Genomic DNA, 57,671 nt, shown 5'->3' with positions numbered 1-57,671 from the left:
GTTGACGGACAGGATGCATGGTCATTGCCGCCTGAACCATTGATTCAGTTTACTGCGTGTTCGTTTCTGCTGCCGTTTGATATCCAGCAGCAACAGCGCTAAAACCCCGCAGACCAAACCATAAGCCGGCCAGATATACATGGCATACTTCCCCATTGCCAACCAGTTCATTGTCTTTCCTCCACCAACTCTCTCACCCATTGCTGGCGCCGTTCACGCAGCAACAGTTCATTGCGGGCTTTATGCAGAATAATCCATAACGCATACAGGGTGAAACCAAGCAAGGAAAGCAGCAAGGGATATAGCATCGGCGCTGCAATTTTAGGCTTGGCAAACACCGACAGGGTCGATCCCTGGTGCAGGGTGTTCCACCAGTAAACCGAATAGTGAATAATGGGCAGATCCACGAGTCCCACCAGTGTCAGAATGGCAATCACCCGATCGCCGCGCTCGGAATCACTGAAAGCCGACCGAATGGCCAGAATAGCGATATAAAGCAGCAGGAGAATAAGTTCGGAAGTCAACCGTGCATCCCATACCCACCACGCGCCCCACATGGGTTTTCCCCAGATACTGCCAGTGGCTAAGGCTAAAAAGGCCATTACCGCACCGAGCTGCGCCACCACCGAGAGCATTAACCCGGCAAGCTTAATCCGCCAGACAAGAAGCAGCACGGCGAGAAAAGCCATCCAGGCGTACAGGGACATGGATAAAAAAGCCGCTGGAACATGAATATAAATGATGCGGAATGCATCCCCCTGCTGGTAATCAGGCGGTGCGAAAAAAAGCCCCCAGACAAGGCCCGGCAGCAAGGTCAGCAACACACTCCCTCCCAATACAGGAAGCCAGCGTTGCGTCAGCTGGTAAAAATTTCTGGGCGACGCCAGTTGGTAGAGAAATTTCCACATAAGGGATTTAAGCAGGACTCAAAAAAGGCAGATTTTATCATGCAATGGCAAGGAGGGACAACCAATGCCTTCGTTTAGCTAAAACGAGGACCCAGGGAATTGTCCGTTTTGGTTTTTTCTGGCTCCTCCGGCATGGGGGTCAAGATTGCCTTGATCTCCTCAACTACACGATCCGCTTGCGCATACAGGCGGCTGGTCACCATGTTCAGGGGAAGATGACCTAGCTGGGCAAGCTTTATTTTTGCTTCCATCCAGTTATGGGCATCCAGAGACGGCATCAGTGGCTGGGCAATGACCGCCAGAGACTGCCCCTGGTAGGCATTGTTAATCATGGTGTCTGAATAAGGCAGGAGCTTCTCAGCAATAATCAAATGAAGCAGCGCCTTGTCATACTGTTCCAGCTTAAGTTCAGTCACGGCTAAAAGCAGGTAGCCCGGGGTCCAGTAATAATTAGCGGCCAAGGCGGCATAATTCAGTGCTTTATGATGTAGATCCGGTTGCGTCAGGCAGTGATTGGTTAACACGCTTAATGCAGGAAAATAACCGGCCTCTGCGGCTTCATACAAATGAAGCATGGCGGCATCACTGTTGGTTCTGTATTGGCTGTAGAGAAAAATGCCCTGCAGCAGCTGGAAAGTTGGGATGGTGGGTTGCGGCAGGTATTCATGCACCGGTTGATTATTTTTTATCGCCATTTCATGCGGATTACGGCCGCTTAGCCGCCATCGCTCGTTCCAGTGAGGTTCCAAAACAGGGTGTCTGCACAAGGCATTGACGTGGTTGTCTTCCATCGCCAGCTTAATTAACAGAGACAGACTGATTGCTTTAATCAGCGTGAGCAACCGGCCTTGCTGTGACTCATTCAATGTGTAAATCAGCTTGCCTTCACAGGTATGGCTTTCCAGTTCGCTGATGAATACTTGCAATTCCGCAATGGCTGTTCTGTCTGCGTATGGCAGCGTTGTAAAATCCAAAAACTTCTCCTGAAGGCGTTTAGCCGCCTAATTTACCTAATCCATTCGCTGATTGGAATAAATTCGACCGATTTTCCTAATTAACTGAATACCCGCTGGCTTTGATCCAGAATATCAATGAGCGTTTCTATTTCTTTCTCGCCATCCGGAGCCCGCGGCAAATCAATGACTGGCAATTGAATATCTGACTCATCCATCAGGGCATTCAATTGGGAAATCGACTCATCGAATTGATCCACCGGCGGTATGGGCGGAGTAAATAAGCCGTGGCGATTACCAGACAGCTTGATCTTGCCTGTGGTTGGCTTTGGAAGCCCGGCCTCAGGGGCAAAAGGAAAGTAAACGCGACGAATATGGACGAGCAATTCAGGGGGAAGAATGGTTTGCAATTGCGCCATGCTTTGGATACCGGGCGCGTCTTTATTGTGGTTTGGCATGACTGCGCAACGCAATTTAATGATCTCTTCGGCACCCTTGCGGCGAATAACAGGATTGTCGCTGGCGATTAATGCTTCCAGATCTTCAATGGTGGCCTGGTTAATATCAGGACACAGCAATCGCCTTGAATCATACCCTGGCGTCATGGGAAACAACCCGAGTTTTCCAAGGTGCCTGCACATCTGGGGGATAACCCAGGAGACACGAAAGATTCCGCCCAAGGCCATGGACTCGTAAGGGAAACTGTTGGCATGATCCTGTATCTGTTTGACAAAGCGTTCTCTTTCTCCACTCGCCAAACCAATACCCAGCGTTCCCGCAGCCCCCCAGACAAAAATACGATGATCCTGCGAATAGGTTCCGAGTGGAATGGGAGGCGTGTCTAAATGGGTTTTATAAATGCATTGCTTGAACTGGCTTAAACCGTCAGTAATTCCAGGATTGACCTGGCCGATAGCCACGACCAGCTTATCACAGATAATTTCCTCGTCCTCTTTTAACCCCTCGTAAGGACCGGATTCTCTGGCCTTAAATGAAACAGCCAGACGCCCGTCATCCAATTCCCGCACATTGGCCAATTCGCCCACCGCGAGTTCAAGGCGGTTTTCGCAGGCTTCGCTGATGAAACGGCTTAAAGTGCTGATGTCATCCAGGCCTTTACGGTTCCGTGAAACGAGCTTTTTGATTTTTACGTTGTCTTTTTCTTCTGAACGCTCAAGGAGTTCAGTAGCCCAGGCCGCGTTAATGGCTGAGCCGCCGTATAAAAGCACCTCGCCTTCCAGATTCACATCGCCATCCTGAGCATAAATCAGGGTTTGTGTCTTAACGAGTTTTTCTGCGAGGGCCGGGGCAATTTGAGAGTCGGTCAGTTTACGGGAAGAGCCTAATCCAGCACAAATGTCAACGTAATGCGTGTATAAGCACACTTCCTCGGTTTTCTCTTCGAATTTACAAAGAACCCTCAAACGGTATTCATAATCGCCGCATACCCAACGGTCAGTATGCTCTTCCCGTTTTTCAATGGCCTTTGCCTCTGCCTGCAAAATCGGCATTTCGAGATCAACCTGAGTGGCCACCAGCGCACGATGAAAATCGTTCGCCAACACATAATTATAAGGATTTGTCGGGTCTTCCCCGTTCTTTAAATCAAAATCAGTCGAGTGGTAAGAAAAACCGGTCGGCGTTTGCACCCTGGCTGGCTGCCCCATAACCCTTGAGCCTTCTTTTGGCCAGGTATTTAGATTATTGGGATCATTAAGAACCAGAATATTGGGTAAATCCGGTCGAGCGGCATTTTGGGAACGAAAAGCAGGCGAAAACTCTTGAAAAAGCAGTGTTCCTGCAACACCCGCACCAATGATTAAACGCTCAAACGCAGGGGGGCTGGGATTTAATACCTGAGCCATTATCTGCAGGGAAGCGTATTCCTGCTCAAGGGCTGATTCCCTTTTAATAAAAATCAGTTGCTGTTGGCGATACGCCTCGAACGCCGTTAACGAGACAGGGCTCACGCCCGCAAGTAAATGAGCACGGTGGGCGTCAAGTATTTTTTTCTCTTCCTTAAGGACCTGCCTGATTTTTTCCAATTCACTGATTCGTTCTAAAACACGCTGCAATAACATATCTAGTCCAACTCAATTAGATCAAAGTGTTGATTTTTTAGTCAATGAACTATATCAAAATAAACTTAAGGCTGTATTAAGGCGTGGATTTCAACGCCGGGGCGCTAATCGCTTAGCGTAATGCGAAGAATGGCGCTGATGGCAAAGGGCAGAAAAAGAATGGCCAGAAGCGAGAAGGCCAGTAGTAAAGCCAGGTAACCGCTGACGTTCATGCCATGAATGGCCGCCTGCAGGGACGCGCTGCCAAAAATCATGACTGGAAGAGCGAATGGTAACAGAATAAGGGCAATCAATACCCCCCTCTGCTCAAGTCCCGTGCTGAATGCTGCAGCCAGCGCACAGAGAAAAATAATCGCGGGCGTGCCGGCAATCAGGCTTAAGGCAAGCACGGCTGCTTCTGAGGGGTTAAGCGAAAACAACATCGCCAGTAACGGACATAACATCAGCATGGGAATTAACTGAAGAAGCCAATGGACACTTACTTTGGCGGTGACAATAACAGGCAAATCCTGAGAAGAAATTAACCATTGCTCGATGACTCCGTCCTCATAATCCTGCTGAAAGAATTTCTCTGAAGCAAGCAGGAAGGACAGTAACATGGCCGTCCAAATCAACCCCGGTGCCAATTGCTGTAGAAGCTGGGGTTCAGGCGTCACCGTCAGCGGAAAAAAAACGGTAATCATCAGAAAAAAAAGGGTGGCATGCAACAAGGTACGCGGCTGGCGCAGATGCACCAGCAATTCCCGGTGAAATTGCCTCTTAAAAAGCCGCATGCCAGTCGTCACAGACAGTACTCCTGAGTCTTTTTCAGGAAAGACGGCAACTCCTGATGAGAAGTCAGAACAATCATTCCCTCTTGTTGCAGATGGGTGTTCATTAAATTAACCAGCAACGCAATGGCGTCCTCGTCCAGCGCGACCAGAGGTTCATCAAGCAGCCACACCGGTGCGTCGGTCATGGCCAGACGTAACAGACTGACACGGCGCCGCTGGCCAGCGGACAAATGCGCACAGGGCTGATCCGCTAAATGCTGCAAACCGTGTGTTGCAAGTAACGCATCAAGGGGCACACGGGAGCGCGGCCAATGGGAGTCAAACCGGCAATTTTCGCTCACGGTTAGCGCGGCGCTCAAACCCGGTTTGTGGCCCACATAACAGAGGGCCTGCTGGTAGGCGGTTTTAGTTTCTTCGACAGGATGCCCTTTAAAACGGATTTCTCCGCTTATCGGCTGGGTAAGGCCTGCTAACAGACGCAAGAGTGTCGTTTTACCTGCGCCATTGCCGCCGCGAAGATGCAATAATTCCCCTTGAGCGAGCGTCCATTGCACGCCGCTTAAGACGGGGTGGTCATCGTAATCATAGGCTAGATTAATCACTTCAAGCATAACGAAGCCTTAATACCTAAAACGGCAGACTAGCGGGAATTGCGTCTTGCCGCAAGTATTCCTATAACAAACTTGCACCGAAGCATTTCCCCAGTGATAATTCTGTTTTTTCATCCTATTAAAAGGCTAAGCGATGGAATTTTTATCTGACTACGGTTTATTTCTTCTCAAAAGCATCACCCTGGTGATTGCCATTTTACTGGTGACGGCTGGACTAATGGCCCTTGGACGCAGTAAACGGCCTAAGCTTGAGATTGTCTCCCTGAACAAAGAATTTAATGCGCTAAAGCGGCACATGAACCACGAAATCAAGGATATCAAGGAAAAAAAATCCCGCCAAAAGAAGAAAGACAAACTCAGCAGCAAAGACAAGCCCACCCTGTTTGTTCTGGATTTTCATGGTGACATCAAGGCATCCCAAACCGAGTCATTGCGGGAAGCCGTCAATGCCGTATTAAGTGTTGCCGGTGAAGACGATGAAGTACTCCTTCGTCTGGAAAGCCCTGGCGGGGTGGTTAATGGCTATGGGCTTGCTGCGTCGCAATTGCAGCGGATCCGCGATAAAAACATCACACTGACCGTAGCCATCGATAAAATGGCAGCCAGCGGCGGGTATTTAATGGCCTGCGTCGCCAACCGAATCATTGCCGCCCCCTTTGCAATCATTGGTTCAATTGGGGTTGTCGGTCAATTACCCAATTTTAACCGCTGGTTGAAAAAACATAACATCGATTTTGAAATGATCACCGCAGGCGAATACAAACGCACATTAACCATGTTTGGTGAAAACACGGAAAAAGGCCGGCAGAAATTCCAGGAGGATTTGGAAGAAATTCATCACGCCTTTCGTGATTACGTACTGCAAAACCGCCAGCAACTGGACATCGACAAAGTAGCCACAGGAGAGCATTGGCTGGCAAAAGACGCCTTTGATCTGCGTCTGGTGGACAGCCTTAAAACCAGTGACGAGTACCTGATGAGTAAAATGGAAGATTACAAGGTCTTTAAAATTGCCTCGCACCACAAGCCGTCATTGGTCGAGCGAATTTTACGCCCTGCCGCTCAACTGTTGCACCCCTTTGCCTGAGAAACAAACCTGTCTTTTCAAATGGGTATATAATTAACTAATAACAATGGCATGCACGGAGCAGATTATGAGCGATTTCAAATCAAAATTACCTGATTTTAAAGAAATGACGTCAATTGCTTCAAAATTATTCAAAGACGTGAAACAAAGCGTCAGCGAAATCATTGACGACTACAAAAAAAAGCGTGAAGAAGGGGAAGCCGCCGAAGAACAGCAATCCAAACCGGCTGCTGACAATGAGGTGGTGGTGGGTAAGGCAAAAACGACTGAACCCGTAACACCTGCGCCTAAAAAAACAAAACCCCCAGTACAGGGTGCTGACCCTGTAGAACCGCCGAAAGGAGAATAGCCTGATTTATGCCCTGGATTTCCTGTACGTCAGGCAATCAGGAGGAGGAAGCCCGTTCTGGTCGGATTAACCCGTATTTACGCATTTTTTCAACCAGTGTGGTGCGACGCATGTTCAGGTAACTGGCGGCGTGTGCCACAACCCAATCCGACTCATCCAGGGCCTGGCTGATAATGGCCAGTTCTGTTTTCACCAGATGTTCTTTTAAATCAATGCCGTCATTGCCTGATTGGTCCTGTGAAACCATGCCGAGCAGGGTTTCACGCTCCGTTCCAAGAATGCCGTGTTCGGTCGGCTCATCCATCCTGAAGCGGCGCGGCAAGTCGTCACGATCAACGATGCCGTTGGGGTAAAGGATGGTCAGGCGTTCAACCAGGTTGGCAAGCTCACGTACATTACCTGGCCATTGATAATGGCTTAAGGTATCGAGTGCGGCGGGTAAAAGCCTTACTCCAGGCCGATTTTCACCTTCAACTCGGGAAATTAACTCATTCAGCAACAGCGGGATGTCTTCTTTTCGAGCACGCAAGGGCGGCATATCAATGGGGAAGACGTTCAGGCGATAATAAAGATCTTCGCGAAATTTTCCTTCCTGGATCGCGGCATCCAGGTTGCGGTGGGTCGCAGCAATGATTCTGACATTAACATCGATGCTGCGGTTACTGCCGACCCGCTCAAAGCATCGCTCCTGCAAAACCCTTAATAGTTTCACCTGCATGGCGAGGGGCATATCCCCAATTTCATCGAGAAACAGGGTCCCGCCATTGGCCAACTCAAAACGGCCTTGTCGGGAGGTGATGGCACCAGTGAAAGCACCTTTTTCGTGACCAAACAATTCGCTTTCCAACAATTCACTGGGAATTGCGCCGCAATTGATGGGGATGAAGGGTTTTCCTGCTCGGGACGATAAGGCATGAATGTTGCGGGCGACCACTTCCTTTCCCGTCCCAGACTCACCCAGAACCAGCACACTGGCTTCGGTACCAGCAACCTGTTCAATGAGTTTGCGAACCTGGCGGATTGACTCGCTGTTGCCGACAAGGCTGCGAAATAAAGGCGAATGCGCCTGTTTAGTCGAGGAATCCTCTGCAGCGCGATCACGAACAATCTGACACTTGTGCAAGGCTTCAAGCATCTGCGCATACGTAAAGGGGAAATTAAGCATCGCGGTAATGTTTCTTGGCAGGGATTCACCGGGCTCCTGCGGGTAATCGATTAAGATCAAAGGGAGATGAGGAGAAGACTTAATCAGAGAATGAACAATGGCCAGGCAGGCGTCAGAGCGAGGGTCTGCGGCAATAATGACTGCCAGCACATGGTCCAATGCCAATGTTTTGGCATCCTGATACCCTGCCACCGTGACGTTTTTACCAATAAACTCAACAATAACACTCAGTTTATTGCGGCGCTCCGGGTGATCATCAATGACCAGGACAGTCTCATTTTCACTCATACACTTATCCTTAAGTCGAAACCGTTATTAGTTGAGTATCGGTTAGTATGCCTCAGGCTGTCAAATAAATGACGTATATTTTTCATTGTGTCATAAATTAAACAAGCCCTCCTGCCTTAACGGGAACAGGTAATTTCACTGAAGCCATTGCATTGAGGGCCAAAGCATAATTTTTGATTTCCCAGGGCCTTGGTGGCCGGCACGCAGCGCTCAATGGTAAATTTTTTAGTCTGTAAAAATCCCATACGGCGGCAAAACGATTGGGCTACCCGGCGTCCACAGCCTTTTTCGCCGTCATAACACCAATCAATGCGGAAATTATCATAACGGGGATAAACAAAACGCCTCATGCTGTAATGATAAAATTTGGGCTTCTTTTGCGAGACGCCAACACAGCGTATGGTCTTAAAGCCGTTGCACAGCCACCCCTGACAACGCCCGCGGCTGTCGATGTATTTGGTGACTCCGAGGTTATTGGCTTTTATTGCCTGATTCGCACGAAGATACCCCATGGTTTTGCAATAACGGTTCGCCACCGCCATGCCGCATTGGCTGCCATCCATGGTGCAATAATCGAGGCGGGCGCCGCGGTAATCCGGATGCCAGAAATTACGATAATACAGTTGATCCTTTTCCTTGGCCGCCAGCGCGCCGGCAAACGATAGCAAAAGTGCAAGAAGAATCATTTTTCGGCAAAAATTAATCATAATCCCAATCCCTTAACAAGATAGGATCATGTTAGCCTATGCCTCCCCGCAAAAAAAGAAAAATTTCCACTCACCATCAAGGACCGCACTTTATGGTACACTGACCGTGAGAAGACAAGGTAAACGGCATGACCCACCAGCAACCCATTGAACTTGACACCCTGCTCGCCAGTGCAGCAGATACTCTTCGTGCATCGCAAGCCATCATTAACGACTTGCTGCTCGACGAGGACGCGGTGTTACTGTCGCAGGAACCCCTCGAACACCGTGGCCGACTACTTGAATTGACTTTGCAATACCGCCTCGATCTGCAGAATGCCCTGTCCAGACTTCTGGGCCTGGAGCCCATTTTATTGCAGCTTCTGGGTGTAGGCCCTCATTATTCGCAAACCATTAATTTGGAGCGCCTGGCGTTTGCCTTAGGCAATGACGATTTAAGCCAATTGCTTTATTTATTGGGTGAACTGCTGCATTCTCTCTTGCGTATCGCGAGCCGGTATCAGCATCAGGCGAAGAGCTACCGTGAAGCCCATTCGCTTGGGAAAACCCCTTACAAGCGATTTTACTTAAGCCTGCAAAAAGCCTGCGAACTGCAAAAAGCGATGCTTAAGTCGCTTGATTCACTGGAGCAAACCCTTAAACAATTAGTCAAACAGGCTGCCATAGGGCCTGTGCTGGATCATTTAGCCGCATTGCGCGGACCCATATCACAATTCCATCAGGCGTTGCTGAATGGCCTCGATTGTTCAGCGCAGTTTTATAAAACCACCTACCCGCATTTAAAACTGGAAGAGGAACTGGGTAGTGTATTGGCCAGGGCAGAGCCGCTGTTCAAGCCTGCTTCTTACCCAGCCGCCCGGTTTAAGCCAGAAAACACCCCCTCGCCGGAGCGACTTGAACAACGCGCAGCCGCCAAACGGCTGGGAAATTTTTTTAATCACTGACCTGTGCCTGGGTCGTTAATAATTCATCCATACCTTGTTTTCTCCCAGCAAATCGCTTAATGATTTCAGCAAGGCATCGCTGGGTCTGGTTTGCCATTCGGCCGCCAAACTTAACGTGGCCGTGGCCTGGTTATTTCGATACTGGATTTGAACAGCACAGTGACCCTTGTTGGCTTTGAGCAAGGATTGCAGTGTGGGAACAAGCGGCTTATCGTCCGATGTTATCGACACCATCAGGCTACGCGCGAAGCGGGTACGCGCTTCGTCAATTGACAACACCTGATTGGCAGTCATTTTAACGCCGCCGCTGTAATCATCATGACTGATTTCTCCCTCAATCACCACCATTTGCCCACTTTGTACTTCGCTGGACAAGGCCTCATACACCTCAGAGAAAACGACGACGTCCAGTTTCTTCAAGGCGTCCTCAAGGGCCAGAATAGTCAATTTTTTGCCTCGCTTGGTCAAAATGCGGCGTATTCCGGTGACTAATCCACAGATCCAGGCTTTTTTACTGGTGGAGGGATTTAATTGCACAAGGGGCGTGACCACGCCTTTGAATTCGCGGGCGTATTGATCAACAGGATGGCCAGTGAGATAAAAACCGAGGGTTTCTTTTTCTCCTTCAAGCCGGGTCAACTCAGCCCAGGGGTTAAAATGAACGTAATCTTCTTCAACCTCGTCATTATCCATCAATGAAAACAAATCCGTTTGCCCGCTGGTTTGATTGTGCTGTTTCTTTTCAGCAACTTTTAGTGCTTTTTCAAGCGAGGCAAACAAAACAGCACGCTCCACACCAAAGTCATCGAGCGCGCCGCTTTTAATCAGGGCTTCAAGCACGCGGCGATTTACCTTGCGCAAATCGAGGCGTTGGCAGAAATTAAATAAACCGGTATAGGGCCCGCCCTGCTTTCGTTCTTCTACAATGACGGTAATGGCCGATTCCCCTACCCCTTTTATCGCCCCCAGACCAAAAAGTATGCATCGATCATTGGTGACCGTGAACGGATAACTGGACTGATTAATCGAAGGCGGCAGGACCTTGAGATGCATCTGGGCGCATTCGTCAATAAACGTCACCACTTTGTCGGTGTTGTCCATGTCAGAGGACATGACTGCCGCCATAAAGGCGGCAGGGTAATGCGCCTTCAGCCAGGCAGTTTGATAAGCAACCAGGGCATAGGCAGCCGAGTGCGATTTGTTAAACCCGTAGCCGGCAAATTTTTCCATCAAATCAAAAATATGAGCCGCCGTGTCTTCATTCACGCCGCGGCCGGTTGCGCCTTCAATAAAAATAGCCCGCTGCTTCGCCATTTCTTCTGGTTTTTTCTTGCCCATGGCCCGACGCAGGAGATCCGCGCCGCCCAGGGTATAATTGGCCAATACCTGTGCAATTTGCATGACCTGTTCCTGGTACAGGATCACCCCATAGGTCGGTTTCAGGATGGCCTCCAGATCGGGGTGCGGGTATTCGACTTTGGCGCGGCCATGTTTGCGATCGATAAAATCATCCACCATGCCCGATTGCAAGGGGCCGGGGCGAAACAACGCCACGAGTGCGATGATGTCTTCAAAACAATCTGGCTGCAAGCGATGAATTAACTCTTTCATGCCGCGGGATTCCAACTGGAATACCGCAGTCGTCTGGCAGGCTTTCAATAAATCAAAGGTTTTGGCATCGTCTGTGGGAATTAAGGCAATGTCCACCGCGGCTCGGCTCTCGCGCTGGTATTGATGATTGACAGTGGCCAGGGCCCAGTCAATGATGGTCAGGGTGCGAAGGCCAAGGAAGTCAAACTTAACCAGCCCAACCGCCTCTACGTCATCCTTGTCAAACTGACTGACAATCTGCGTTGACCCCTGTTCGCAGTAAATGGCGGTAAAATCCGTCAGCTTCGAGGGAGCGATGACCACCCCCCCGGCATGTTTACCGGCATTACGGGTAATGCCCTCGAGCTTTAAGGCCAGATCAATCAGTTCCTTGACGTCTTCTTCGTCTTCATAACGGCGGCGGAGTTCCTCCTCATCCTCAAGCGCTTTGCTTAAGGTGATGCCAATTTCAAAGGGAATTAATTTGGCTATTTTATCAACAAAACCATAGGGATGGCCCAAAACGCGGCCCACATCCCTGACCACGGCTTTGGCAGCCATGGTACCAAAGGTAATGATCTGGGAAACGCTTTGCCGGCCGTATTTCTGGGCGACATACTCAATGACCCGATCACGGCCTTCCATGCAGAAGTCGATGTCAAAATCAGGCATCGATACCCGCTCGGGATTCAAAAACCGCTCAAACAGCAGTTCATACAGCAAAGGATCCAGGTCGGTAATTTTCAAAGCATAAGCCACCAGTGATCCGGCACCTGAGCCACGGCCGGGCCCCACGGGCACCCCGTTTTGCTTGGCCCACTGGATAAAATCAGCCACAATCAGAAAATAACCGGGAAATCCCATGCGGTTAATCACATCCAGTTCCACTTCCAGGCGTTGATCATACGGCGCGCGTGACGCCGCGAGAACCTCTGGCGGTTGCCCCCTGAAAATCTGCAATAAACGCTCCTCCAATCCCTGACGCGACAATTGTGACAGGTAATCCTCAATGGTCATGCCGGCTGGAATTGGAAAGGACGGGAGGTAATTATGCCCAAGCTCAAGCTTCACGGTGCAACGCTGACTGATAAGCACGGTGTTTTCAATGGCCTGGGGCAGGTCTTTAAAAAGATCTGCCATTTCATCGGCCGAACGCAGGTATTGATCGGCGTGGTATTCCTGGCGGCGTCTGGGATCCGCTAAGGTAAACCCGTCATGGATGCACACCCGCGCCTCATGAGCTTCGAAATCATCTTTGTTTAAGAAACGGACGTCATTGGTGGCAACCAGGGGCAGGCTCAGTGCTTCCGCCAATTTGACAAGGCGTTCATTGTACAAGGCTTCATCCGGCCGGCCCGTGCGCTGGATTTCAAGGTAAAAGCGATTGGGGAAGCATTCGGCATAGGTTTTCGCCAGTGAAACGGCCGCGTCTTCATCACCAAGCAACAAGGCTTTACCAATGGCGCCGGCACGTCCGCCCGACAAGGCAATTAAACCATCAGCAAACTCGCCAAGCCACTTAGTCTGTACCCGCGGCTGCCCCTGGTATTGGCCTTCCTGATAAGCCTTGGAGACCAGGCAGGTCAGGTTACGATAGCCTGTTTCATTCTGGCAGAGCAAAAGTAACGAGAACAATTGCTCGGGATTTTCCGGATCATAACAGGGCAAATCGCTGCCGATAATGGGTTTAATCCCCTGACTGATGGCCGTGGTAAACACTTTCACGGCCGCAAATAGATTGCAGTAGTCCGTCACAGCCACGGCGTTCATGCCGCGCTCAACCACAGCTTTCATTAAAGGCTTGATACGCACCAGGCCATCAATCATGGAAAATTCAGTATGGACGCGCAGATGGACGAATCGCGATTGCATGCTTGTTTTTCTTTTTAAACGGAATCAGGGAACTCTACCGAACTCATTCAGGCAGGGCAAGTCTTAAACGATTAAGCGTTGATAAAAACCTGCCCTGATCGAGCGCGTCACGAAAGGATTGGCCTCGCAGCCCTCTCCCTCCCCATGTTGGGAGAGGAGAGATGACCCTACCTGCGGTACATAGGCTGTTTGCGTCGATAACGATTCATCATGAAAAGAATCAAACCGGCAATCATTATCCAGGATAACAGGGCCATGGGCAGTCCATGCCCCATGAACAAGCTGGCTAACACGCCGCCAATGAGCAAACCGCGTAAAAAACCGCGTTGTTTCGTGCCGGTTGCCTTGCTGTTTAAGTTCTGGGGACTCTTTTTTGTAAACAGGGTAGAAAAGGATGTTTTAGAACGGCCCATGCCCATGAAGCGTCCGCCAAAGCGTTTCGCTGCCGCGTCATTGATGGCCACGCCAAAGGAGAGCGTCACCGCCAGGAGTACAGTAAACCATTTATTCATTGCAAAACCTTGTGTAATGGGAGCAGGCCATTCTAGCACATCTGCCTTTAAGAAAGAAAAAGCCTTCTTTTTACAATTTCTGCAGTAAATAACGAGAATATTTACAGAATTTTGATTTTTTGCTTAAGGATGAATTAAGACTTCAGGACTACCATGGTGTTTATCTAAAAAACACAATTATTACAAATAGGCCAAAGGATTGCCGTATAACCTCGAGGGCTTATTATGAGTACCAATCAAAACGATGTAGGTAACCAGATAAAAAAAGACAGCGCAACGACTGAGAAATCCCCGTTTCGATTCCTACCGCTCACTCAGCACGACCTGTTACGTAACCCTTATGTGGAGGGTGTCATTCGCGTTTTTGGCACCAGCGTCGCTGTTGCCACGATTCTGCATCCCATGGACGTGATGATGACCCGCTTTCGCTCACAGGGCTATGCCCCCATGATGGCCAACCACCAGTTCTTTTCGAAATTGTTTACCGGCTTTTTAACGACACAAAAACAGGCTGCACTTAAAAACATGGTTATTGCCAACAAGGAAAAGGTGAATGACCACGTCGGGGAAATGATTGGCGAACATGAGAACAAAGTGTTTAAAAAATACGGCGAGATGCTGGTCACCACAGTCATTGTAGGGGGAATTGATACTATTCTTACCCAATATTACGCCAATAAACGGATTCTCGATGCGTTAGGGGATAAAATCGAACTCTCTTTGGGTCAAAAATTTCAGTTTGCGAAAGAAGGCATGCTGACGCGCGGCGGACGCAATTTTGTCACCACGTTAGCCTGCATTGGGGCGACAACCACTGTCAGCGAATTCATTAATCCATTGATTCCTAAAAACGATCATGTGTTCGCCCATACCGCAGCCACCTCCGTCATTTCCGGATTTGCCATCTCGCCCTTCGCCAGTATATTGGACAATGTCTATCAGGAAAAAATTCGGCAGGTCAATAAGGATACGTTAAAAACGCCGCCACTGACTGAGATGTTCATGCATTTGTGGCAGCAAGGCGGCGTGCGACGGCTGGTTCGCGGGGCCGGCATGGGGGGATTCTATAATGTTATCGCCTTTGGGGTGATCAATGGGGTAGCAGAAGTGATGAATACCCACCTCTTCCCGCGTCAGCCTACCTCCCGCGTCAGTCAACAGGGTTCATTTTTTACACCGGAGATTAAAAACGAACCCAAAATCACCGCACCCGCGATAGAGGAGACCGGCAGTCAGCCACCAACGCCCACAACGCCAAAGTAAGCTGGAGCAAGCCATGCAGGCCAGGGAAGGCTACTGTCGCTCAGCGAGGTTGGTTACTCTGCTGAGACACGCTTTCTTGCTGAGTTGACGTGTCGCCTACCGGCGCTTTGGTCTTGTTGACCGAGTGGCTGGCAAAATAACCCAGAACCAGGCTTTGCAGACCTAAATTGGCCAGCGTCATCACCGTTTCAGGCTTTGGTGTAAAAAAACGAAGCATAATGCACCTTCACAAGAAATAAAAACCCGCCATTATATACGGTATTCGGTTTCCCAGTACAGGCTTGTCAGGCATGGGCCTGATGCGGATCAAAGGCATCCCTGACCGCGTCAGCAAACAGATTGCTCGCCAAAACCAGGGTGAACATAAAGACAAAGGCGGCGAGCATCGGCCACCACACCACCGGTTCCCGCGCCAATTCAAGGCGCGCGCCATTGATCATATTTCCCCAACTGATGGTCATCGGCGACACCCCGACGCCCACATAGGATAAAACAGCCTCTGCCAGCACCAGAAAACTGAAATCAAGCACCAGAGTAATAACCACGATGTGCATGACATTGGGCAGCAGATGCTTGCGCAGAATACGGAAAGAACTGCTGCCGAGCGCGCGGGCAGCCATGACGTAATCAATTTCACGCAGCTTCAGGGCCTCGGCCCGTAACAGACGACAAAGACTTGTCCAGCTGGTTACCCCAAGGATGAGGCACAGAGCAAATAAACGGGCATCCGCACTTTCATGCAGCGTGGCAAATTGCTCCGGGTGATTGGCAATGTAGGTTTGCATCGACAGCACGGAGGCGGTAATCAGCAAGACGCCCGGAATAGAACTTAAGGTGGTGTAAATGTACTGGATCACATCATCAATAACCCCGCCAAAATAGCCCGCAGCAATGCCTAAAAGCAATGCCAAAGGCAGCATAAACAAAGTCGTCAGCAGGCCGATGACCAAGCCGGTGCGTATGCTTTTAATGGTGTAATAAAAAATATCCTGGCCAATTTTGCCGGTGCCGAACAAATGCAGATGCCGTGAAATCCAGTAGCTGGCCAATGCCACGAACAGGCATAAAAAGAACACCAGCAACGGTAAGACATGCCGGCCCCGGGGCAGCCATGGCCGTGCGCTTGACTTAAACTGAATCCCGATAAAAACGCCCCAGACCAACGCGGTTATCAGCATGGCTGTGCCGGCGGCTTTCAGCAGAACGCTTATTAAGAACTGTTCTTTTTCCTGCTGGTTATGAATTGTTGCAGCCGGGTACTGCAGCCGCGGATAAATCTGCCGCGCTTTCCCATCGACCAACACGGTTTCGGTGCTGAATAAATTCAAGGCGAGCGGTGCAGAATACGTTTTCTCATACGTTTGTCCAAGGGGTGCCAATAACCGCTCTAACAGGGTACTGGCCTTGGCGTTGTCGTTTGACACGTTATCGGGTTTGTCTTTCACATGAATGGAATCAAGAATGCCAATCACCAGAAAAAAACCCAAAACAATACCGGCGCTGACTGAGAGAGGCTTCCTGAATAATTGTTTAAACGCACGACGGTTGTGTTCCCGGCGCAGACTGTAAAGCGTGAGCAGCAAACCAATCACCAGTACGCCAAGAAAGCATTGATCAGTCCATAAGAATGTTATCATCAGCCTAACCTCACACGCGGATCCACCAAAGTGTAGGAAATATCGGTCAGAATAAGACCAACAATGTACAAAATCGAACCTAAGAACACCATGGCCCTGACGATGGCAAAATCCTGCTGCTGGATTGCATCAATGATGTAACTGCCCAATCCCGGCACACCAAAAAACGATTCAAGCACCAAGCTTCCCATAAACAGCGAAGGGATAATCACCACCACGCCCGTGAGAATCGGCAGCATGGCATTTTTTAATACATGGCGAAACAAAACGCGAATCTCCGACAGGCCTTTAGCCCGTGCCGTTTTCACGTAGTCGCGATTCATCTCTTCCAAAAACAACGTGCGATACCAGCGCGCTCCAGCGCCCAGCCCGCCAATGACTGCGACAATCACCGGCAAGGCAATGAATTTGATGCTTTCAACGCCGCCGTCATAACCGGAAATTGGCACCCATTTTAACAGTTTGCCAAAAAGGTACTGCCCGCCGATGATGTAAAAAAGGCTCGAAATGGACATGAGGATAATGCAAAGCACCACGCCGCTGATATCGAGGTAGGTGGAGCGGAAAAACGCCATGGCCATGGCAAACACAATATCAACCAGCATGCCAATCAACAGAACCGGCAAGGCAATGGCAAGGCTTGGCCACATGCGATGTGAGATGTCGTAACTGATGTCCCTGCCCTCGTCGGACACGCCGAAATCAAACGAAAAAAGCCGTAAGGATTTTTCAAAAAAAAGCGTGTCGGTCAAGCGATTAATGCCGTCCTGTTGTTCATTGTAAAAGAGGGGTAAATCGTAACCGTGCTGGGCTTTCCATTGCTGAATGGCCTCCTGCTTGATGTGCTTTTGCCCAAGGTGCATTCTGGCCATGTCATCGGGTGAATTGACCATAAAAAAAAGCGCGAAGGTAATCAGATTAATCCCCAGTAAAATAGGAATCGTGTAAACAAGGCGTCTGAATAAATAGGCAATCATCCCCGCATCCTCTTAGCCATTTGCTGCTCTTTTCTGCGGTAAGCCGCAAACAGGGGCAAAAACACCAGTAACAGAACGATGAACGCAACACCTAAAGGCCAGAATATCGGTTGATTCCACTCCTGCCGGTATTGATTACGCTCAGCGACATTCACGGCCAAATACTTCAGCAAATCCACATTAAAGGCACCGGGCTTGGTTGGTGAAATCCACTGATGCGACAAGGTCATGGTTTCGCTGTTAATGCCGAAGGCCCAGGGCGCGTCATGCCGGACAATGTCCACCATGCGATCAATGAGTTTCATGCGCTCGTCATCACTGGGTCTGTTTTTCATCTCATCAAACAAACGATCATACTCTTTGTTCTCATAATTCGCCGCATTTTCTCCGCCATACTTCACCTTGCCGTTACGGCCATACAGCATAAATAGAAAATTCTCAGGATCCGGGTAATCGGCATTCCACCCCCAACTGAAAATCTGGGCATTGCCATCACGCATTTTTTCCTGGAAGCGATTGTACTGTGTACCCCGAATGTTTAAATCAATGCCAATTTTAGCGAATTGCTTAATCATCCAATCGAGCACTGCCTTGTCGTCAGGCCCACCGGCGACCGGCACATCGTAATGCAGAATTAAATGCCGTCCGGTTTCAGGATTAATCCCGTCCGGGTACCCCGCCTGACGCATCAGTGCCCGGGCTTCTTCAATGGTGCGGCGTTGCGGAGCCTTGCCATCCCAGGTGTAAACGTAGGGGTTGATGCCTTCCTTGCCCTGGCGGTAACCAAATATTCCTGGTGGAATCGGTCCTTGTGCCGCCTGGCCGCGGCCATTAAAGAAGATAGCAATGTTTTCATCAAAATTAACGGCGATGGAAATGGCCAAGCGCAATTTTCTGGCCCTTTCGCCAGACCCGCCGACCACGGGATCCAGCATGTTAAAACCCAGATAATAAATGGTTGGATCGATGGTTTGGGTGAGGCGAATCCGTTTGTCTTTCATGCTTTCAGTCAGCGTAGGTTCGCCGGAATCACCTATCTGAATGGCCTGATCAAAACTGTCGGCGGAAATACCGGATAAATCATAATAGCCCTGCAGGAATTTATTCCAACGCGGGATGGTTTCTTTTTCCAGGGTGTAAATGGCCTTGTCAATCAGGGGCAACGGTTGGCCCACGTGCTTAAGATAGCCCGCTTGCCTGTCTTCCTCACTGCCCTCGCCGCTGAAAATCTCCTGGGCATAGTGGGGATTTTTCTGCAGGACCATTTGCCGGTTGGGATTGTTTTCAATCAGCATGAACGGGCCAGTACCGATGGGATACCAATCAAACGTCAGATTTTTATCATCCATGTCAGGCTGGCTATAGAATTGATCTGCCTCCCAGGGGATGGGTGAAAAAAAGGGCATGGCCAACCAGAATAAAAATTGCGGGTATTGCCCCTTTAACGTAATTTCGAAAGTGTAATCATCGATTTTTTTAACGCCTTCAAGCGGGTACTTGCGCAAATCAAGAAACACCCCGCGCTTGACTGGCGGCAGCGAAGCAGCAAAGGCTTTAAAGCCAACGATGTGTTCACTCATCAACCCGTAAATGGACGAACTCACGGCGGGCGATGCCAGCCGTTTGATTTCATAAATAAAATCATCGGCAATCAATTCCCGCGTTCCGGTCTTGGGAAAATCCGACAATTTACTGATGTCGTTGTCTTCAAGGTAGTCTGCTGGCAAATCAAGATACAGAGGGTGCCCGCTCTTGTCTTTAGCCAGGGCCGGATGGGGTTGATAAAAAATACCCGGCTTAATTTGAATGGTGTACACACTGTAAGCCGTCTTGCTGGCGTCTGCCTCAGGCAAGGGGTTATGGTTTTCATCGAGGTAACGGACAACAGGCATAGCCGCTGCACTACGCGGTATCAATTCATAGGGACGTTTCAGGTAATCGTATTTAAGCGGCGGTTCGTAAATCTGCCCGATGAATTGGTATTCATTACTGGAGTAGGAGCGTGCGGGATCAAGGGTTTTCGGCTGCTCTGCAAACGACGAGTAGTACACTTTTTCCTGCGATTCATTGTCAGGATAAGGGTCATTCAGCACGAGGCACCAGGCAGACGGCGTCAACAACAGGAAGATACATAACAAAAGTAAGCTGCTTTTGCGTAGTATGTTCAAATGATGAATCCTTTCCTTAAATGCCTGATTATCCGATACTATGATGGGAGCACCGACTGCTTTAGTCAAGACAGCCGGTTAAGAAATTCCTGCTCATTGAGTATGGTAACCCCAAGATCCATGGCTTTATCGAGTTTGGAACCCGCCTCAACGCCGGCAATGACGAAATCGGTTTTCGCTGACACGCTGCCTGTCACTTTGGCACCCACCGCATGAAGCCTGGCTTTGGCATCCTCACGACCCATGCTGCTTAACGTGCCGGTCAGGACAACCGTTTTACCAAAGAACGGGTGGGTATTGTCCACGGTTTTCGGACTGGCAATCGGCCAGTGAATGCCGGCGGCTAATAATTTGTCAATCACCAGAACATTATGCGCCTGAGCAAAAAACTGCACCACATGGTGGGCGACCACCGGGCCAATGTCCCTGAGCACGAGCAATTGCTCCATCGTGGCGGCTTTGAGGTTGTCAATCGTCTGAAATTCATCCGCCAGAACCTGGGCGCTGACTTCACCCACTTCACGAATCCCCAGCGCATACAGGAAACGCCGGAAGGTCGTGGTTTTGCTCTTTTCCAGGGATTGCAGTAAATTTTCCGCGGATTTAAGCCCCATGCGCGGCAAGGCGGCAACCTGCATCACATCAAGCGTGTAGAGATCGCCCACATCCAGAATTAATTTCTCTTCCACCAATTGATCAATGATCACGCGCCCAAGTCCATCAATGCCCATCGCACGCCGCGATGCAAAATGCCAGATCATTCGTTTTAACTGCGCCCCGCAGAACAATCCTCCCGTGCAACGGGCCACGGCTTCCCCCTCTTCCCGGACCACATCCGCCCCGCAAACCGGGCAATGGGCCGGCAATTCAATGGGTTTGATGTCGCCAGGGCGTTTTTCCATCACCACGGACACCACCTCCGGGATCACATCACCGGCGCGGCGAATGATGACCGTATCGCCAAGATGGATGTCCTTGCGCTGGATTTCATCCATGTTATGCAGGGTGGCATTGCTGACGGTCACGCCGGAAACGGTCACCGGTTGCAAACGCGCCACCGGCGTCAGAGCGCCGGTACGGCCCACCTGAAAATCAACGGCGATGAGTTGGGTCATTTCCTCCTGCGCCGGGTACTTGTGAGCGCAGGCAAAACGCGGCGCACGGGCCACAAAGCCAAGTTTTTTCTGTAGGGGAATACTGTCGAGCTTATATACCACGCCATCGATTTCATAGGGCAAGGCATCCCGCCGCCTGGCCATGGTATGGTAATAGTCAAGACAACCGTCAATGCCAATGACCCGCTGGCTCTCTGGCGACACGCGAAACCCCATGGTTTTAAGCCATTGCAACTGCTCAAAATGGGTGTCGGGTAACGACGCGCCCTCGCATTCGCCGATGCCGTAGCAATAGATTGCCAAGGGACGGCTTGCGGTAATGCCCGCGTTAAGCTGGCGCAGACTGCCGGCCGCCGCATTGCGCGGGTTGGCAAAAGTTTTTTCTCCCGCCAGCCTCGCCTTTTCATTCATCGCTTCAAAACCAGCTTTGGGCATGTAGACTTCCCCGCGAATTTCCACAAACGCCGGCGGATTGGGGCTGTGCAGTTTGAGGGGAACTGCGGCAATGGTTTTAATGTTATTGGTGATGTTTTCACCCACGGCGCCATCGCCGCGGGTGGCTGCAGACACCAGCAGGCCGTGCTCGTAGGTTAGATTGACCGCCAGGCCATCGAGCTTCAATTCACAGGTAAACACCAAACCCGCCGGATCACACTCGAGGCGATCGGCGACCCGTTTGAAAAAGGCCCGCAATTCGTCATCAGTAAACACGTTGCCCAGGGATAACATCGGGACGCGATGGGCGACCGGTTCAAAGGCGACAGCGGCATGGCCGCCTATGCGCTGCGTTGGGGAATCCGACGTGACCAGTTGAGGGTATTGTGTTTCCAATTGTTGTAGATTTTTAAAGCAACGGTCGTATTCACTGTCCGGCACCAACGGAGTATCAAGCACGTAATAATGATAATCATATTCTCTGATTTTCTCGCGAAGCGCATCCAGGGTTTGAACAATCTCGTCCTGAGTTTTTACCGTCTCTGTCATGGAGGTTAGTCATCGAAAATAAAAAAACAAAGTCTAGCATAATTATAGGCAAGACACAGTAAAGCGCCTGCCGCTTAAGCGTGTTTACCTAACCAATTAATGCGCACGGCAAGGACCGATTTATTCCTCTTTTTCTTGCCGTCAAACTCCCGATTATGGTATAGATACCGCTTGGCTTTTAAACAGGGCTTTTAAGAAATGGACTTATCACGATTTTTTTTCTGTTTGTTATTCTTTGCTTTTTCCAGCGTCAGCTTTTCCGCCTCCTCTCCCGATAACCTCGGTATCGCTTTCATTCACGGCACCAATGATCACCGTACCGATGCCAATGGCGGGTATTGGAAAAAAGACTTCATTGCCTACATGGCTGAGTCGTTACCAAACCCTGACAATTATTGGGTTGTCGCCTGCGATTACAGTCAGTACATGTGGCATGAAGACGCCGCCGGATGCACCGCCGATCAATTGCTGGCGTTCATCAAGGCCAAAAAAATAGGTAAACTGGTTGTCTACACCCACTCCAACGGCGCCAATGTGCTGCGCTGGATTCTGTCCAATCCCACTTACGATAAGCGGTATTACAAATTAAGCCGCCGGATTGCAGACGTCATTGCCATTGCTCCCTCAAGCGGCGGTACGCCGTTAGCAGACGAGGTGATGGACGGCAACATTTTTGAATCCTCGCTCGGTTGGCTGCTTGGCTATCGCAATGACTCAGTCCGTCAACAACGCGTAGGCGACATGGCTCTGTTCAACGACGAATTGCTCCTGGGTACGCCGGGACGGTTGTCTCTGCCGGTTTCTTTCCGCACCGTGATTGGCACCGACGTCACCGCTTCGCCCTTCTCTTCCGCCAGCTATTGCAATGGTTATTTTCTCAATGCCGGATTAAAAATCACCAAAATTTATCTGGACAAGTGTTCAGACGGTTTTTTAAATTGCGTGTCGCAACAACTGGCCGGCGATCTCTGGTTTATTGACATCAACCGAACGCAGGACGGCATCCCTTTAAGTCATAATCAAAGCCGCCATTCCTGCTTTGGTCTGGAGCACCTATTACGCGATGATCTCTTGTTACAAGGAGTTAGAAAGTGAGAGCAACTTATTTACTGATGGTGTCTGCCTTATGGGCAGGCCAAAGCCTGGCATTCACTTTACCCCAGGAAGCCGTGCATCCCTATGAGTGCGATCATTGCGAATCGTTGTCGCATGACAATTTAAGCAGCGATTGGCCGACCAATCATCTGCCGCTTGGCCATGAAACCATGCACTCCCAGAAAAGCAATAAGTACAGCCTGAGAACCACCCTTCAGCAGTTAAGTCAGGGGGTCGCATTGCAGACGCTTGCCCCGGGTGCAATCATCCGTATCAGCCCTGCGGCCGCGAATTCCCGCCTTAAGCTGAATTTCAATCTGGAGACAGAGGCCCATCAGGTGCTTCCCCTGAAAGAGGCTTCTGCCCTGTTCGCCGACGAGGAGGGGCTGAAAGAATCCGCTTTTGGCGGTGAAAGCCTCATGGCCATGCAACTGAAACCCGAACTCGGTTCTGGCCGTTTCATTCTGAAAAGTGATCCGGTGAAAGGCCATGAGCAGGATGCCTATATCATTCATGTGTTTGATCAAGGGTCCAATGCTTACCTGACGGTGGCCACCGATAAGGCGCGTTATCATTATGGGGATGAGTTGATTGCAACCTTCAGTTTACGGGACGATGCCGTAGGCTACCCCATCGATGTTATTACTGCCAATCTGGTCACTCCGGATGGCAATCAACGGGCGCTGACGCTTGAAAAAGTCTCCTGGGATGTTTACCAGGCCAAGGTAATGCTGCGTTCTGAAAAGGGATTTCACGGTGAAAACTGGTACATTGAAGCGCAGGTGGATACTGATGTCGGCGGCCGCAATGTCAAGCGCCAGGCGCACACCGCCTTTTCCTACACCATTCCGTCAGCGGCAGTAAGAAGCATTAATCGGGACAATACGGCCGAACCATTTCAATTCAAAGCCCACGTCGAAGTCGCCACCGGCAGCCGTTACGCGCTGCAGGCCGTTTTGTTTGCGACCAACGACCAGGGTGACGTGATTCCTGTCGATACGGTGCAATCCGCCGCCTGGTTCGCCACGGGCCTTAATGAATTGAATTTCAGTTTTCATCCCGAAGAAAGCACGACATACAAAGCCCCCTATTACTTAGGAGCCCTGCAATTGACGGATTACGGTCAGTTAAAAGCGGTCTATGAGTACAGCCCGTTAATTCCGCTTCAACAGATAGGACAGGAATGAGTTTTTTTCAACAGCTCACTGCCTTGCAGGGTGTGGCCATTGCCGCAGCCCTGCACTTTTTTTTAAGCCTCGGGCTGTTTAGAAAACTAGCTCAGTTGCGTCGCCAATACCATCAGAACCAAGAAAAAACCCAGCTGCTTTTGGTTGATGAATTACACAAGCTTCATCTGTCGCTCAATGAGCAATTGCACGCCAGCCAGACACCGCTTGTTGAGCGGATAACTCAGGGGCAATTAAACAGCCAGCGTCTTATCAGTGAAACCGTTCAACGCCACATGACCGATGTCCGTGAGCAGATTGGCCACAGCTTTAAACAACATGCCGGCTCACTGACCTCGCATCTGCAATCGCTGACGGAAGAAATACGCAACCACCTGCACTCGCTTACCCAACAGGTTAACCATAAACTGACGGAAGGATTTGAAAAAACCTCCACCACGTTTACCGATGTGGTTCGGCGTTTAACCATCATCGACGAGGCGCAGAAGAAAATCACCGAACTGTCGTCCCATGTCGTCAGCCTGCAGGATGTGCTGGTAGACAAACGCGCACGCGGCGCCTTTGGCGAAGTGCAGCTGGCCGCGCTGATCGACAACATGATTCCCGCCAACCATTACCGCATGCAGCACACCTTGTCCAATCAACGACGAGCCGATTGCGTATTGTTTTTGCCTGAGCCGACAGGGCACATTGTCATTGATGCCAAATTTCCGCTCGAAACCTACCAGAAACTGATGAACAATGCCTTGTCGTTGGCTGAGCGCAAGCCCTTGCAACAACAGTTTCGCCAAGACCTGCAAAAACACATTAAGGACATCGCCGAGAAATACATTATTCCCGGAGAAACCACTGACAGCGCCATGATGTTCATTCCGGCTGAGGCCATTTTTGCCGAAATCCATGCCAATTACCCCGAGGTGATCGCCCTTTCGCAACGCCTGAAAGTCTGGCTCGTCTCACCGAGCACCCTGATGGCCGTGTTAACCACGGCGCGCGCTGTGTTAAAAGACGATGCCACGCGGACTCAGGTTCATATTATTCAAAAACATCTACACGCACTGGCCGACGATTTTCAGCGCTTCGAAAAGCGCATGGATAAACTGTCCAAACACATTGATCTCGCCCATCATGACGTGGGCGAGGTCACAACCTCTGCCCGCAAAATCGCCCAGCGTTTTCAAAAGATTGAGGCTGTTGATCTGGATTCAGACTCCCTGGTTCTGCCGCAAGCCCTGGAAAAGATGGAACCCTAGTCATTCATGCAGTACCAATCGCTGCATAGCGTGTGAGCGAAGTGTTACAGGCGAATAAACCCCGCCGAATAACTTCTTTTTCATCAGAAACTTATGATATGCTCAACAGATGATAACCTGGGGAAACGCAATGCGCTTATTCAGTTCGATATTCTTCCTTTGCCTGCTCGCTCCGAGCTTTTCACCTGTTTTTGCCGGTTCATGCGCACCCAATACCCAGGGGGTGTGTCAGGATCAGTGCCCGCGCAATTGCAACGTTGATGTCTGCTGTGCACAAATGGGAGGCATCAATTACTGCGACTCCTCCGCTGGCCGCTATGTTTGCAATAATGGTTATTATTCGTCCTGCTATTGTACCCGTCATGCGGTGATGGATCTGCAATTGCTTCCCGGCTGCTGCCTCTGGCAAGGCGGCGTGTTTACCGTCAATGAACTGGGCGTGGTGCTTTGCAACGACGGCAGTATTTCCGAACTCTGTTCATTACAACCCAACACAACCCCCACTGTTTCAGTGACGCCCTGGTAAATGCCTACCCTGCCGCGTGGTCTAAAACCCTGGACAATCGCGGCAGGAGACCTCATAATTGCGGATTTTATTCGACATTATTCATGACCATATCGCTGATAGACATCAAGGATGTGAGCAAATCGTATGGCAATACCCTCATTCTTGATCGCTTAAATCTCACGGTTTATAACGGGGAATTTCTTACCCTGCTTGGCCCCTCAGGGTGTGGAAAAACCACGCTGCTGCGTTTAATTTCCGGCTTTGAGCAACCCAGCGAAGGTGAAATTTACATCAATGGGCAATGCGTCAACGCCCTGCCCCCGCAAAAACGCGATGTGCATACCGTTTTTCAAAGCTATGCGCTGTTTCCGCACTTGTCCGTGTTTGAAAATGTCGCCTTTGCGCTGCGATGCAAACGCATTGCCGAGGATGAAATAAGGACCCGTGTTCTTGAGGCCCTGCGTCTGGTGCAGCTTGAGTCTTTTTCCAATCGCAATATCAGGCAGTTAAGCGGCGGCCAGCAGCAGCGAGTGGCCATTGCCCGGGCGATCATTAACCGCCCGCAGGTGCTGTTGCTCGATGAGCCCTTAAGTTCGCTCGACTACCGCCTGCGCAAAGCCATGCAGTACGAATTAAAGCAAATCCAGAAAACCTTGAACATGACCTTCGTTTTTGTCACCCATGATCAGGAAGAAGCCTTGTCCATGTCGGATCGCATCGTGGTGTTTAATCTGGGCCACATCGAACAGGTCGGCACCCCGCGTGAGGTGTATGAAACCCCGGCTAACCTGCACGTGGCCAGCTTTATCGGCGAAGCCAATATTTTTAACGCCGACGTCATCGCGGCGGATACCGACGAATTAACCACCACCATCGAAGACGTCCGCATTCAATGCAAAAACACCGGCCATTATCAGGTCGGGGATAAGGTGCATGTGATTGTGCGGCCCGAAGACATTCGGGTGTGGAGCCTGTCGGAGGTCACGGAGCCGCGCGGCATGCTGCCGGGCAAAATCCTGGACATTATCTACAAAGGCTCCACGGTGGATTTGAAAGTTGCCCTCCCGTCAGGCGCCGTGATCAATGCCTCGGAATTTTTTGATGAAGATGATGACAAGCTGGAATATGCCCTTCATGAAACGGTCTGGGTGGAATGGCTGCCAGGTTGGGAGGTCCTGTTGCCTTATGAAAACTAAATCCCTGTCATTGACGCTTTTTTATGGCTGGCTGTTACTGTTTAGTTTTCTTCCACTTTCGCTGGTGGTGATCGCGAGTTTTTTATCCAGAGACAGTGTTCATCTGGTGACTCTGCCGTTTACTCTGGATAACTACACGGCCTTAATTGACCCGGTGTTTGCTAAAATTTTCCTGCGCTCCGTGGGTATTGCTCTGATTACGACCGTGCTCTGCCTGTTGATTGCCTACCCCTTCAGTTATTTAATGATTAAATCCCGGCATCAATCCCTGCTGTTACTGCTTATTATTATTCCATTCTGGACCAGTTCGCTGGTCCGTACCTATTCCTTGATTGCCATCCTTAAATTCAAAGGGGTATTAAACGCTATCCTCCTTAAACTGCACCTGATTGAGACGCCTCTGTCGCTGCTTTATTCCAACTTCGCTGTGATATCCGGCCTGGTGTATAACCTCTTTCCTTTCATGGTGCTCCCATTATTTACCAACATGGAACGCTTTGATTTCCGCCTGATTGAAGCGGCAAAAGATTTAGGCGCTAACCGATGGGCTATTTTTTGGCGGGTATTTTTACCCAATACGGCAAGCGGCATTGTGTCAGGCAGCCTGCTGGTTTTTTTACCGGCAATGACCCTGTTTTATATCCCCAATGTCTTAGGCGGCGCCCGTTCCATCCTGCTTGGCAATTTAATCCAGAACCAATTTCTGGTGGTAGAGAACTGGCCGCAGGGCTCGGCCACCAGCGTTGTGCTGACTTTGCTACTGGTTTTACTCCTGGTTTTCTATCGAGGCCTGAATAAGGAGGTTACCCATTGAAGTCACTTGCCCGGCAAGCTTTTTTATTTTGCGTCTATGCCATGCTCTACATTCCGATTCTGGTGTTGGTGATTTATTCATTCAACAACGCCAAATTCTCACTGCAGTGGCATGGTTTTTCTCTGCGATGGTATACCGAACTGTTTCATGATCGCGGCTTGTGGGCTGCGTTCAGCAATTCCGTGATTTTAGGTTTGTGCGCAGCCGCAGCCGCCACCGTGATTAGCCTTCTTGCCTGCGTGCAATTGTTCCTTTTTAAAACCCGTCATCGCACATTTCTTTATACCCTGCTGTTGCTGCTCATTATCATCCCTGATTTGGTTTTAGGTGTTGCCCTGCTGATTTTCTTTAATGTGTCGCAGATTCCTTTAGGTTTCACCAGCCTGTTGATTGCTCACATCACCTTTTGTATTCCCTTTGTCATGATTACCATTAATACCCGCATCAACACGCTGAATCCCAACATTTATTTCAGTGCCCTTGATTTAGGGGCCAGCCGCTACGCGGCCTTGACTAAAATCCTGCTGCCCCTGTTATGGCCAGGGATATTAAGCGGCTTCCTTTTGTGTTTTACCCTGTCATTTGACGATGTCATTATCAGTTATTTTGTCGCCGGCCCTGATTTTAATATCCTGCCTTTGACGATTTATTCCCTGGTACGGGCCGGCGTAACCCCGGAGTTAAATGCCTTGTGTTCCTTTACCTTTGCACTGTCCATGATTTTAGTCATTGTGGCTCATCGGCTTGCGAGTAAAAAAATATGACCCGCGTTTTGCTTTTTCTGACTGTTTTTTTTACCTCCGCCGCGTTTGGGGAGAAAGTCGTCAATGTGTATGTCTGGGGCGGCGAGATCCCCAAAAAAGTCGTTCAGCAGTTTGAACATGACACCGGTATTAAAGTTAATTTTTCAACCTATGACAGCAATGAGACGCTCTTTGCCAAATTAAAAGCCAGCAACAGCAGCATTTATGATGTCATCCTGCCTTCGGCCTATTATGTCGAACGCATGCGCAAACTCAACATGCTGACTCGGCTTGATCCTGATCGCTTGCCCAATATAAACCATGTGGATGAAAAATTTTCGCACAATGATTACGATAAGGGCAATCATTTCAGCGTTCCCCTGGTTTGGGGAGCAACGGGCATATTCTTTAATCAACAACGGGTGAGCCATCCGCCAGCCTACTGGCGTGAACTGTGGCAGCCGCAATGGCGCAATCAGTTAATGCTGCTTGATGATTCCCGCGAAGTCTTCGCCATAGCTCTCATGAGCCTCGGTTTTGATCCAAACGATCGCGATCCTAAGCACATTGATGCAGCTTACCAGCATTTACTGCAATTGGTTCCCAACATTAAACTGTTTGCCAGCGACAGCATTCAAGCCATTATGATTGATGAAGACGCTTCCCTGGGTTCCGCGTGGAATGGCGATGCCTTTAAAGCCCAGGCGGAGAATAAAGCGATTGGCTTTTCCTACCCTCTGGATGGTTTTGTGGTTTGGGTGGATTGCCTGGCCATTCCTGTCAATCCGCCGCATCCCGAGGAGGCATATGCCTTTATTGATTATCTGCTCAAACCCGAGGTGAGTGAGCAAATTGCCCTGAAGGAAGGCCATGCCATTACCAACCGCGAAGCCTGGCTTAAATTACCTGCCTCTATTCGTGATAACCGCCTGGTTTACCCGGATGCGGAAACCATGAAGAGAGCCCATTTTCAGCGGGATGTCGGGGAAGAAACGCTGGCGCTCTACAACAGCTATTGGGAACAATTGAAACTGGCGTTTTAGTGCTGCTTTCCTGCCTTCCCGCTTGAGCTAAAGAGAACGACTTTAACCATTCTCTTCTTTTTTAATCTCTTTGGTATCCGGTAAATCGCTAATGCGGCGATCGGGATAGAGTTGTTTAACGCCCCGATAAAACGAGCCTTCGGCGTTAAGGACTGCGAGAATATACCCTTCTTTCCCGTCTAAAAATCCGCGCTGTAAAATCAAGCAGCGGAAAAACATCCAGCCTGCCGAAAACAGGATACTGATAAAGGACGGCGGCTTGCCTTCTTTGCGGCGGCTTCTTGCGGTGTAAGACGAGTAGCGGTTCATTTTGGCAATGGCATGACTTAAATCCTGATAGGAGTGATGAAGTATGCTTTGTTTTAATTTTTCGACCTTCGCCTCAGGCGGCAGCACCACTTTTTCATGGACAATGTCATCGCTGTAACGCGCGCCTTCCCGCTTGAACAAGCGAATGTGGCGTTTGGGGCTTGAGGAATAGCGCATGGGCTTGCCATAAAAATTCATGTAAATGGGGATACGGTAGGCGTCTGCTTCGTTTAAATCCATGGCTTGTTGAATGGCAAATTTTAAGCCCTCACTGACCGACTCGTCTGCATCGAGGTTAAGGACCCAATCACCCGTCGCCACCGACAACGCACGTTGCTTTTGAACACCATAACCCTGCCAATCGGTCAAATAAATGTTATCGGTGTATTTTTTGGCAATTTCCACCGTCTGATCCGTACTGCCTGAATCCAGAACAATGATTTCATCAGCCCACTTAACCGACTCCAGGCATCGCTGGATATTGGCTGCCTCATTTTTAGCAATAATAATGACACTTAACATAAAATCCAATTACTCCGATTCAACTGTTGGTTTCGGTAAACCGTTTAACATAAAAAAATATCCACATGACTGTGGATATTTTGATAACGGGCTTCTAATAGGAATGACTTTAGCACACACCCTCACGGTAATCATGGCTGTCAAAATGCAGTTTACCGTCCTTCACTTTCAAGGTGACGTGGCCACCATTGGATAATTTTCCAAACAGCAACTCATCGGCCAGGGGTTTTTTGATGTTTTCCTGAATGAGGCGAGCCATCGGTCGTGCGCCCATGGCTTTATCATAGCCATGTTCAATCAGCCATTCCCGCGCGGCTTTATCGACTTTAAACGTGACCCCTTTATTACTCAATTGCTCATCAAGTTCCATGATGAACTTATCAACAACCAGGCCAATGGTCACGTTGTCCAGCGGTGCGAAATTAATGATGGCATCCAGTCTGTTTCTGAATTCTGGACTGAATTGACGCTTAATCACTTCCAAGCCGTCATTGCTGTTGTCCTGGAGGGAGAAGCCAATCGAATTTCGACTGATTTCACTGGCGCCGGCATTGCTGGTCATGACCAAAATCACATGACGGAAATCCGCCTGACGGCCATTGGTATCGGTTAAGGTACCGTGGTCCATGATTTGCAGAAGCAGGTTAAAGACGTCCGGATGCGCTTTTTCAATTTCATCAAGCAGTAGAACGGAATGGGGGTTTTTGGTGACCGCTTCGGTCAGCAAACCGCCCTGATCATAACCCACATACCCTGGAGGGGCCCCGATCAAACGGGATACGGTGTGCTTCTCCATGTACTCCGACATATCAAAACGCAGCAATTCAATACCCAGGACATTCGCTAACTGGCGTGTGACTTCCGTTTTACCTACCCCGGTGGGGCCGGCAAACAGGAAGCATCCGACCGGTTTTTGCGGTTCACGCAGACCGGAGCGGGCCAGTTTAATGGCGGAGGCTAAGGCAGTGATGGCAATGTCTTGACCATAAACCAGTAATTTAAGGTCACGCTCCAGGTTACGCAGGGTGTCTTTATCCCGCGCAGACACTTTTTTAACCGGTATGCGGGCTATTTTAGCTACCACGCTTTCAATCTCTGTCACGCTGATGATTTTACGACGTTTATTGGCAGTCAACAGGTTTTGATACGCGCCGGCCTCATCCACCACATCAATGGCCTTATCCGGTAAGAAACGATCATTGATGTATTTTGCCGACAGTTCAGCCGCCGCTTTCAAGGCTGGAATGGAGAATTTAACCCCATGATGCTCTTCAAGACGTCCTTTTAAGCCCTTAAGAATTTCAAAGGTTTCTTCCACAGACGGTTCTGTGATGTCAATTTTTTGGAAACGCCGAGCCAGGGCGCGATCTTTTTCAAAAATACCGCGGTATTCCTGGTACGTGGTTGAACCGATGCATTTCAGCTCGCCATTGGCCAGCAGGGGTTTAATGAGGTTTGAGGCATCCATTACGCCGCCTGAGGCAGCACCAGCACCAATGATGGTATGAATTTCATCGATGAATAGAACAGCGCCTTCTTGATGACCTAATTGCTTCAGGACGGCTTTTAACCGTTTTTCAAAATCGCCGCGGTATTTGGTACCCGCCAGCAATGCCCCCAAATCCAGGGAGTAAACGATGCAATTTTGAATGGCCTCAGGCACCTCGCCATCAACAATGCGGCGGGCCAGGCCTTCAGCAATGGCCGTTTTGCCCACACCGGCTTCACCCACCAGCAGGGGGTTGTTTTTGCGGCGGCGGCAAAGCACCTGGATGGTGCGTTGGATTTCTTCGTGGCGGCCAATCAATGGGTCAATTTTGCCCATTCTGGCGCGTTTGTTTAAATTGGTGCAATAACTTTCGAGTGGCGACTCCGTGCCTTCACCAGACATCATTTCTTCGTCCATGGAGGAGTTCATGCCTTCGTTAAGGTCATTATTATGGTACTTGGAGACCCCATGGGAGATGTAATTAATGACATCCAGACGGGTAATGTTTTCACGGCGCAGAAAATACACCGCCTGACTTTCCTGTTCACTGAATATGGCAGCGAGTACGTTAGCACCGGTCACTTCGGTTTTTCCGGCGGATTGGACATGGAAGACTGCGCGCTGCAGGACGCGTTGAAAACCCAGGGTGGGTTGTGTTTCTCTATCGAGTTCATCATCCGGGATTCGCGGCGTGGTTTCATCAATGAATTCAATCAGATCACGGCGAAGGGCATCGATGTTCGCATCACAGGCCTGCAACACATTGCCTGCTGCAGGATTATCGAGCAAGGAAAGGAGTAGATGTTCAACGGTCATGAATTCATGACGTTTCTCTTTGGCTTCCTTAAAAGCAAGGTTTAAGGTGAATTCAAGTTCTTTGTTTAACATTTCTTTGCTCCTCTCAACCCCACCACCAATTATTCGGGCTCCATGGTACATAATAAGGGATGTTCATTCGCTCTGGCAAAATCGTTAACCTGAGCGACCTTTGTTTCTGCGATATCCCTCGTAAACACCCCACACACACCCTTACCAACAAAATGAACCTGCAACATCACCTGTGTAGCCAATTGCTCGCTTAACTGAAAAAAACGCTTTAACACACTCACTACAAATTCCATGGGGGTGTAGTCATCATTGAGCATGATTACTCTGAATTTTTTAGGTTGTTTGAGTGCAGGCAGTACTTCTGCTTCCGCTGTCCTGCGCTCGACAATTTCCTCTAAAAATTGCCCGCTCATTTTCTTACACCCTTTACTAATTTTATAGACTTACAACGCTCATTTGGCCAGTAAAAAATGGAATTAATCAATGAAAAAATTAAACCCTGTGATATTCAATTACATCCTGTCCATATAACACTCATCATGACGAGGGATGCTTTTGATCTCTCCTTCAATTATAGCTTTCCTGTGGGTATTCGGACCATCCATGGATGAAAAACAGGGAGATTATCACTGACTGTACAATCAACTGCCTCGTTAAGCCCTGAATTAATCATCGGCCCGGAAAATGCTTTCTTAAGTCTTCCGGGCCGATTTATTTTACATGTGTTTAATCATCGCCTCTGCAAAGCCTGAACTGCTGACACAGGTTGCCCCGTCCATCAGGCGTTCAAAGTCATAGGTCACCGTCTTGGCTTCGATGGCGCCGTCGACCCCTTTAATGATCAGATCCGCCGCTTCAGTCCAGCCCATGTGGCGCAGCATCATTTCGGCCGACAGAATCAGGGAACCGGGATTCACCTTATCCTGACCGGCGTATTTTGGCGCCGTACCGTGGGTTGCCTCAAACACAGCCACTTCATCACTCATGTTGGCGCCGGGCGCAATACCAATGCCCCCTACCTGTGCCGCCAGAGCATCGGAAATGTAGTCACCGTTTAAATTTAAGGTGGCAATGACACTGTAATCTTCAGGTCTCAGCAAAATCTGTTGCAGGAAAGCATCCGCAATCACGTCTTTAATGACAATCTGTTTACCGGTTTTGGGGTTTTTAAATTCCATCCACGGGCCGCCCTGGTATTCTTTGGCGCCAAAACTGTCGCGCGCAACCTGGTATCCCCAATCCTTAAAGGCACCTTCGGTGAATTTCATGATGTTGCCTTTGTGAACCAGGGTAACGGAATCGCGATCATTATCAATGGCATATTGAATAGCCGCTTTAACCAGACGGCGAGTGCCCTGCTCTGACACCGGCTTGATACCAATGCCGCAATGGTCCGGAAAACGGATCTTTTTTACACTCATCTCGTTTCGCAAAAATTCAATGACTTTTTTTGCCTCCGGGGAATCCGCCTGCCACTCAATACCGGCATAAATGTCTTCGGAATTTTCCCGGAAAATAACCATGTCGGTTTTCCAGGGCTCTTTCACCGGACTGGGTACACCCGTAAAATAACGGATAGGACGAAGGCAGGTGTAGAGGTCCAAATCCTGACGAATGGCCACATTCAATGAGCGGATACCGCCGCCAACGGGTGTGGTCAGTGGGCCCTTGATTGAAACCACGTATTTTTTCAGGGCGTCCAAGGTTTCTTTAGGCAGCCATTGATCGTTGCCGTACACTTTGGTGGCTTTTTCACCGGCATAGACTTCCATCCAGGCAATCTTACGCTTGCCGCCGTAAGCTTTCTTCACCGCTTCATCAACCACACGAATCATAGGGGGAGTTACATCCACGCCGATGCCATCCCCTTCAATAAAAGGGATAATCGGTTGGTCAGGAACCTGCAGAGAACCATTAGCGGCAACGGTTATCGCTTGCCCTTCTGTTGGGATACGAATTTTTTCAAATGTCATTGGCAACTCCGTCTAATAAGAGGCAATTATCATAGCATGCCAAAATGCTTTGTCCCAACTCCCATTCACGGCATAATAGGATTTATTCTTTCCATTCACAGTTTGATTCATTTGAGTACGTTATTACTTTTTAATAAACCCTATGGCGTGGTTTGCCAATTCAGTGGTACCGAGCACGAGCAGACCCTGGCGGACTTCATCAAGCGCCCAGGCTTTTACGCGGCTGGCCGTTTGGACAAAAACAGCGAGGGCTTGCTGATTTTAACCAATGAGGGAAGGATACAACATCAATTAACACATCCCCGCTTTCATAAACAGAAATATTACTGGGTTCAGGTGGAAGGCCAACCCGAGGAGAGGGATTTGATGCCTTTAAGGGAAGGCATTCTGATCGGCGGCGTACACTACCGGCCGGCCAAAGTCCGCCTCATTGAAGAACCGAAATTATGGCCAAGAAATCCGCCCATTCGTTTTCGAAAAAACATTCCCACAACCTGGTTGGAGGTTATCTTGAGCGAAGGGAAAAATCATCAGGTGCGGAAAATGACAGCCGCCATTGATTTTCCTACGTTAAGACTGGTTCGCCATCGCATTGCCCAGTGGTCGCTTGGCGATCTTAAACCTGGGGAGTACCAGGTGATTGAAATGGAGTAACTCCAGAACTTTCACCGACCAGCAATTGAATAAATACAATCCCAGTAGACTATAATTGACACACATTGTCTATATGGATTGTCGTCATGAAAGTAGTCTTGTACTTTGAGTCTTCCAACAGAAAAATCCCATTGGATATCAAATCGGAGTCCACACCCACGGAACAGGTTAAACACGCGCTTGAAAAAAACGAAATTCCTCTCTCTGACTTAAAACAGATTCGCTTTGAAAAGCATGCCTTAAACAACCTTGAAGACCTCGACTCCTGGTATCAGCAAATGGAAGAATTGGCTGTTTATAACCAAACCCGCAACAAACGCCTCCTTCCACATGAACAGTTTAACGTCAGGCCGACCTCAGCGGAGGAAGCGCTGGCGGAATTTAAACGAAATTACCCTAGAAACCGCCTTTGGCAATTGGCCGTCGATGGCCAGCTTTACTCCAGCATAACAGGAAATTCCGCAACCAAGGCTGAGCCTGATCATGGGTGGGTGGAGTACTGCCAAAGAGAAGACAACTCACTCAATGCCTTTTTTACAGGTTTAAATCTGTCTCTTGAGAATCTGGAAAATCCCATCATTTCTGAGGAGCTGATACTCGCGCTGCATGCGACGGTGACCAACAATGTTTTTTTGGGAAATAATGAGAACATTGCTCGGGGAGCTTATAGGGTAGATTCCCCTTTTTTTAATTTTTTTCCATCGCAAGGACGCATGACAGTCTCGGGATTAGCGGATTTATTGGATAAAATAGAAAACCATGCGTTGAGTGGGCCTGATGAGGAGGACGGTGAAGGAGTCATGTTATGGCCTAAATTTCAGGAGTCTTCACCCTGCTTTATTACCCCGGCAAGCATTAAAGAAGAGCGCAGAAAATACGTCGGGGAGGGAGACAATCTGGCATTCGCGTCTTTTTTAATCAGCCAAGGCAAAGCAATTCATTACCAGGCCCCCGCCAATCCCCAGTCACTGGTGCAACAAACCATCGCTCGTTACAATGAAACCATCAGCACATTAAGTGATCCAGATGCTATTTTGCAACTCATTGGTGAAACAACGGAAGCACTGGAGCGCATCCATCCATTTGGGGATGCCAATGGCCGCACTTTTGTTAACTTGTTGCAAAATCGTTTACTTATCCAGAATGGCTTTCCCCCAGCAACACTCTTCGAACCCAACATCTATGATGTGTATGGCCATCATGCCGACGTGTTGAAACGAGGAATTTTAAATACCACAGCCATTTATAACGGCGAGAATGTTTTTGGCTACCCCATGCACAGACGGCATCCCTTGTACCCGGAAAAACCCGATCCCCCCTATTCCAATCATTATTTTCTTAATTCCCAAGCTTATTTTGATCAAAACCAGGAATTAAGACAGTTTTCCATGCAATACGATTTTAATCCATTGCTCCCACTTTTTGAGTCAGGCAAACCCTCCCTGAGAACGCTACATGACGCCCTTGCCAATACCGCATCCCCGCTCGATAAACTGGATTACATTACAGAAGCCATTAACCAACTTGCCGAACAGCCGGATGCCATAGCAAGACTTCATCGGGTGTTTAATGACATCGTCGATGCAATTCCTGCTCCCCGCTATTCCCATACCGCCCAGGACTTCGAGTTACAGGAACTTTATTATCAGGCCCAGGTGCGATTGGGCACCCATCAACAAAACCAGATCATTGTGCAATTAATGCAACGTAGCGATAAGCCTGATTTTGCGCTGGCTGAGGAAAGCAATGACGTGAAGAAGGGTAAAGGGAAAGAGAAAGAGAAGGAAAAAGAACCAGAGCCTATACAGGAGCGAAAAACGATTGAAAAGAAAACAGACAAAGCACCCACAAGCAAGCTCAATGCGAGGGAACAGGAACTCCTTCGAACGTTGCGCCAGTACATCGGCTTACGCCAGGTAGAAGCAAAATCCGAAAAAAAATCCAAACATTATAAATCCAACTTCCTTGGGGTAAAAGGCGGTCATTCGGCAAAAGTGAAGATTAGAGCCGCAAAAAAACTGGTGGCGCTTGTCGAAGATAAACCATTTCGGGGTGAAAAGCTTCATTCATTGGACGCCATCGATTACAGTGCATTGACGAGCTCGCGTTTAGGTCAAATGATGGAACCCTACCTCGACATCATTCAGCATTACGCCAATTCAGCTGTCAATTTTCAAGCCAGCGGAGGCTGATGAGGTCAGGTTTTAAAGCGCGCCCTGACCAATAAGGTTTCCTCTGCTGCAAGCCTTATCCAGGGCCAGACCAGGATGCTTAACAGCGTGCCGCCAATGACTGTCATCCAATTCATGGTGTAACCAAGAAAAGCATCAATAAAAAACACAGTAAGCTGATACCAGGCGCAGAAAAACCCAATCAACGCCATCTGCTGTCCGATAGGAAAGAAATAAAAGCGTCTGGCTTTACTGCTTGCAAGCCAGGTGGTTAAACACAGGGCGAAAGCATGTTCGCCGATCACGGTAGCCAGCAAGGCATCCAGAACCAGGCCCAGCATAACCAGTATGCTGACGCGAAAATAATCCGGCATGTAAAACTGCAGATAAAGCACCAGCAAGAGTATCCAGGGTGGTCGGATGGTAACCAAAAAGGCAGGCAGTGGCATGATCGTTAAAATCAGCGCGATTAGAAAAGCAATGGGCAAGCGCCATTTCAAGGAATTCATGTGGCGGCTCCCAATGCATTCATGCGTTCGTTAATTTGCGCCGTTAAGATTTCCTGCTCTTTATCAGGCCAAATTAATAACACCAGACGGTTACGATTAAGCAGAGCAACAGGGCTTACCTCGACTTTGATAAAATCATCGCCCGGCACACTGGTTACATTTTCAACCCGTCCAACCGGATAACCTTCAGGGTATAGCCGTCCCAACCCGGAGGTTACCAACAAATCCCCTTTATTGGTGGATGAGGTCCGCGGCAGATTGATCAAAGACAATTGCCCCAAATTATTGGTACCCACTAAAATAGCTCGTTCGCCGGTGCGGGTATTTCGAACCGGCACAGCGCACTTGGCATCTGAAATCAGCAATACCGTGCTGGTCATATACCCGACATCGATAATTTGTCCCATCACCCCTTTGGCATCCAGAACGGGTTGGCCGGTATAAACGCCATCCCGTTTGCCTTTGTTAAGGATTACCAATTGCCGCGCGGTACTGGTATCGACAGCCAGAATCTGGGCCGCCATGGCTTTCATTTTGGCTTTGGAAGAGGTCAGCAACAGTTCTCTAAGCTGCGAGTTTTCTTCCTTGATGGCCATGAGCTTTTGAAGCTCAGCCTCCAGCAGCGTCTGCTGATAGCGTAACTCCATGTTTTCACTGATTAAGGAGGTTTTGGCGCTCACTAAAGCCTGAGCCCAACCCATGATACGCACCGGATAATCAACAGCGTATTGCAAAGGCGAAACCATGAAGGAAAACCCACTACGCACATGACCCAGGTACTGGTAATGGTAGTCAGAAAACATCAAGCAAATAGAAAACATCAAGGCAAACACAAAGCTGAACGCTCGGTGTTTGCCCTTGCCAAAAAGCTTATTATTCGAATTATTCGGTTGAGAGGAAATCACCGCCACGCAAATCCATTGTTTCCAACGCCTTACCACCACCACGCGCTACGCAGGTTAAAGGATCTTCTGCGACTAGTACGGGCAGGCCAGTTTCTTCCATCAGCAAGGTATCCATGTTTTTCAACAGAGCGCCCCCGCCAGTGAGAACCATACCGCGCTCAGCAATGTCAGCAGCCAATTCAGGCGGTGCCAACTCTAGGGCGGCTCGAACCGCACCCACGATACCGGACAGAGGTTCTTGCAATGCTTCAAGGATTTCCGCACTGGTCAATGTGAAACTTCGCGGCACGCCTTCGGCCAGATTACGGCCCCTGACTTCAATCTCAAACAAATCACGACTTGGGAAAGCAGAACCAATTTCATGCTTGATACGCTCTGCCGTGGTTTCACCAATCAAGGTGCCATAATTACGGCGAACGTAAGACACAATGGCATCATCAAATTTGTCGCCGCCAATACGGACAGACTGATGATACACAATACCGCTGAGGGAAATAATAGCCACCTCCGTGGTGCCGCCGCCAATGTCGACAACCATCGAACCGCTGGCTTCTTCGACCGGCATCCCCGAACCCAATGCTGCCGCCATCGGCTCTTCGATGAGGAAGACTTCACGCGCACCAGCACCCATGGCTGATTCGCGAATTGCACGACGCTCGACTTGGGTAGAACCACAAGGTACGCAGACCAGCACTCGCGGGCTGGGTCTTAAGAAACGGTTTTCATGCACTTTATGAATGAAATGTTGCAACATGCGTTCTGTGACAAAGAAGTCGGCAATAACCCCGTCCTTCATCGGACGAATGGCATTAATATTGCCCGGGGTTCGTCCCAGCATACGCTTGGCCTCTATCCCGACAGCCGCCACACGCTTTTGTCCTGATTCGTTTCTTAATGCCACGACGGAGGGTTCATTAAGAACGATCCCTCTATCCCTTACATAAATCAATGTGTTAGCTGTTCCCAAATCGATGGATAAATCGTTTGAAAAAACGCCCCTTAATTTCCTGAACATGAGCCCCACTACCTCGTTCTTTTTTTGGACTGTACTTTAACCTATATTTGGGTAAAAATCGACAGGTCTTTATTAAGATTCTTTATCCATGATAAAAAATTCTCTACCCTCCATAGTGAGCCAATAGGCGAAGCCCCACTACTCGCCTCCAGGAACTGATTTTCCCGGTCGTTTACTTCGCATTATTCCCTTGCATGTTGAATGATTGGGGATCGCAGCAGCTATCATGGGTGCCCGCCTGCGCGGAGAGGACAAAAAAAGAGACTCGCCCCTACCGGATAAAATCTGCTGTGAGCAAAACTTAAATGAATCTGTTATACCCCACATATAACCCACACCGTGTCCTGCCCGCGCAGGCGGGCATCCATCCATCAAAACAATCCAATCAAATCAAGCCACTGAGGATTTTTTTGTAGGATTAGATTAATTTTCCATTACCTGTTCCATTTCTTGCGCTGTTTTTCTCTTGTAATGGCCTCATAAATCGCTGAGTGAATTTCATAATAGACCAAATAATAAACCTTGTATTTTTTAGTAAATCTTCTTCAACTAGTCCTTCTTTGTGTTGCTCCGATCCGCCGCACTAGATTACTTGTAACACCGGTATAAAGTGTTCATAAGCGTTGCTGGATAATATATAAACAAAATAAGGCCTATCACCCGACATGTTATTCCATTTACTTTTATATCCGAGAACGGAAAAGAGGCCCGCTTACGCGGGCTGGGAGATTACTCCACACTAAACGTTTCCTTAAGTTCAGCAAGATTCCTGTTGATGAACTGTTGCCCCAAACCTGGAACTTCCGCCAATTCTTCGACCGATTTAAAACCCTCGTGGCTTTCACGGTATTTAACAATGGCCTCTGCCCGCTTTTCACCAATTCCTTTAAAGGAATGAATCAGCGTTTTTAATTCAGCGGTATTCAGGTTGATTTTAGGAGCGGCCGTTTCTGCTTCCTGAGCGGTCGCGGTTGTGCCGAGGGGTGTGGGTGATGCGTACAAAGGGAATGACATTGATATAAATGACAGAACCATAGCAATCAGATTTGCTTTCATAATTTTTCCTTATTGTGATTGGACTTAACGGCATTTGCCGTCATCAACCTCTTGTTGTTTTCCGTAACAAGAGGTTGCGAATTATGACAGTAAGTTCTTGTTTTGTCTAGCGATTATTTGAAAATTGTAAATAATGGCGATAAAGAACATACGAGACGCAGGAAGTTAGTTTTTTTACCATATCCAAATGCAGAAATTCATTGGGACCATGGGCATTGGAATGAGGTCCCAATACACCGGTAATCATAAACTGAGCTTGTGGAAATTTCTCACCCAGCATGCCCATAAAGGGGATGGTGCCCCCTTCACCGATATAAGCCGCAGGCTTATTGTAGAATGCCATGGAGGCCTCATCAGCGGCTTTAGCAAGCCATTCGGGCATTAATGGCGCATGCCAACCCGGTGCACCGTCATCAATATGAAAGGCGACTCTGGCCTGGTAAGGCGGCTCTTCGGTCAATGCCTTTTGCAGGGCCATGGAAGCCTTTTGCGGGCAAACCAGCGGCGGCAGGCGCATGGATAATTTAAATGCCGTTTTTGGACGCATGACATTGCCAGCATTGGCAATCGCTGGCAACCCTTCAGCGCCGGTCACCGTCAAAGCAGGCCGCCAGGTGCGGTTCAGTATTAATTCCGTCTTATTACTCGTCACGGGTTTGACATCCGTATGGAAAGGAAACGCACGGTAAACGTCCTCTCCAAGAATTTCCCCGCACTGACGCGCCTGACTCACCCGTTCCTCAGGGATCTCGCAATACAGTTCAGGCAATTTCACTTGCCCTGTGGCTTCGTCTTCAATACGGCTGATGAGTTGCCTCGCCACTCGAAAACTGTCGGGGACAATGCCGCTGGCACTGCCGGAATGGACGCCTTCTTCAATCAATTCCACCGAAAGCTCACCCACCACGTTGCCGCGCAGGGAAGTGGTCATCCACAATTGTTCGTAATTCCCCGCCCCCGAATCCAGGCAGATGACCAGCGAGGGTTCGCCAATGCGATGAGCCAAGGCTTCGATATAGTAAGGAAGGTCATAGCTGCCGCTTTCCTCGCAGGCTTCAATAATCAATACACAGCGGGCATGGGCTAATCCCTGTTTCTTAAGCTGGTCAATGGCCGTTAACGAGGCATAAGCCGCATAGCCATCGTCCGCGCCCCCGCGGCCATAAAGCTTGCCGTCACGAATCACAGGCTGCCAGGGACCCAGTCCCTCCTGCCATCCTGTCATTTCCGGCTGCTTGTCGAGATGCCCATACAGCAATACGGTTTCCTCTAATTCACCGGGAATCTCCATGAACAGAAGCGGCGTGCGGCCTTCTAACCGGATAACCTCGAGGCTCATGCCTTGGGGAGCATGGGCTTCACACCACTGGGCAACATGGGACACTGCTTTTTCCATGAAACCATGCGTCTGCCAGTCTTTATCGAAATGCGGCGATTTATTGGGAATTCTAATGTAGTCAACGAGACTGGGGAGGATCTCGTTTTGCCAGGCCTGTTCAATTCCTTCAAACAGTTTCTGGGGATTCAACATGCAACTGCTCCTTAATGAGATTCATGATTTTCACGGTGGCGGATTCAATTTTCAGCGATTTAATGCGCCGAATGATGTCCTGTTGATTCGCTTCCGCCTCATCAATGGCCATCAACAAGCGGTCGGTGGTTAACTCTTCCTGGGGAATGACAATGCTAATCCCTTGCTCCTTAAAATAGCCAGCATTCTGAATTTGATCGCCGCGGCTTACTTTGGCTGAAAGCGGGATTAACACGTGCGGTTTTTGCAAGGCAAGAATCTCATACAGGGCATTCGCTCCGGCCCGTGAAACCACCACGTCGGCAGCGGCAAACAAGTCAGCCAGTTCGTCGCTGGCGTATTCCAGTTGAAAATAACCCGGCGCCGTTTGCAGGGACTCATCCACCTTCCCTTTGCCGCACAAATGGATAATCTGATAGTTGTGGCTCAGCCTGGGTAACGCTTCCCTCACGGCCTGATTAATCGCTTGAGCCCCCAGACTCCCGCCGATAACCAGTAAAATGGCCTGTTTGTCATTAAAACCGCACAGTGCAAGACCACGCTGACGCGAGCCATTAAATAATTGCCGACGAATGGGCGTCCCCGTTATTGCCACCTTATCCTGTCGTTTAACATGGTTTTTTGCCGGGGCGAAAGTCACACAGAGTTTATTCACAAACGGAAGGCACAGGCGGTTCGCAAGTCCGGGCGACATGTCCGACTCATGAGCAACGACAGGAATGCGATTCAGCCAGGCCGCCACCACCACAGGGAAAGCGACAAATCCGCCTTTGGAAAAAACAAGGTCTGTATTCAAACGCCGCAACAACCAAAACGATTGGATTAAACCATAAACAATCTTGAACGGATCTAAAAAATTCTGCCAACTGAAATAACGGCGTAATTTACCTGACTGAATGGGATGAAAGGGAACACGGGTTTTACCAATAATCTGTTTTTCCACCCCATCGGCAGAACCAATGTAATCAATTTGCCAGCCTTCTTCTTCAAGGTTTTCAATCATGGCTAAATTAGGAGTGACATGACCGGCACTGCCGCCCCCGGTTAATACGATTTTTGCATTCATTTGATTTCCCTGATTAACAAACTCAAGTCAATTGCGTGTAAGGACTTGGTTATCGAACCGACAGAAATAAAATCAACGCCCGTGAGCGCAATGGAGCGGATGGTATCCAGCGTCACCCCTCCGGAGGCTTCCAATTGGCATTGATAAGGTTGATTTAAAACCACCGCTTCTGCCAGCATGGCATGGCTGAAATTATCCAGCAGAATACGGTCGGGGCCAGCATTCAACGCTTCCAGCAACTCCTGAAGCGTTTCCACTTCGATCTCAATCAGCAAGTCCGGCCGTTGCTCACGTGCCATTAAAATAGCCTGCGTAATGGAGCGGCAGGATTTAATGTGGTTTTCTTTAATCAAGTAAGCATCGTATAAACCAACACGATGATTCATACCGCCCGCACAGGCAACAGCGTATTTTTGCGCTAGCCTTAATCCGGGAATGGTTTTGCGTGTATCCAGCAAACGGGCTTTGGTGCCTTTAATTTCCTGTAAATAGTGCCAGGTCTGGGTGGCTGTGGCGGCCAGGGTTTGTAAAAAATTTAACGCGGTTCTTTCCGCGGTTAACAGGTCACGGGCGCGACCGCTGATTCTGCACAGCGTCGAGGGTTCCGCCAACCAGGCCCCCTCATCAACCAACCATTGAATGTCAATGGCCGGGTTAACCTGTGCAAAGACTTCATTGACCCAGGGCTGACCACAGACCAGCATGGGCTCGCGCGAAAAAATTTCAGCCACGGCCTTTAACTCGACTGGCAGCAGTGCCGCACTGACATCGCCAGAACCAATGTCCTCAGCCAGTGCACGTTTTACATTGTCTTTGATTTCATCGAAAGGAATATTCATGCCTGACTCACCTTTAATTTTTTTTGCCGTGCGTATTGCATTTTCAGCCAGGGAGGAGCAATTAAGGTGGTGAGGATAACCATTAAAATAATGGCTGAAAACAGATTATCGGAAATAACCCCCAGGGTCCTGCCGATGGAGGCAAAAACCAATCCCACTTCACCACGGGGCAACATACCAATCCCTATCAGCAATCGATCGTCCTTTTTATTGCCGCCCAGGCCACTGACCAGTTTGCCAACGATGGCCGCCAGGGTTAACGCACCCGCCATAGCCAGCACGCGCCAGTCATAAAATGATTCCAGTTTGACCTGAATACCAATTAACATAAAAAACAGGGGGGCTAAAATGGCTTCAAACGGAGCAATCAGTTGCTTGATATCCAACCGGTATTGCCGCTCGCTGTCATCGACTTCAAAAAAACCATCATGAATCACCAGACCCGCTGCGAACGCGCCAATGATGGCGGCCAACTGCATGACGGTGGCCAGCCAGGCCAGCGTCATTAGAAAGAAAAAGGATGCAAAGAGCTTGGCCTCCCACACATCAAGGAAACTTAAAAAGCGGATTACCTGCCGCAAAGCCCATGGACCAAACAAAACAGCCACAGTAAAAAAAACGAGGGCTGAGCCCAACACCCAGACAATCTGCAATACTTCCACCTCGCCGCTGACAACAATGCTGCTGACAATGGCTAAAATCATCAGTCCCAGGACATCATCGAGCATGGCCGCGCCCAGGATAGTCCTCGCCTCGCGGGTTTTAAGTTTTTTCATTTCCGACAACACGCGGGCGGTGATGCCTATGCTGGTGGCCGACAAGGTGGCGGCAACAAACAAGTCCGCTTTATAGGACGCTTCAGGCAATAAGAGATGGGCGACTACAAACCCAAGAATAATCGGCACAACCACGCCGATGATCGCCACCTGGACAGATTCTCTCCCCGTTTTTTTCAAATCCTGCAGCGAACTTTCAAGGCCCACCATGAACAGGAGAAAAAGAACGCCGAAACGCGACAGAATGTCCAGAACATACCCTGCCTTGATTAACTCGATGCCATCCGGACTGGTCAAGGCGTTCAGCATCTGTTTGGCATAAACCGGATCAGGAATGCTTGTTTTAACCGCTTGCGTCAGGGAGACGCCATCCAGCATGCTGCGCATGATGTGAAAAATCGCAGAGCCTTCACGCAGCACCACAAATATTTTCAAGCCAAAAAAATAACAGACATTGCCCAACACCACGCCCAGGATCAGCTCCCCAAGCACCCCGGCCTGATTAAACCGCTTAGCCAGGTAACGTCCCAACAAGGCAAAGATAAAAATAAAACTCACCCAGAAAATCACTGACGCCAGCGGATCCTGTTCATGGGTATTACTTCCAGCAAATACCAAAGCCGGAAAACAGGCTGCGGCGATCAGTAAGAGTCTGGAAAGCCGCTTCATGTTTTCTTTCCGGCCAAAAACAGGCAGGTATCCAACACGGAATCAGGATTTAACGACACGCTGTCTATGCCCTCTTTCATCAGCCACTCAGCAAAATCCTGGTGATCAGACGGACCCTGACCGCAAATACCGATGTATTTGCCAGCCTTTTTACAGGTTGAAATGGCCATGTGCAGCAAAGCCTTCACGGCGTCATTGCGCTCATCAAACTGCGAGGCGATCAACCCGGAGTCGCGATCAAGGCCCAGGGTCAATTGCGTCAAGTCATTGGAACCGATGGAAAAGCCATCAAAATACTCCAGAAATTCACTGGCTAACAGGGCATTGGAGGGCAATTCACACATCATGATAATCCGCAATCCCTGTTGACCGCGTGAAAGGCCGTGTTCCTTTAACACATCAATCACCTGTGATGCTTCGTTGACCGTACGCACGAAGGGAATCATCACCTCCACATTGCGAAGTCCCATGTCCTCGCGCACACGCCGCACGGCCTTGCATTCCAGTGCAAAACAATCGGCAAAGTCGGGCGACACATAGCGGGAAGCGCCGCGGAATCCGAGCATGGGATTTTCCTCGTGCGGCTCATAATATTGCCCGCCCGCCAGATTGGCGTATTCATTCGATTTAAAATCAGATAAACGGACAATCACAGGTTTGGGATAAAAAGCAGCGGCAATGGTGGCAATGCCTTCTTTCAAACGTTCGATGTAGAACTCCACCGGCGATTCGTAGGCCGCGGTTTTTTCATCAATCAACTGCTTAAGCTTTTTATCTTCCAGGGAAGCGTAATTCAACAGCGCCTTGGGGTGTATGCCAATGGTGTTGGAAATTAAAAACTCAAGACGTGCAAGCCCCACGCCTGAATTAGGCACCGATTGAAAAGCAAAAGCCCGTTCAGGATTGCCCACATTCAACATCACCTTGATGGGCAGTTCCGGCATGGTGTCCACATTGAGGTTGATGCGCTCAAAGGGCAACAACCCCTTATAGATATAACCGGTGTCGCCCTCGGCACAGCTGACAGTGACTTCATCCCCGTCACGGATTGCTTTTGTGGCATCACCGCAGCCGACCACGGCCGGAATGCCAAGCTCGCGGGCTATGATGGCTGCATGGCAGGTGCGCCCGCCCCGGTTGGTGACAATGGCAGCGGCCCGTTTCATAACCGGCTCCCAATCCGGATCGGTCATGTCGGAAATCAGAACATCGCCGGGTTTTACCCTGTCCATCTCGCTGATGTCTTTGATAATTCGGGCACGCCCCTGGCCGATGCGCTGACCGATGCTGCGCCCTTCGCTCAGGACGTCGCCTTTGGCTTTCAGGGTGTAACGTTCCAGCACCTGAGTATTGGCGCGGCTTTTTACCGTTTCCGGCCTTGCCTGCAATATGTACAATTTGCCATCTTTGCCGTCTTTAGCCCACTCAATGTCCATGGGGCGGCCATAGTGTTTTTCAATGATGAGCGCCTGTCGTGCAAGCTGCTCTATCTCGTCCGTGGTCAGAGAAAATTTCAAACGCTCTACACCTTTCACCTCTTCGGTTTTGACATTGCGGCCACTGCTGGGATCATCGCAGTAAACCATTTTGAGCGCTTTGCTGCCCAGGTTGCGACGAATCACCGCCGGCCTGCCTGCGTTTAAGCCCGGTTTATGAACATAAAATTCATCCGGGTTCACCGCACCCTGTACAACCATTTCCCCAAGCCCATACGACGAGGTAATGAATACCACGTCGTTGAAACCCGACTCCGTGTCCAGCGTAAACATCACGCCGCTTACGGCGATGTCGCTTCGGATCATCTGTTGAATTCCCGCCGAGAGAGCAACATCGTGATGGGCAAAACCATGGTGTACACGGTAGGAAATGGCCCGGTCATTAAATAACGAGGCAAACACGTGCTTGATGGCAGTCAGCACCGCATCAATGCCGCGGACGTTGAGGAATGTTTCCTGCTGGCCGGCAAAGGAGGCGTCAGGCAAATCTTCCGCCGTAGCCGACGATCGAACAGCCACGCTGAAATCCTCATGACCGATGTGTTTGGCCAGTTGCTCGTAGGATTGTCTGACAGCCGCTTCAAATTCGCTCGAAAACGGTGTGTTCACCACCTTTTCACGAATGGTTTTACCCACGTGCGTCAGCTGGTTAATATTGTCCGGATCCAGGTTGGACAGCATCTCATAAATGTGCTGATCAAGGCCGTTTTGCGATAAAAAAGCACGAAAGGAGTCGGCTGTGGTGGCAAAGCCTGAAGGAACCAGGACATCGGCAGCGGATAAATGGCTAATCATTTCACCTAACGACGCATTCTTGCCGCCCACTTGTTCCAGGTCCTGCATACCCAAGTGTTTAAAATCAATCGTATGGATGCTGACAGACATAAACCACCCCTAAATCCTTAAAAATGTGAATCATTCTACTGAAATTGCCTCTTGATGTGAATGATTAAGCGAAGTATTAATTACTCAACGCCTTGGGATTCACGACGCCGACCGGCGTGAGCAAGGTAATACAAACAGGGCAGCACCACCAGGGTCAACAGGGTGGATGAGAGAATGCCGCCAATGACTACTGTAGCCAGCGGACGCTGCACTTCCGCTCCGGTACCGGTTGCCAACGCCATGGGAACAAAACCCAGAGAAGCCACCAGCGCTGTCATGAGTACCGGCCTTAACCGCGCGATCGAACCCTGGATGATGGCAAGGCGCAACGGAACATGCTCATCGTAATACAATTTATTAATAAAACTTAAGATGACTAAGCCGTTTAAGACGGCCACGCCGGACAAGGCAATAAAGCCCACGCCGGCTGAAATGGACAGGGGAATCCCCCGCAGCCATAAAGCCACGACCCCTCCTGTTAAGGCCAAAGGAATGCCGGTAAACACCAAAAAGGCATCGCGGAGATGGCCTAAAGCGATAAAAAGCAACAGATAAATAATGAATAAAACAGCCGGCACGACCCATTGCAGGCGCCTGGCGGCAGATTCCATCTGTTCAAACTGACCGCCCCAGCTAATCCAGTAAGCACTGGGCAATTTTAAATTCTGCTCTATTTTCTTCATCGCGGTGCTGACAAAGGAATTTAAATCGCTTCCTCGTACATTGGCGGTGACCACAATACGGCGTTTGCCATTTTCTCGGCTGATTTGATTAGGGCTTTCGCTGCGCTCGATGGCGGCCACCTCCGTCAATGGAATAAAATGACGCTCACCGTCTTCGGCAATGGGCAAAGGAATTAAAATGCGTCGCAGGACATCGGGATCATTGCGTAATTTCTCCGGCAGACGAACCACCAAATCAAACCGCTTATCGCCCTCAAACAGCTCGCCCCCTTTTTTACCACCCAAAGCAATTTCCACCGCATTCTGCACTTCGCTGACCTGTAAGCCATAGCGGGCCAGAGAGACGCGGTCAATGACGACGGTATACAAAGGCAGGCCTGTAACCTGTTCAACTTTAACGTCTGCAGCGCCTGGCACGGTAACCAGGATGTCGCGGACCGCGTTGGCCGATGCGATCAATGTGTTTAAATCATCGCCAAAAATTTTCACCGCCACATCGCTTCGCACCCCGGAAATCAATTCGTTAAACCGCATCTGGATCGGTTGGGTAAACTCATAATTATTACCCGGAATCCGGGTGACTTTCTTTTCAATGTCCTTCACCAGCTGCTGTTTGGATTTGCGTGGGTCAGGCCACTGACTGCGCGGTTTAATCATAACAAAAGTATCAGCCACATTGGGGGGCATGGGGTCGGTGGCGATTTCTGCCGTACCGAGCTTGGAAAACACGCTGGCTACTTCAGGCACCTGCTTAATCTGCTCTTCCAGCAGGTGTTGCATCGCCACCGCCTCCGTCAAACTGGTCCCGGGGATTCGAATCGCATGCAGTGCAATGTCCCCCTCATCCAGGCTGGGGATAAACTCTGCTCCAAGACGCCAGGCAAGAACCAGACTCAGCAAGGTAACCAGAACAGCAAGGCCTGTAATGATCTGCCGGTAACGCAGGCTACAGCCCAGTAACCACTCATATGCTTGGGTCATGCGCATCAGCAGCGCATTCGGTTTTTCGTGGACACGGCCGCGTAAGAACACAGCCACCGCCGCCGGCACAAAGGTCACCACAAAAAAGAGAGCCGCTAGCAGGGCCATGATCACGGTCTCTGCCATGGGCAGAAACATTTTTCCCTCGACACCACTTAAAGTCAGGATAGGCAGGTAAACAATGGTTATGATTAACACGCCAAACACACTGGGCCGTATGACTTCCACTGTGGCCGCTGCAATTTCCTTTTGCCGCTCGTCTTCCGTCAATAGGCGCTTCAATTGATGTTGTCTTAAACCCAGGCGCTTTAAACAATTTTCAACAATGATGACCGCACCATCGACAATCAAACCAAAATCAAGCGCACCAAGGCTCATCAGGTTGGCACTGATCTGATTGACTACCATGCCGCTGATGGTCAGCAGCATGGACAGGGGAATAACCAGGGCGGTAATCAACGCGGCCCGCAGATTGCCTAGAAAAACAAAGAGAACGATGCACACCAGCAAAGCGCCCTCAAACAGGTTGTTTTTAACCGTATTGATGGTGGCATTAACAAGAACAGTCCGATCGTAAACCGCTTTAGCCTCCACCCCATCCGGCAGCGTTTTATTGATTTCTGTTAATTTGTCCGCTACCCGTTGCGAAATCGTGCGGCTGTTCTCGCCCATTAACATAAAGACCGTTCCGAGAACCACTTCCTTGCCATTTTCGGTGGCCGCCCCCGTACGCAATTCATTACCGAGACTCACCTCGGCGACATCGCCAATGCGAATAGGGATTCCCTTGTAACTGGCAATCACGATGTTTTCAATGTCCATGATGCGCTTAACCTGCCCCGGCACGCGGATGAGGTATTGTTCGCCGTTACGTTCAAGGTAGCCTGCCCCGACATTGGCATTGTTTTGTTCAAGCGCTTCAAGGACATCTTCGAGGCTTAAACTGTAACGGAACAATTGCATCGGATCCGGGGTAATGTGGTACTGCTTTTCAAAACCACCAATGGTATTCACCTCGGCCACCCCAGCGACCTGACGTAATTGCGGCTTAATAATCCAGTCCTGGATGGTACGCAATTCGGTCGAATTATAGCGGGATTTCGCCCCCGCTTTATTGGTGACCGTGTACATAAAAATTTCACCGAGTCCCGTAGACACAGGACCTAATTCAGGCGTAACCTCGGCTGGCAGTTTATTCTTGACCTGCTGCAGACGCTCGTTGATCAATTGCCGGGCAAAGTAAATATTGGTCTTGTCTTTAAACACCACCGTGACCTGCGACAGGCCATAGCGTGACAGGGATCGGGTATAATCAAGCGAAGGCAACCCGCTCATGGCCGTTTCGATGGGGAAGGTGACGCGTTGTTCGATTTCAAAGGGTGAAAAACCCGGTGCTTCCGTATTAATCTGTACCTGGACATTGGTAATGTCCGGCACGGCATCGATGGGCAGGAATTGAAAACTGTAAAAGCCAATGCCTGCAATAATCAGGGTGAGAAAAAGCACAAACCAGCGCTGCGCGAGCGAGAAATGAATGAGTTTTTCAAGCATCCCCTCTCCTTAGTGTTCGTGCCCAAACCCGGACTTGTCCAAATCCGCCTTTAGAAAAAAACTGTTCTGAACGACATATTCATCCCCTGGCTCAAGACCGGCAAGAATTTCCGCCCAGTGATTGTTTTGATCGCCCAGTTTTACGGGAGTGGCTTCAAATTGATTCCCCCGTTTTACAAACACAACGGGTTGATCATGCCAGCGTTGAATGGCTTTCAGCGGAACAGCCACAGCGGCCTGGCGGGTACTGACAGTGATTTTGGCATTGACATACATTCCCGGCAGCCATTTCATGTCAGCATTGGCTAATACCGCCCTGGCCAGTACAGTCTGGCTGTCTTCAATACCCAGCGGTGAAATGTAACTGATTTTACTGACCATCCGGGGCTTGCCACCATCACTGCTGACGATAACGTTCATGCCTTTTTTGACCAAGGGTGCTTCTTTGCGATACAGGGTCAAATCAGCCCAGACTGAGTCGAGATTGGCGATTTCGAAAATCGGGTTATCTATTTTGACCATTTCTCCCACGGTCACGGCCTTTTTTACTATCGTCCCGCTGATGGGGGCTGTGATCGTATAATCCTGCAGGCTTTCATTGCTTTCCACGACTGCGAGCCTATCCCCTTCCTTGACGTCATCGCCTAAATTTTTATACACGGATTGGACAATGCCGGCGTAACGAGGGTAAATAGGCGCCATGGCATCGCGATTTGCGACAATTTTGCCCACTACCGTCAATTGCCTGTCGATAAGACGGCCTTTAGCAATGGCGGTTTTAATGCCCACGGCCTTCATCATGTCATCTGACAGGGTCAAACGCCCTTCGTAATCGGCGTACTGCCATTGGTAGTGTTTCCCCTGGTAAGTGAGGATGACATGAACATCAAAGGAATGCGGTTCATCAATCGCCTGACGGCTTTCCAGAAAATCCTCCATGGGAATAAAATGAATGGTTTCCTCCCTGCCGTTAAAACGAGTCAACGTCATTTTAAGCTGCACCTGCCGGGGATTGATTGTTTCGTCTGAGTCCACGACATACACGCGCCAATGCGGCGGGCTGTTTTTTTCAAACATCGTCACCTCAAGGCTTAACGGGCCGTGAAGTAGTAGTTTACCGCCATGAGGACCTGTTTTTATTGCCTCATGCCCGCTGACAGCCTCGATCTCACCATGGGCAGCAAGGGGGGGCGAGGCCAGCAAGGCCAGCACAGCAAGGCTTACTCTTAAGCAGATTTTCAACATGTGCGCTTCCTGGTTGTTGAAATGCCCAATATTCCTGTCATTTGTATCAGGGCTTTGTGGTAGTTCGCATGCGCCTGTTGGTAGTGCTTTTCCTCCTGATACAGCATCGTCAGCGCCTGGGATAATTCCAAATACGTATAACGCCCCTGCTTGTAGCCTTCTTCGGCCAGTTTCACGGCTTTTCTTGCCAGCGGCAACAGGGAACGGGTCACCCGATCTGCTTCATACACATTCTGCTCCCATTCGAGCAGGTATTGGTAGAGCTGCTGCTTCAACTGCAGGCGCAATACGTTTATTTCCTGAAGAACCTGGGTGTATTGCGCCTCGGCTGCGGCAATTCGTCCCTGGTTACGGTCAAAGACCGGCACTTGCGAACTGGTGGAAACCACCGCCGCATTGTTGCCGTCATCGGAAAAATGGCGGCCCCCAAGCTGCACCACCAAATTGGGCCAGACTTCTTTTTTAACGGCAGTAATCTCAGCGCGCCTCGCGTTTAGCAAGAGTCTTTTCTCTTTAAGCACAGGGCTTTCAGGCATTTTTTCCACAATACGCCGCCATTGCATCTTTTGATGCGACAGGCCCCGGTCGGTCAATGGCCGCCCCTTCATTTTTTCTACACCCATCACCCTGTCCAACATGGCCTCTGCCAGCAACATCTCACGGCGCGCCCGGTTCTCACGTATTTTGGCCTCATAAAACCGGATTTCAGCTAATCGTAAATCAAGTTCCGTGCCGGCTCCGGCGACATTGCGGCGTTTGATTTCCGAGACAATCTGCTGATGAAGGCGAGTCAGCTTGCGGGTTACGGTATACCATTGAGCAGCATAGAGGGCATCCACATAAGCCATACCCACCCGACTATAAATGTCCATTTTTTTTAACACGAAGACGGGCAATACCGGCCACATAGCCGGCATAGGCAGCTGAGCGAAGGTAATGGAGTCGATGACCCAGGGGAATAGGCTGCGTCACGGACAAGGTGGTCTCTGCTGATTCGTAGCCCTGATACTGCCCGGACCCACCGATGTTTTCCGCTTCCAGTGAAATGGAAGGGTTGGGTAGTAAACCGCTTTGAATCACGCTCCCCTTTAGACGTTCCACCTCGGCAATGGCCACCTGCAGTTCCGGATTATGGCGATAGGCTAATTGCAGGGCTTCGGGAAAGGTCAACGGTTTAGCGGCCGTTGCGGCACAGCAGCCATGGGCAATCATCATTATATAAAAGAGAAGCAAGCGCATCCCTTCGTCCTTGCATCAGTTCAAGCGGCTTTATCCGGCTTACTCGCCTTATTATTAAATCGCTAAATCGATTACATATCCACTAAAAAAGCAATAAGGTGTTAATTTGCAGAGAATCAGGGGTTTTTAATTCACATCTTGGTCGCCATCTAATATCATATGTGCTTTATAAATTGGCGGTTGAAAACATGACTCTCTCCTCATTGAATGCCATTTCACCAATTGATGGCCGTTATTTGAAAAAAACCACGAGCTTAAGCCCTTATTTCAGTGAGTATGCACTTATCTATTTTCGTCTGATGGTCGAAATCCGCTGGCTTCAATCCTTGGCCGGTAATGACGACATTAAAGAATTACCGCCGCTGAATGCGCGCGGCAAAGCTTATCTTGATGCGATTTTAAGCGAGTTTAATGAGGCCGAGGCGGAAAAAGTCAAAGCGTTTGAGAAGCAAACCAACCATGATGTCAAAGCCATTGAATATTACCTGCGGGACAAGCTGAACGGACAGGACGATTTAAAGGCCTATTGCGGCTTTATTCATTTCGCCTGCACCTCGGAAGACATCAATAACCTCGCCTACGCCCTGATGCTCAAATCGGCCATTGCCCAGATTATCCAGCCCACCCTGGCTGAAATCATTGGCGGCATTATGCTGCTTGGCAAGCAGCATGGCGATGTGGCCATGCTGGCGAGGACCCATGGTCAACCGGCTACGCCGACCACCATCGGCAAAGAGCTGGTCAATTTTGTCGCCCGCCTGAAACGGCCGCAGCAGCAGTTGGCCGAGGTTTTAATCCCGGCCAAATGCAATGGGGCCGTCGGCAATTACAACGCCCACATTGTGGCATACCCCGAAATTGACTGGCGTAAGCATTGTGCCGGTTTTGTCAGTTCGCTGGGGCTGTCTTTCAGCGCCTACACCACCCAGATTGAGCCGCATGACGGCATTGCTGAAGTCTGCCATATTATGATTCGGATCAATAATATCCTGCTCGATTACACACGTGACATCTGGACTTATATTTCCCTAAATTATTTTACTCAGAAAACCGTGGCCGAAGAAGTGGGATCCTCCACCATGCCGCATAAAGTCAACCCCATCGATTTTGAAAACGCCGAAGGGAATCTCGGCATGGCCAATGCCTTGTTTGATCATTTCGCCAATAAATTAACCCAGTCCCGCATGCAGCGCGACTTATCCGACTCCACCGTCCTGCGTAATCTGGGTGTGGCTTTCGCTTACAGCCTGATTGCCTATCAAGCCATTGCCAAAGGCAATGACAAACTGCAAATCAACAAGCAGGCCCTCCTCGATGACCTTGAAGGAAATTGGGAAATTTTGTCCGAGGCCATTCAAACCGTCATGCGCCGTTATCAAATTCCCAATGCCTATGAACAATTAAAAGCCTTAACCCGAGGCCAGGGCATCGACAAGGACAATTTGACAAAATTCATTCAAACGCTGGATATACCGGCAGCCGCCAAAGAAAGCCTGATTAATCTGACTCCGGAAACCTACACCGGCCTTGCCGCGCAACTGGTAAAGGCGTTCTCATGAACAGTACGCTTTCACAGCAGGGAAGCGCGAAGGAATTTGATGTCCTGGTTCTGGGTACAGGTTTAGCCGGGTTGCATTATTGCCTGCAATTGCTGAAACTCGAACCTCGCATCCGCATTGCACTCATCAGCAAAGCCGAGCTCAATGAATGCAACAGCCGCTACGCGCAGGGCGGGATAGCCGCGGCGGTATCCGGCGAGGATTCGCTGGAAGCGCACATTGCCGACACGCTTCACGCCGGCGATGGACTCTGCTATCCCCCGGCAGTCGAATTCATTATTCGTCAGGGGCCTCAGGCCATTGAGGAGTTGTTAAGCTACCCCGTGCAGTTTACCAAGGATAGCGAGGGTCATTTTGTTCTGGCTCAGGAAGGCGGCCATTCGCATCGGCGTATCTTTAATTGCGGCGATCAAACGGGTTTGTCAGTCACCCAGGCCCTGCTTCAAACCGCCCAAAAGCATCCACAGATTGAGTTTTTTGAGCATCATGTCGCGGTGAACTTAATTACCCATTACCACCCGCACAGGACTGACATTCAGGGCGAAGTGTTAGGGGCTTATGTTCTTGATTGCAATCAGAACCTTATCCATGCCTTTGCCGCACGCTGCGTTGTTTTAGCGACCGGCGGCGCTGGAAAAACCTATCGCTACACCACCAACCCCATGGTGGCCACCGGCGATGGCGTTGCCATGGCCTACCGCGCCGGGGCTCGTGTGGGCAATATGGAATTTTATCAGTTCCATCCTACCCTGCTCCACCATCACTCGCTCAACAATTTTTTAATCTCCGAAGCCGTGCGTGGTGAAGGAGCCCTGCTGAAAAATGCCGATAATGGCGAGCGCTTCATGCGCCGTTATGCCCCGGACCATCTGGAGCTGGCTACCCGCGACGTGGTTGCCCGCGCCATTTTCAGTGAGATTGAGCAGAGCAACAGCGGCTATGTCAATCTGGACATTACCCATCAATCCCGCGCCTTTCTGAAAAAACGCTTTCCGCAAATCTATTCCACCCTGCTCGGCATTGGCATCGACATGAGCCAGGATATGATTCCTGTGGTTCCCGCTGCCCATTATCAATGCGGCGGAGTATTGACTGACGTCGATGGGCGGACTGATTTAAAGCGGCTTTACGCCATTGGCGAAGTGGCCTTTACCGGACTGCATGGCGCAAACCGTCTGGCCAGCAACTCGCTGCTTGAAGCCATCGTCATGGCCAGTAATGCGGCGCGTTGTTCCTTGAAAGACATTACCTCCTTCAGCAAAGAGGTGGAGCGCATTCCCAATTGGAACTCTCCCGGCGAAGTGAATGCACGGCGGGCAAGCCAGATTAATGCCCACTGGCGAGGTCTTCGCGGTGAAATGACCTCTTACGCCGGCATCGTTCGAACTGAAGCCGGGTTGCAGGATTTACTACAATTAATAATGAAACGAAAAGAAGTCATCGAAGAATACTACTGGAAGCATTGCATCACCCGGGATTTTATTGAATTACGTAACATCGTGCTGAATGCGGAACTCATCGTCAGGGCGGCATTGTCCCGCCGGGAGTCACGCGGCGGCCATTACCGTGAAGATTTTCCCCGTCAAAATGCCTATGCCGAAGAAAGTATCCTAAGGCTAACCACCCCCCAAAATTCGTTATTTAGTTGAGATGAAATTATGTTAACCGATGCCAGTACTTACCAACCCGAGAAGACCTTGATGTCGATTACCAACGACATGAGCATTTGTCAAAGCGACTACCCTCTCGATTGGTATCAGGAAGATTTCATTCCTTATGCCGAGGAATACCTGGCCCTGCCTGATCGCAAACTGACAACGGTTTTGGCCTGGATGACGCCTTATTTAAAAAAGGCTCAGGATCATTTTGGCGATCAACTGTTGTTGCTGGCCCATTA

48 protein-coding genes and 1 pseudogene (2 of these 49 cut by a window edge) are annotated in these 57,671 nt (G+C 49.7%); 17 read left to right on the top strand and 32 right to left on the bottom strand.

The features are described 5' to 3' along the window. The 7 genes from ccmE to ccmA form a co-directional block, all read right to left on the bottom strand. A protein-coding gene (gene ccmE, locus DYE45_RS06170) for a cytochrome c maturation protein CcmE (protein WP_108295083.1) crosses the window boundary here: on the bottom strand, positions 1-19 show its 5' end (the start). The gene continues 413 nt to the left of window position 1, outside the view; 19 of the gene's 432 nt are visible here — the first part of the coding sequence; its start codon is at positions 17-19; the stop codon falls past the left edge of the window. 2 nt (positions 20-21) lie between these two features. Further along, positions 22-171: a heme exporter protein CcmD gene (gene ccmD, locus DYE45_RS06165; RefSeq protein ID WP_165481683.1), complete on the bottom strand. Its 150-nt coding sequence runs from the start codon at positions 169-171 to the stop codon at positions 22-24. After that, on the bottom strand, positions 168-908 hold the full coding sequence (gene ccmC / locus DYE45_RS06160; protein WP_108295075.1) for a heme ABC transporter permease CcmC: 741 nt from the start codon (positions 906-908) through the stop codon (positions 168-170). Before ccmC ends, ccmD begins: the two co-directional genes overlap by 4 nt. A 74-nt stretch (positions 909-982) precedes the next feature. Beyond that, positions 983-1,882 carry a DUF5630 domain-containing protein gene (locus tag DYE45_RS06155; RefSeq protein ID WP_108295077.1) on the bottom strand — a complete coding sequence of 300 codons (900 nt, stop codon included), beginning with the start codon at positions 1,880-1,882 and terminating at the stop codon, positions 983-985. An 80-nt stretch (positions 1,883-1,962) separates the two neighbouring features. Continuing rightward, complete coding sequence (locus DYE45_RS06150; RefSeq protein WP_115300610.1) at positions 1,963-3,942, bottom strand: hypothetical protein; 1,980 nt, start codon at positions 3,940-3,942, stop codon at positions 1,963-1,965. Positions 3,943-4,046: 104 nt separating this feature from the next. Continuing rightward, complete coding sequence (gene ccmB / locus DYE45_RS06145; protein WP_108293677.1) at positions 4,047-4,727, bottom strand: heme exporter protein CcmB; 681 nt, start codon at positions 4,725-4,727, stop codon at positions 4,047-4,049. Next, entirely contained in the window at positions 4,724-5,326 is a 603-nt protein-coding gene (gene ccmA, locus DYE45_RS06140) for a cytochrome c biogenesis heme-transporting ATPase CcmA (RefSeq protein WP_108293675.1), read from the bottom strand. The genes ccmB and ccmA overlap by 4 nt, the downstream gene beginning before the upstream one ends. Positions 5,327-5,459: 133 nt before the next feature. On the opposite strand from ccmA, the gene sohB reads away from it, so the two are divergent. Both sohB and DYE45_RS06130 read left to right on the top strand, forming a co-directional pair. Further along, a complete protein-coding gene (gene sohB / locus DYE45_RS06135; protein ID WP_108293673.1) occupies positions 5,460-6,413 on the top strand; it encodes a protease SohB in 954 nt (317 codons plus the stop codon). Positions 6,414-6,480: 67 nt separating this feature from the next. After that, a complete protein-coding gene (locus DYE45_RS06130; protein WP_108293671.1) occupies positions 6,481-6,762 on the top strand; it encodes a hypothetical protein in 282 nt (93 codons plus the stop codon). Positions 6,763-6,799: 37 nt separating this feature from the next. Here the strand turns inward: DYE45_RS06130 and DYE45_RS06125 are convergent, their stop codons facing one another. Next, complete coding sequence (locus DYE45_RS06125) at positions 6,800-8,215, bottom strand: sigma-54 dependent transcriptional regulator (protein ID WP_108293669.1); 1,416 nt, start codon at positions 8,213-8,215, stop codon at positions 6,800-6,802. Positions 8,216-8,331: 116 nt separating this feature from the next. Further along, positions 8,332-8,922 (bottom strand): hypothetical protein, encoded by a 591-nt coding sequence (locus tag DYE45_RS06120; protein WP_108293667.1) that lies wholly within the window; start codon positions 8,920-8,922, stop codon positions 8,332-8,334. Positions 8,923-9,050: 128 nt separating this feature from the next. On the opposite strand from DYE45_RS06120, the gene DYE45_RS06115 reads away from it, so the two are divergent. Continuing rightward, positions 9,051-9,866: a hypothetical protein gene (locus tag DYE45_RS06115; RefSeq protein ID WP_108293665.1), complete on the top strand. Its 816-nt coding sequence runs from the start codon at positions 9,051-9,053 to the stop codon at positions 9,864-9,866. Between the two features lie 15 nt (positions 9,867-9,881). On the opposite strand, the gene dnaE is transcribed toward DYE45_RS06115, so the two are convergent. Together dnaE and DYE45_RS06105 are read right to left on the bottom strand one after the other, a co-directional pair. Next, positions 9,882-13,328, bottom strand: coding sequence for a DNA polymerase III subunit alpha (gene dnaE, locus DYE45_RS06110; RefSeq protein WP_115300609.1), 3,447 nt, complete (start codon positions 13,326-13,328; stop codon positions 9,882-9,884). A gap of 167 nt (positions 13,329-13,495) precedes the next feature. Further along, positions 13,496-13,840, bottom strand: a complete 345-nt coding sequence (locus DYE45_RS06105) for a hypothetical protein (RefSeq protein ID WP_108293661.1) — start codon at positions 13,838-13,840, stop codon at positions 13,496-13,498. Between the two features lie 225 nt (positions 13,841-14,065). Here DYE45_RS06105 and DYE45_RS06100 point away from each other — a divergent pair, with 225 nt between their 5' ends. After that, the gene (locus DYE45_RS06100; protein WP_108293659.1) at positions 14,066-15,103 is read left to right on the top strand and encodes a hypothetical protein; all 1,038 of its coding nucleotides are present in this window, start codon (positions 14,066-14,068) and stop codon (positions 15,101-15,103) included. A 40-nt stretch (positions 15,104-15,143) separates the two neighbouring features. On the opposite strand, the gene DYE45_RS14675 is transcribed toward DYE45_RS06100, so the two are convergent. The 5 genes from DYE45_RS14675 to ligA form a co-directional block, all read right to left on the bottom strand. Next, entirely contained in the window at positions 15,144-15,320 is a 177-nt protein-coding gene (locus tag DYE45_RS14675) for a hypothetical protein (protein ID WP_160160686.1), read from the bottom strand. Between the two features lie 67 nt (positions 15,321-15,387). Next, on the bottom strand, positions 15,388-16,740 hold the full coding sequence (locus DYE45_RS06095; protein WP_115300608.1) for an ABC transporter permease: 1,353 nt from the start codon (positions 16,738-16,740) through the stop codon (positions 15,388-15,390). After that, complete coding sequence (locus DYE45_RS06090; protein ID WP_108293655.1) at positions 16,740-17,717, bottom strand: ABC transporter permease; 978 nt, start codon at positions 17,715-17,717, stop codon at positions 16,740-16,742. Before DYE45_RS06090 ends, DYE45_RS06095 begins: the two co-directional genes overlap by 1 nt. Then, positions 17,714-19,885 (bottom strand): ABC transporter substrate-binding protein, encoded by a 2,172-nt coding sequence (locus tag DYE45_RS06085; RefSeq protein ID WP_165481684.1) that lies wholly within the window; start codon positions 19,883-19,885, stop codon positions 17,714-17,716. Before DYE45_RS06085 ends, DYE45_RS06090 begins: the two co-directional genes overlap by 4 nt. A gap of 65 nt (positions 19,886-19,950) precedes the next feature. Further along, positions 19,951-21,984: an NAD-dependent DNA ligase LigA gene (ligA, locus tag DYE45_RS06080; protein ID WP_115300607.1), complete on the bottom strand. Its 2,034-nt coding sequence runs from the start codon at positions 21,982-21,984 to the stop codon at positions 19,951-19,953. Between the two features lie 198 nt (positions 21,985-22,182). Here ligA and DYE45_RS06075 point away from each other — a divergent pair, with 198 nt between their 5' ends. The 8 genes from DYE45_RS06075 (at position 22,183) to DYE45_RS06040 (ending at position 29,823) form a co-directional block, all read left to right on the top strand. Next, positions 22,183-23,079, top strand: coding sequence for a hypothetical protein (locus DYE45_RS06075; RefSeq protein ID WP_108293651.1), 897 nt, complete (start codon positions 22,183-22,185; stop codon positions 23,077-23,079). After that, the gene (locus tag DYE45_RS06070) at positions 23,076-24,266 is read left to right on the top strand and encodes a DUF4785 domain-containing protein (RefSeq protein ID WP_115300606.1); all 1,191 of its coding nucleotides are present in this window, start codon (positions 23,076-23,078) and stop codon (positions 24,264-24,266) included. The genes DYE45_RS06075 and DYE45_RS06070 overlap by 4 nt, the downstream gene beginning before the upstream one ends. Continuing rightward, the gene (locus DYE45_RS06065) at positions 24,263-25,519 is read left to right on the top strand and encodes a DNA recombination protein RmuC (protein WP_115300605.1); all 1,257 of its coding nucleotides are present in this window, start codon (positions 24,263-24,265) and stop codon (positions 25,517-25,519) included. The genes DYE45_RS06070 and DYE45_RS06065 overlap by 4 nt, the downstream gene beginning before the upstream one ends. Positions 25,520-25,649: 130 nt before the next feature. Further along, positions 25,650-26,045, top strand: a complete 396-nt coding sequence (locus DYE45_RS06060) for a neurogenic locus notch (RefSeq protein ID WP_242602683.1) — start codon at positions 25,650-25,652, stop codon at positions 26,043-26,045. 83 nt (positions 26,046-26,128) lie between these two features. Next, positions 26,129-27,223: a spermidine/putrescine ABC transporter ATP-binding protein PotA gene (gene potA, locus DYE45_RS06055; protein ID WP_115300604.1), complete on the top strand. Its 1,095-nt coding sequence runs from the start codon at positions 26,129-26,131 to the stop codon at positions 27,221-27,223. Next, positions 27,213-28,037, top strand: coding sequence for an ABC transporter permease (locus DYE45_RS06050; protein WP_108293643.1), 825 nt, complete (start codon positions 27,213-27,215; stop codon positions 28,035-28,037). Before potA ends, DYE45_RS06050 begins: the two co-directional genes overlap by 11 nt. A gap of 41 nt (positions 28,038-28,078) precedes the next feature. Beyond that, positions 28,079-28,801: an ABC transporter permease subunit gene (locus DYE45_RS06045; RefSeq protein ID WP_370447882.1), complete on the top strand. Its 723-nt coding sequence runs from the start codon at positions 28,079-28,081 to the stop codon at positions 28,799-28,801. Continuing rightward, on the top strand, positions 28,798-29,823 hold the full coding sequence (locus DYE45_RS06040; RefSeq protein ID WP_108293639.1) for an ABC transporter substrate-binding protein: 1,026 nt from the start codon (positions 28,798-28,800) through the stop codon (positions 29,821-29,823). Before DYE45_RS06045 ends, DYE45_RS06040 begins: the two co-directional genes overlap by 4 nt. 42 nt (positions 29,824-29,865) lie before the next feature. Here the strand turns inward: DYE45_RS06040 and DYE45_RS06035 are convergent, their stop codons facing one another. From DYE45_RS06035 to icd, 4 genes are all read right to left on the bottom strand, one after another. Next, positions 29,866-30,654, bottom strand: coding sequence for a glycosyltransferase family 2 protein (locus tag DYE45_RS06035; RefSeq protein WP_108293637.1), 789 nt, complete (start codon positions 30,652-30,654; stop codon positions 29,866-29,868). Positions 30,655-30,763: 109 nt separating this feature from the next. Beyond that, positions 30,764-33,031: an ATP-dependent Clp protease ATP-binding subunit ClpA gene (gene clpA, locus DYE45_RS06030; RefSeq protein ID WP_058532205.1), complete on the bottom strand. Its 2,268-nt coding sequence runs from the start codon at positions 33,029-33,031 to the stop codon at positions 30,764-30,766. 29 nt (positions 33,032-33,060) lie between these two features. Then, positions 33,061-33,384, bottom strand: coding sequence for an ATP-dependent Clp protease adapter ClpS (gene clpS, locus DYE45_RS06025; RefSeq protein WP_058532204.1), 324 nt, complete (start codon positions 33,382-33,384; stop codon positions 33,061-33,063). Between the two features lie 303 nt (positions 33,385-33,687). Next, positions 33,688-34,944, bottom strand: coding sequence for an NADP-dependent isocitrate dehydrogenase (gene icd, locus DYE45_RS06020; protein ID WP_108293635.1), 1,257 nt, complete (start codon positions 34,942-34,944; stop codon positions 33,688-33,690). Between the two features lie 111 nt (positions 34,945-35,055). Here icd and DYE45_RS06015 point away from each other — a divergent pair, with 111 nt between their 5' ends. Together DYE45_RS06015 and DYE45_RS06010 are read left to right on the top strand one after the other, a co-directional pair. After that, positions 35,056-35,598, top strand: coding sequence for a pseudouridine synthase (locus tag DYE45_RS06015; protein ID WP_108293691.1), 543 nt, complete (start codon positions 35,056-35,058; stop codon positions 35,596-35,598). An 86-nt stretch (positions 35,599-35,684) separates the two neighbouring features. Beyond that, complete coding sequence (locus tag DYE45_RS06010; RefSeq protein ID WP_115300603.1) at positions 35,685-37,790, top strand: Fic family protein; 2,106 nt, start codon at positions 35,685-35,687, stop codon at positions 37,788-37,790. 5 nt (positions 37,791-37,795) lie between these two features. Here the strand turns inward: DYE45_RS06010 and mreD are convergent, their stop codons facing one another. The 12 genes and pseudogenes from mreD to DYE45_RS05945 all read right to left on the bottom strand — a co-directional run bounded on the left by mreD (position 37,796) and on the right by DYE45_RS05945 (position 54,215). Further along, the gene (gene mreD / locus DYE45_RS06005; RefSeq protein WP_115300602.1) at positions 37,796-38,278 is read right to left on the bottom strand and encodes a rod shape-determining protein MreD; all 483 of its coding nucleotides are present in this window, start codon (positions 38,276-38,278) and stop codon (positions 37,796-37,798) included. Continuing rightward, a complete protein-coding gene (mreC, locus tag DYE45_RS06000; RefSeq protein ID WP_108293689.1) occupies positions 38,275-39,183 on the bottom strand; it encodes a rod shape-determining protein MreC in 909 nt (302 codons plus the stop codon). The genes mreD and mreC overlap by 4 nt, the downstream gene beginning before the upstream one ends. Next, positions 39,161-40,198, bottom strand: coding sequence for a rod shape-determining protein (locus DYE45_RS05995; protein WP_058527717.1), 1,038 nt, complete (start codon positions 40,196-40,198; stop codon positions 39,161-39,163). The genes mreC and DYE45_RS05995 overlap by 23 nt, the downstream gene beginning before the upstream one ends. A gap of 729 nt (positions 40,199-40,927) precedes the next feature. Further along, positions 40,928-41,254 (bottom strand): ComEA family DNA-binding protein, encoded by a 327-nt coding sequence (locus DYE45_RS05985; protein WP_108293629.1) that lies wholly within the window; start codon positions 41,252-41,254, stop codon positions 40,928-40,930. 106 nt (positions 41,255-41,360) lie between these two features. Then, entirely contained in the window at positions 41,361-42,785 is a 1,425-nt protein-coding gene (locus tag DYE45_RS05980) for a M20 family metallopeptidase (protein WP_108293627.1), read from the bottom strand. Beyond that, the gene (gene murG / locus DYE45_RS05975) at positions 42,760-43,851 is read right to left on the bottom strand and encodes an undecaprenyldiphospho-muramoylpentapeptide beta-N-acetylglucosaminyltransferase (RefSeq protein WP_108293625.1); all 1,092 of its coding nucleotides are present in this window, start codon (positions 43,849-43,851) and stop codon (positions 42,760-42,762) included. Before murG ends, DYE45_RS05980 begins: the two co-directional genes overlap by 26 nt. Further along, complete coding sequence (nadC, locus tag DYE45_RS05970; protein ID WP_108293623.1) at positions 43,848-44,690, bottom strand: carboxylating nicotinate-nucleotide diphosphorylase; 843 nt, start codon at positions 44,688-44,690, stop codon at positions 43,848-43,850. The genes murG and nadC overlap by 4 nt, the downstream gene beginning before the upstream one ends. Further along, positions 44,687-46,135: a cation:proton antiporter gene (locus DYE45_RS05965; RefSeq protein ID WP_108293621.1), complete on the bottom strand. Its 1,449-nt coding sequence runs from the start codon at positions 46,133-46,135 to the stop codon at positions 44,687-44,689. Before DYE45_RS05965 ends, nadC begins: the two co-directional genes overlap by 4 nt. Continuing rightward, positions 46,132-48,516 carry a phosphoenolpyruvate synthase gene (gene ppsA / locus DYE45_RS05960; RefSeq protein WP_108293619.1) on the bottom strand — a complete coding sequence of 795 codons (2,385 nt, stop codon included), beginning with the start codon at positions 48,514-48,516 and terminating at the stop codon, positions 46,132-46,134. The genes DYE45_RS05965 and ppsA overlap by 4 nt, the downstream gene beginning before the upstream one ends. An 80-nt stretch (positions 48,517-48,596) precedes the next feature. Continuing rightward, positions 48,597-51,731 carry an efflux RND transporter permease subunit gene (locus DYE45_RS05955; protein ID WP_115300601.1) on the bottom strand — a complete coding sequence of 1,045 codons (3,135 nt, stop codon included), beginning with the start codon at positions 51,729-51,731 and terminating at the stop codon, positions 48,597-48,599. Between the two features lie 9 nt (positions 51,732-51,740). Continuing rightward, positions 51,741-52,976, bottom strand: coding sequence for an efflux RND transporter periplasmic adaptor subunit (locus DYE45_RS05950; RefSeq protein WP_115300600.1), 1,236 nt, complete (start codon positions 52,974-52,976; stop codon positions 51,741-51,743). After that, positions 52,970-54,215: pseudogene (locus tag DYE45_RS05945) on the bottom strand (TolC family protein). The gene DYE45_RS05950 and the pseudogene DYE45_RS05945 overlap by 7 nt, the downstream one beginning before the upstream one ends. Before the next feature lie 188 nt (positions 54,216-54,403). On the opposite strand from DYE45_RS05945, the gene purB reads away from it, so the two are divergent. The 3 genes in view from purB to nadA are tightly spaced (at most 9 nt apart) and all read left to right on the top strand, a layout consistent with a single transcriptional unit that may run on beyond the window. Next, entirely contained in the window at positions 54,404-55,774 is a 1,371-nt protein-coding gene (gene purB / locus DYE45_RS05940) for an adenylosuccinate lyase (RefSeq protein WP_108293687.1), read from the top strand. Then, a complete protein-coding gene (gene nadB, locus DYE45_RS05935; RefSeq protein ID WP_108293611.1) occupies positions 55,771-57,423 on the top strand; it encodes an L-aspartate oxidase in 1,653 nt (550 codons plus the stop codon). The genes purB and nadB overlap by 4 nt, the downstream gene beginning before the upstream one ends. 9 nt (positions 57,424-57,432) lie before the next feature. Then, positions 57,433-57,671, top strand: partial view of a quinolinate synthase NadA gene (nadA, locus tag DYE45_RS05930; RefSeq protein ID WP_115300599.1) — the start only. Its footprint extends 1,105 nt past the window's final position; the window shows 239 of its 1,344 coding nt (coding positions 1-239); it begins with the start codon at positions 57,433-57,435; the stop codon falls past the right edge of the window.

It is taken from the genome of Legionella taurinensis (assembly GCF_900452865.1).
Classification (GTDB): Bacteria; Pseudomonadota; Gammaproteobacteria; order Legionellales; family Legionellaceae; genus Legionella_C; species Legionella_C taurinensis.
Note: the sequence above shows the minus strand (reverse complement) of the source record. Positions and strands in the feature narration are given on the sequence as shown.

Bases quoted from the DNA above. Each gene is read 5' to 3' on its own strand.
- ccmD (WP_165481683.1), bottom strand. From the start codon at position 171: ATGAACTGGTTGGCAATGGGGAAGTATGCCATGTATATCTGGCCGGCT.
- ccmC (WP_108295075.1), bottom strand. From the start codon at position 908: ATGTGGAAATTTCTCTACCAACTGGCGTCGCCCAGAAATTTTTACCAG.
- DYE45_RS06150 (WP_115300610.1), bottom strand. From the start codon at position 3,942: ATGTTATTGCAGCGTGTTTTAGAACGAATCAGTGAATTGGAAAAAATC.
- ccmA (WP_108293675.1), bottom strand. From the start codon at position 5,326: ATGCTTGAAGTGATTAATCTAGCCTATGATTACGATGACCACCCCGTC.
- sohB (WP_108293673.1), top strand. From the start codon at position 5,460: ATGGAATTTTTATCTGACTACGGTTTATTTCTTCTCAAAAGCATCACC.
- DYE45_RS06130 (WP_108293671.1), top strand. From the start codon at position 6,481: ATGAGCGATTTCAAATCAAAATTACCTGATTTTAAAGAAATGACGTCA.
- DYE45_RS06125 (WP_108293669.1), bottom strand. From the start codon at position 8,215: ATGAGTGAAAATGAGACTGTCCTGGTCATTGATGATCACCCGGAGCGC.
- DYE45_RS06120 (WP_108293667.1), bottom strand. From the start codon at position 8,922: ATGATTAATTTTTGCCGAAAAATGATTCTTCTTGCACTTTTGCTATCG.
- DYE45_RS06115 (WP_108293665.1), top strand. From the start codon at position 9,051: ATGACCCACCAGCAACCCATTGAACTTGACACCCTGCTCGCCAGTGCA.
- dnaE (WP_115300609.1), bottom strand. From the start codon at position 13,328: ATGCAATCGCGATTCGTCCATCTGCGCGTCCATACTGAATTTTCCATG.
- DYE45_RS06105 (WP_108293661.1), bottom strand. From the start codon at position 13,840: ATGAATAAATGGTTTACTGTACTCCTGGCGGTGACGCTCTCCTTTGGC.
- DYE45_RS06100 (WP_108293659.1), top strand. From the start codon at position 14,066: ATGAGTACCAATCAAAACGATGTAGGTAACCAGATAAAAAAAGACAGC.
- DYE45_RS14675 (WP_160160686.1), bottom strand. From the start codon at position 15,320: ATGCTTCGTTTTTTTACACCAAAGCCTGAAACGGTGATGACGCTGGCC.
- DYE45_RS06095 (WP_115300608.1), bottom strand. From the start codon at position 16,740: ATGATAACATTCTTATGGACTGATCAATGCTTTCTTGGCGTACTGGTG.
- DYE45_RS06090 (WP_108293655.1), bottom strand. From the start codon at position 17,717: ATGATTGCCTATTTATTCAGACGCCTTGTTTACACGATTCCTATTTTA.
- ligA (WP_115300607.1), bottom strand. From the start codon at position 21,984: ATGACAGAGACGGTAAAAACTCAGGACGAGATTGTTCAAACCCTGGAT.
- DYE45_RS06075 (WP_108293651.1), top strand. From the start codon at position 22,183: ATGGACTTATCACGATTTTTTTTCTGTTTGTTATTCTTTGCTTTTTCC.
- DYE45_RS06065 (WP_115300605.1), top strand. From the start codon at position 24,263: ATGAGTTTTTTTCAACAGCTCACTGCCTTGCAGGGTGTGGCCATTGCC.
- DYE45_RS06060 (WP_242602683.1), top strand. From the start codon at position 25,650: ATGCGCTTATTCAGTTCGATATTCTTCCTTTGCCTGCTCGCTCCGAGC.
- potA (WP_115300604.1), top strand. From the start codon at position 26,129: ATGACCATATCGCTGATAGACATCAAGGATGTGAGCAAATCGTATGGC.
- DYE45_RS06050 (WP_108293643.1), top strand. From the start codon at position 27,213: ATGAAAACTAAATCCCTGTCATTGACGCTTTTTTATGGCTGGCTGTTA.
- DYE45_RS06045 (WP_370447882.1), top strand. From the start codon at position 28,079: ATGCTCTACATTCCGATTCTGGTGTTGGTGATTTATTCATTCAACAAC.
- DYE45_RS06040 (WP_108293639.1), top strand. From the start codon at position 28,798: ATGACCCGCGTTTTGCTTTTTCTGACTGTTTTTTTTACCTCCGCCGCG.
- DYE45_RS06035 (WP_108293637.1), bottom strand. From the start codon at position 30,654: ATGTTAAGTGTCATTATTATTGCTAAAAATGAGGCAGCCAATATCCAG.
- clpA (WP_058532205.1), bottom strand. From the start codon at position 33,031: ATGTTAAACAAAGAACTTGAATTCACCTTAAACCTTGCTTTTAAGGAA.
- clpS (WP_058532204.1), bottom strand. From the start codon at position 33,384: ATGAGCGGGCAATTTTTAGAGGAAATTGTCGAGCGCAGGACAGCGGAA.
- icd (WP_108293635.1), bottom strand. From the start codon at position 34,944: ATGACATTTGAAAAAATTCGTATCCCAACAGAAGGGCAAGCGATAACC.
- DYE45_RS06010 (WP_115300603.1), top strand. From the start codon at position 35,685: ATGAAAGTAGTCTTGTACTTTGAGTCTTCCAACAGAAAAATCCCATTG.
- mreD (WP_115300602.1), bottom strand. From the start codon at position 38,278: ATGAATTCCTTGAAATGGCGCTTGCCCATTGCTTTTCTAATCGCGCTG.
- DYE45_RS05995 (WP_058527717.1), bottom strand. From the start codon at position 40,198: ATGTTCAGGAAATTAAGGGGCGTTTTTTCAAACGATTTATCCATCGAT.
- DYE45_RS05985 (WP_108293629.1), bottom strand. From the start codon at position 41,254: ATGAAAGCAAATCTGATTGCTATGGTTCTGTCATTTATATCAATGTCA.
- DYE45_RS05980 (WP_108293627.1), bottom strand. From the start codon at position 42,785: ATGTTGAATCCCCAGAAACTGTTTGAAGGAATTGAACAGGCCTGGCAA.
- murG (WP_108293625.1), bottom strand. From the start codon at position 43,851: ATGAATGCAAAAATCGTATTAACCGGGGGCGGCAGTGCCGGTCATGTC.
- nadC (WP_108293623.1), bottom strand. From the start codon at position 44,690: ATGAATATTCCTTTCGATGAAATCAAAGACAATGTAAAACGTGCACTG.
- DYE45_RS05965 (WP_108293621.1), bottom strand. From the start codon at position 46,135: ATGAAGCGGCTTTCCAGACTCTTACTGATCGCCGCAGCCTGTTTTCCG.
- ppsA (WP_108293619.1), bottom strand. From the start codon at position 48,516: ATGTCTGTCAGCATCCATACGATTGATTTTAAACACTTGGGTATGCAG.
- DYE45_RS05955 (WP_115300601.1), bottom strand. From the start codon at position 51,731: ATGCTTGAAAAACTCATTCATTTCTCGCTCGCGCAGCGCTGGTTTGTG.
- DYE45_RS05950 (WP_115300600.1), bottom strand. From the start codon at position 52,976: ATGTTGAAAATCTGCTTAAGAGTAAGCCTTGCTGTGCTGGCCTTGCTG.
- purB (WP_108293687.1), top strand. From the start codon at position 54,404: ATGACTCTCTCCTCATTGAATGCCATTTCACCAATTGATGGCCGTTAT.
- nadB (WP_108293611.1), top strand. From the start codon at position 55,771: ATGAACAGTACGCTTTCACAGCAGGGAAGCGCGAAGGAATTTGATGTC.